The sequence below is a fragment of the Salinivibrio sp. HTSP genome (genome assembly GCF_003390965.1).
GTDB lineage: Bacteria > Pseudomonadota > Gammaproteobacteria > Enterobacterales > Vibrionaceae > Salinivibrio > Salinivibrio kushneri.
Window position 1 is genome coordinate 173014 of sequence record NZ_PXUD01000013.1, and the last position, 56874, is coordinate 229887.

The following is a 56874-nucleotide window of genomic DNA, read 5'->3' on the forward strand; positions in this document are numbered from 1 at the left end:
TAAACAACGACTAGCAGGGTTTTACCGCGCACTGAATGAAGCCAATATAACCGCGAACCCTGACTGGATTGTAGAGGCTGACTTCGAGGCAGACCAGGCCAAAGTCGCTGCACAACAGTTCATTGATATGACCCACCGCCCCACGGGCGTGTTTTGCTTCAACGATATCATGGCGCTTGCGGCAATTAGCACCTTTAACCAAGCTGGGTTGCAGGTACCTGAGGATATGTCCGTGATTGGTTATGACAATATTGATCTCACCGAGTATTACTCACCACCACTCACTACCGTGCACCAACCTAAACGGCGGCTCGGTAAAACCGCCGTTAAACTCTTGCTCGCACGCATTAACGATAATGATACGCAACAGCAAGTATTTGAAATGGATCTCGAGCTCATTAGTCGTGAATCGGTAAAAACGATAAATTAGTGTTTTATAAAAGCTTTTTTAAGCCACCATGCCAATGGGTATGGTGGCCTTTTTAGTCCTTTGAGCCAAACAGAGCCTTTACTTTAACTTGTCAATTACAATCTTTTTGAACCAAAATCACATTTTGTATGGTTAGTGAGGGCGACATCACTGTCTAATTATTATATGCTTATCCCTGTTTGAACAAGGCAAACCATGGCGAAAGCATGGGACGCAAAGCCACCGGCCTACGGACACTGATCAATCGTTTCAGTCAGTCACGGTAGCGGGGTTGCCAGCATCGTTGTTATAAAGCTGAAGATGGCGTCAATGCAATATGAAGTATCATTATTGATATATTGATAAATTATTGACAATCCTGCCTGTTTGCCTTGTTACACTGACACATTATTTTTAGGCATTTGCATTCATCGAGATTGTTATTAATGGATAAACCAGCTTTAAAAGACGCGATGCGTTTATTTGCCGATTTTGGCAATATCAAATCCCGATCCATGTTCGGCGGATTTGGCTTATTTTGCGAAGACACCATGTTCGCCCTTGTCGTCAACAACACCCTTCATCTACGCGCCGGCAAAGAAAACGAAACCTTACTTAAGAAGCAGGGACTTACCCCTTACGTTTACAAAAAGCGTGGTTTCCCGGTGGTGACCAAGTACTTTGCTATTCCTGATGCTTGGTGGGACGATCACCAAAAACTCATCAATGAAGCTAAAAGTGCACTCGATGTCGCTATTCGCGATCGTTCGCTGAAAACCGAAACCAGTCCGTCGCGATTAAAAGACCTCCCTAACCTCCGGTTAGCAACAGAAAGAATGCTGAAAAAGGCAGGGATTGACACCCCCGAAACGCTGCAAAAACATGGCGCAGTCAACGCATACAAAGCCTTGGTATCGGCGCACGATAAAGACCTGAGCTTGGAGCTATTATGGTCACTCGAGGGTGCTATCACAGGCAAGCATTGGTCTGTTGTCCCGCCTCAGCGCCGACAAGAATTATTACAACATCTAGAGAAATAACACCTCACAATAACACTCTCTATTTCTACCCTACTTTTACTGTGAGCAATGTTCGCGTCCAACACCGCCTTAGGGCGGTGTCGCTTCTCTATTCGCACATTTCGCACAAAAGTTCATCACTCTCGCTTTTTTCTTACTTAGTTTGAAAGCATCCTGCGATCGCTCGGGTCTGATTACAAGTACGATTAAGAACACAGATTCTTAATGTAACCAAGAAATCAGCCAGTTAATGCGTAAAAACGCCTAAAGTAATAACTGGACCCTGTTTGCTACCTGACGGACATAGTATGCCAGTAAAAAAAATCCTCCTTGGTTTAGTGATTGTTGCGCTTCTCACGCTTTGGTTTGGTTTAGATCTCAGCCAATGGCTCACCCTCGAAAATGCCAAAGCTCAACAAGCAGCGTTAAAAGATTACATTATCGAAAATGCCACCACCGCAAGCCTGGTGTTTTTTATCGGCTATGTAGTGATGACTGCCCTATCCTTGCCGGGAGCAGCGGTGGCAAGCTTATTGGGCGCGGCACTTTTTGGTTTTTGGTGGGCATTGGTGTTGGTCTCTTTTGCCAGCTCGATTGGCGCCACCCTTGCCTTCTTGGTCAGTCGCTTTATGTTGCGAGACTGGGTCCAAGCCAAATTTAGCAACAAGCTCGACACCATTAACCGTGGCATTGAGAAAGACGGCAGTTTATACCTTCTAACACTGCGCCTTATCCCAATCTTTCCGTTTTTTCTGATTAACTTAGTGATGGGGCTAACTTCGTTCAAAACCCGCACCTTCTATTGGGTCAGCCAGGTAGGGATGTTGCCCGGTACCGCGGTCTACGTTAACGCAGGGACCCAACTCGCCCAAATCGACTCACTCGGCGACGTGGTGTCACCCTCGGTGCTTGGCTCACTCGCCTTACTGGGTGTCTTCCCACTGCTGGCAAAGTGGGTTTTGGCGTGGATCACGCGTCGTAAACGCTATCAAGGTTGGAACAAGCCCCATCAGTTTGACCGCAATATGGTGGTGATTGGTGCCGGTGCAGGCGGCTTGGTATCAAGTTATATCGCGGCGGTAGTGAAAGCGAAGGTTACGCTGGTCGAAAAAGGTTCGATGGGAGGAGACTGCCTAAACACAGGGTGTGTTCCCTCAAAAGCGCTGATCCGTGCGGCGAAAACCATGCGAGAAATTGGCAAGGCTAAGACGTTTGGCATTCATACCCAAGCGCCAGCGGTTGATTTTCCGACGGTCATGGCGCGGGTTAAGCAAGTCATTACCCAAATTGAGCCTCACGATTCGGTCGAGCGTTACACCAAACTCGGCGTGGAGTGTGTGCAAGGCGAAGCGCAAATCGTTTCGCCATGGGAAGTCGAGGTGAATGGCGAACGCCTAACTACCCGCAACATCGTGATTGCGACCGGCGCACGCCCTATGTTGCCCCCAATTCCTGGTTTGGCTGAGGTCACGCATTACACCTCAGATACGATTTGGTCTCTGAATGACCTGCCGCCGCGGTTGTTGGTTTTGGGCGGGGGTCCCATTGGCGCAGAATTAGCACAAAGTTTTGCGTGTTTAGGCAGCCAAGTCACCCTAGCGGAAATGGCCGACCAACTTCTCAGCCGTGAAGATAAAGACGCCGCCCAGTTAGTCGAGCAGGCGTTAGAGCGTGACGGCGTCACGGTTTTAACACAGCACAAAGTCAAAGCATTTGAGCACAGTGATAATGAGCAAATCGCCTTACTCGATGGCCCTGACGGTGAGAAGTCTGTCTCATTTGATGCGGTGCTGGTCGCGTTAGGGCGCAGTGCCAACACCAAAGGCTTTGGTCTCGAAAAGCTCGATATTCCAGTGACCGAGCGTGGCACGATTCAAGTCAACGAGTATTTGCAAACCGCCTATCCAAATATCTATGCGGTAGGTGATGTAGCGGGTCCGTTTCAGCTCACTCACGCCAGTGCTCATCAAGCATGGTATGCCGCGGTGAATGCACTATTCGGGCAATTTAAACGCTTTCGTGCTGATTATTCAGTGATGCCTGCCGCGACCTATACATCGCCAGAAGTCGCGCGCGTGGGTATCAATGAAAAAGAAGTCAAAGCCAATCAGCAAGAGGTGGAAGTAACCTATTACGGCATTGATGATTTGGATCGCGCGATTGCTGATGGCAATGATCACGGTTTTATTAAGGTGCTGACACCAAAAGGAAAAGATACCATTCTGGGGGTGACTATTGTTGGCGAGCATGCGGGCGACTTGCTCGCGGAGTTTACTCTCGCCATGCGGCACGGGTTAGGACTAAATAAAATTTTGGGCACCGTCCATCCATATCCCACCATGAGTGAAGCGGTGAAGTATACCGCCGGGATGTGGAAACAAGCCCATGCACCCGAGATGCTACTGAAATGGGTCGAAAAATATCATCGTTGGATGCGTCACTAATTGAAAAGGGAAACGACAATGAAACATTGGATAGCGGCGATGACACTGTCGATCGCAAGTGTCGTCAGTTTAACCGCCTCCGCCAGCACGGAAAACGACCGTTGGGAAAGTATTGAGCAACAAGCCAAAGGCCAAACCGTTTACTTTAACGCATGGGGTGGCAATCAAGAGATCAATGCTTACCTTCGCTGGGCAAGTCGAGAGTTACAACGCGATTACGGTGTCACACTAAAACATGTCAAAGTGGCGGATATCGCTGAAACCGTGAATCGTCTGCTTGCTGAAAAAACAGCCGGTAAGGATAGCGGCGGCAGTGTCGACATGGTTTGGATTAACGGCGAGAACTTCAAATCAATGAAGGAAAATGATTTGCTGTACGGCCCTTTTGTTAGCACACTTCCCAATTGGCAAATTGTCGATAAAAGCTTACCGGTTGAAGAAGACTTTACGGAACCGACAGATGGCCTCGAAGCACCTTGGGGGGTGGGACAGCTGGTATTTATCCACGATAAGCGCACACTTGCCAACCCGCCTCGCTCGTTTGCTGAATTACTGAGCCTCGCGAAAGCGAACCCAGGTCGAGTGAGTTACCCCAAACCACCCGAGTTTCATGGCACCAGTTTTTTGAAAGCTGCCCTGCTGGAACTTACCGATGTGCGCGAGGCACTTTACCTGCCGGTTGATGAGGTGGATTTTGACGCCGTGACCGCACCACTTTGGCAATACCTAGACAAGCTTCATCCCGTGGCTTGGCGTGAAGGTAGGCAGTTTCCCTCTAGCAGCGCTGAAACCCTACAACTGCTAGATGATGGCGAGCTTCTCGTGGCGATAGCATTTAACCCCAATGCGGCAAAAGCAGCGGTAGCCTCTGGAAAACTCGCTCCGTCAGCACGAGCCTTTGCCTTTGACCAAGGCGCGCTGTCTAACATTCACTTTATGGCGATTCCATACAACGCCAACGCTAAAGCCGGCGCTATGGTCGCTATCAATTTCTTGATGAGTGAAAAGGCACAACTGCGTAAAGCCGACACCCAAGTATGGGGCGACCCACCCGTGGTTAAGTTATCCGACACCGCCGAAGTCAGTCGCTTTAACACCCAGCCTGAGCCACATCCAAGCTGGCAAACCGCGCTTGAGACTGCTTGGCTGAAACGCTACGGCCAATAGAAAAGAGGCTGATATGGCACGTTTGCTGTTTGCCATTACCCTGACGGTATGCTGCCTACCCTTGTTACCAGGGGTGGGCGGCTTGATTACCACCGCCTTTGCGTTCTTGCCCACCCTGGGGCTGACAGAGGCCAATTATAGCGGCTGGCACCAAGTCATGGCATGGCCGGGGCTTTGGCAATCGATTCAGCTGACGCTCATCTCGGGATTGGGCAGTAGCCTGCTCGCGGTGACACTTAGCTTTATGATTTTACAGGCCACTTGGCAAACGCCCATTTGGCAAAAGATCAGTACGCGCTTGCCCGCGCTACTGGCATTGCCACACGTCGCCTTTGCGATTGGCCTGGTTTTACTGCTTTCCCCCTCGGGTTGGCTGTTTCGCCTGTTAAGTCCTCTTCTCGGTGAGAAACCTGTAACTTGGGCATTAGTACAAGATCCTTATGTTATCGGGCTCACCTTGGCGCTAACGCTAAAAGAGACACCATTTTTATTATTGATGAGCCTGTCAGTGCTACGGCAAATTGATGTCTCTCGACTAACCATGGTATCAACCAGCCTCGGGTATAACCGCACCGCAACCTGGATAAAAGTCATTCTTCCGCTTTGGCTAGCCAAAATGCGTTTCCCGATTTTTGCCGTCATCGCCTACAGTCTGTCGGTGGTTGATGTGGCGATGATCCTCGGGCCCAATACGCCGCCCACTTATGCGGTATTGGTATGGCAGTGGTTCAATGACCCTGATTTGGCGTTATTGCCCAGAGCCTCAGCTGGGGCATTGTTGTTATTTGCCCTATGTGGCTTAGCGTTATTGCTATTCCGCTTTTTGGAGTGGCTTGGCTGCCAATGTCTCAATCGCTGGCAATACACGGGCCGCCGCCACGCATGGCTGCCTGGCAAGTTACTCTGGTGGCCAGTGTTTATCACTCCCCTTGCGATGATGCCTGTGTTGCTGGTGTGGTCATTCGCGCTGCGTTGGTCATTTCCCGATTGGCTGCCTAGTCGATATAGCTTACGGTTTTGGGAGCAAGAACTGAGCTATGTGTGGTCATTGGTGGGAAACAGCATTGTTCTGGCGGTGATCAGCGCCAGTGTCGCCTTGTTATTTGCCATCGGGTGTTTGGAGCGTTCAACCAATCAGCGACGCTCGGTGCCGAGAGCAGTCATCGCCATTCCATTATTGGTTCCGCAACTCTCTATCTTGTTCGGTATTCAGGTGGCGGTGTACAGCCTCCCCGGCCAATGGCACGTGCCAGCTACTATCTGGTCGCATATCTTTTTCGCGTTTCCTTATGTGTATCTCGCGCTCGATGGGCCGTGGCAGCAATTTGATATGCGGCTCATGCAAACCGCCAGGAGCCTCGGTGTCAGTGCGACACTCGCATGGTGGCGCGTTAAACTACCGCTGCTTTTGCCTGCGATCATCTTGGCGTGGGCGGTCGGCGCGAGTGTCAGTTTGGCACAATACCTGCCTACACAGTTGTTGGGTGCGGGACGCATTAATACGCTCACTACCGAGGCAGTTAGCTTATCGAGCGGCCTCGATCGCCGTATTAGTGGTCTATATGGACTGATGCAAGCGATGCTTCCCCTTATTGTTTTCGCCTTAGCCACCGTGCTTAGCCGTATTGCGGAGCGCCGCCTTTTACCCACATCAACACCGACTTATTCAGGAGCGAAACACCATGACACTGTGTGTCAATCAACTCACCATAAACGCGCCTGAGCAATGCTTGGTGCGTGATTTATCATTCTCGGTCGCCCCGGGAGAAATACTCACCGTAATGGGTCCCAGTGGCTGCGGAAAATCGAGCCTGCTGAGCGTATTGGCAGGACACATTCAACCGCCCATGCATTACAGCGGCCAACTAACCTTAAATGGTGAACCCTTTGATCACTTGCCGCCGGAGCAGCGCCGTATCGGGATTTTGTTTCAAGATGATTTGCTCTTTCCGCATCTCAACGTCTGGCAAAACTTGGCCTTTGCCCTGCCTTCATCGATGAGCAAAGCGCAAAAACGTGATCAGGCCATCGCAACATTAGGGTCTGTCAATTTAGCGGAGTTTGCCGATTATGCCCCCAGCCAGCTCTCCGGCGGGCAGCGCGCGCGGATCAGTGTGTTGCGTGCATTACTCGCCGCGCCCGATGCTATCTTGCTTGATGAACCCTTTAGTAAGCTGGATAAGCCGCTACGACGGGATTTTCGTGCTTTCGTGTTTGAGCAAATCGCGCAGCGCAACATCCCCGCGCTGATTGTGACGCATGATGCCGAGGATATTGCGCACCAGAGCCGTTGTTTAAATTGGCCTAAACGCCCAGCTAGCTCAGTACTGCATGAGGAGATGCAAAAATGCTTGATCGCTATGCCATCGCCGTGATCCGCTGGCCATTGAAGCAGGCAGCGGTGCAGCTCACAAGATGGGGGATCAAACCTGATACCGTCACACTATCGGGCTTTTTGATTGGCTTGCTGGCGGTGCCCGCTCTGGCGCTACAAGTGTATTGGCTCGCGCTTGTGTTCATTATCATTAACCGACTGTTCGATGGCCTTGATGGCGCGCTCGCCCGCGAGCAAGGACTCACGGACGCAGGGGGCTTTTTAGATATCACCCTCGATTTTATCTTCTACGCTGCCATTCCCTTTGGTTTTGCGCTGGCTGATCCCGCTAGTAACGCCATCGCCGCCAGCTTTCTGCTGTTTTGCTTTATGGGTACAGGCGCAAGCTTTTTAGCGTTTGCGATTATGGCGAGCAAACACCAGATTGATAACCCAGTGTACGCCAACAAGTCGATGTATTACATCGGCGGGATCACCGAAGGGACGGAGACCATCGCCAGCTTTGTGTTGATGTGTCTTTTCCCTACATACATGGCATGGATTGCTTGGGTATTTGGCATCGCGTGCTTGATCACCGCTTCCAGTCGCGTCTGGGCTGGGTACCATACTCTACGCGACATTGAAGGACGCTAGAAACGCTATCTCATGCGCACTCAAGTTATAACCACTGGTACTGCAGTTGCTCTTTATCGCCCAAGTAGTCGAGCAGCCAGCGCACCGGTGGTGACTCTTTATCCGAGCGCCATGCAATACAGCACGGACTGCTTAATAACGGCTCTTCAAGGGCAAGCTCCACCAACTCTCCTCGCGCAATCGCGTCCTCTGCCATGTGTGAAGGCATCACACCAATCCCCAGCCCGGCCTTAAAACATTGCATGGCACTGTGCCAATTGGGGACGGTAAGACGGCGCTGATTATCCAATAGCCATGTCGTACGACGCGGCAAACGGCGCGAAGTATCTTCCAAACATATCGCCGGATACGACGCGAGCTGATCATTAGCCAGTGGCTGGGCACACTGTACGAGTGGATGCGACGGACTCACCACAAACCGCCAACGCAGGGTACCCATTTCTCGATAGCGAAACGCGCCGCTCACTGGCACAGCAGCCGTGGCACCAATGGCAATATCGGCTCTATCATCCGCCAGCGCATCCCACACACCGTTGAATACTTCCATGGTCAGTAACAGCTCGACATCAGGAAACGCATCATAAAAGTCACGTACCAAGGTATTGACGCTATCCTCTCTTACGACGTTATCCAGTGCCAATGCGACACTTTGCGTCCAACCATTAGCAACACGCTGGGTTTGTTGGCGAATGGCTTCCATATTCTTAATCATCTCACGTGACTGGGAGACAAAGTACTCGCCCGCGGCGGTCAACCGAACCTGACGATGAAGCCGCTCAAACAGGGTGACGGCCAGCTTGTCTTCAATCTGTCGTACCGTGTAGCTCACCGCACTCGGTACCTTGTGCAATTCTTCAGCCGCCGCGGAGAAACTTCCTCGCCGTGCAACCACGTCAATCACTTGAAAATCTTGGTAAGAAAACATTCACATCAAATATTTTGAAAGCAGTATTCAAATCATAGCGTTTCACAGTATTAATTGTTAGGCATAAACTGCTCTTTACATTAATCTTTATATCAAGAGATAAAAAATGAACAAAAATGTGCCATTTATCACGCTGTTTTGGCTAGCAGGGCTCAGTATGCTCGGCTTCTTAGCCACCGACATGTATCTGCCCGCCTTTGAAGCCATGCAAATCGATTTTGCAACCTCGTCGGCCAATATCGGTTTAACCTTGAGCATCTTTTTGCTTGGCATGGCCTGTGGTCAGCTCGTTTATGGTCCCCTCTCCGACCGCATTGGCCGTAAGCCTGCGCTGTTAATTGGCTTAAGTCTCTATAGCGTTGCGACCGTGGTATGTCTGTTTGCAGATAATATTTATCTGTTACTCGGTGCGCGCCTTGTTCAAGCGTTGGGCGCGTGCAGCGCAATTGTGATTTGGCAAGCCGTGGTCATTGATCGCTATGAGGGAAAACTAGGGCAGAAAGTGTTCGCCACTATCATGCCTTTAGTTGCCTTGTCTCCAGCTCTCGCACCATTATTAGGTGCCTATTTACTCCAGCATTTTGATTGGCGCAGTATTTTTGTGGTTTTATTCGCACTAGGTGTTATTTTTGTCGCACTGACCCTTCGTGAGGAAGAAAGCTTAACTAGCCCAGCACAAAATACTAAAATTATTGATAAACTTAAGGGTGACTACCAGCAAGTTTTTAAATCAAAAAAGTTCATCGGAAATATGCTTATCTTTGCCGGTTGCTCGGCCGCTTTCTTTGCCTATCTCACTGGATCGCCGTTTATTATGTCAGCCATGGGCTATACCGAAGCAGACATTGGCCTAAGCTACATCCCACAAACGATCGCGTTTGTTATCGGCGGATATACGTGTCGTCATGCCCTCAACAAACTCAAAGATCACAGCATCCTGCCTTGGCTGCTTAAGCTGTTTGTTGCCAGCGTAGTGGTTATCTTTTTGATCAGCTGGCGCACCGATGTAACTAATATCTGGGTGATTCTTGGCCCATTCTGCTTCCTCGCAGCGGCGAACGGCGCCATTTACCCACTGGTCGTCAATCGCGCCTTGGAAGATTTTAAATCCTGTAGCGCGACCGCTGCGGGGCTGCTGAACTTCTTGCAAATGATGATCTGCTTCTTGGCGAGCGCCGTGGTGTCTGCGTTTGCGGTCTCGGGCTTGATCGCCGTCACCACCGTCATGCTGTCCACCTGTGCGGTGGTGATTATTGGCTTTGGCTTGGTCTGGCATGCAAACCGTCAAGCACAAACGCTAGCAGCCGCGTAATAATGCAGGCTGTAGAGACTAAAAAGGCGTCTTTCGGGACGCCTTTTTATCCTTCCAACTTTCCATCACGCAAACAGGCAACAAGCTCACCTTTACCAATGGGAAGTACACCCACATCGAGTTCAGGCTGTTGCTAACGCAATAAATCCACGGCCATTAGTCCAATACAAGGCTGCCGTTATCATCAAATTGCCAACAATCGCCATAAGCCACTTCCCAAAGATAGTTATCCGGATCGGAAAAGTAGCCGCTGTAGCCTCCCCAAAATACGTCTTGTGCAGGTTTAACAATACGACCGCCACACCGCTCTGCCAGCGCAAGCACCTCGTCGACCTCTTCTTTGGATCGCGTGTTATGCGCCAATGTGATACCACCAAACCCTGTCTCGTTAACGGTGAGTCCGGGTTTGATATCATCGGCTAACGAGTCTGCGGGATATAACGCTAATCGTGTACCTGCGGTACTAAAAAACACGATGCCTTCTTCAGGGTGGCTGTGCGTTGGAAAGCCCAATTGGCGATAAAATTCATAAGAGTGAGAAAGATCCGCAACCCCCAATGTGATGATACTAATTCTTGCTTCCATACCGCTGCTCCTTCGCTTAATGAGTGGGGACATTGAGACGCTTTGATATCACACTGTAGCGTGTCAGCCATAAGGTAAGTGTGCGAGTAATCACAGCCTTACAGTGTCGCTAAATCAACATGACGATTGATGTTTTTCAGTGTGATACCAACAGCAGCAAGGCGACTTTGTATATCATTTAGAGCGGCTTGGTAGTCATCACTTCGTTCAAAGCTGGCTAGCGTCTGTCGGTCTTTAAACATCAGCCGCACGATTAAGCTTTGTGGAAAACGCTGATAATTCACCTCATGCGTCAGCCATTCAAATCCCTCCACTTTTTCCATTGTCAATTCACAAACATCTGTCAGCGCTTCTCGAACCGCCTTGTCATATTTCTTATCTGTCTTTCGCATGATGCGTCTCTTCTACTGCTCGATTTTTTTGTTTTTGGGGTCCGTGCGGGTGTGATCGACAAAAATCAGCGCTTCAGTGGCAAAACCTCGCTGCTTCGCTTCTGTAATAAATTTATTTTTTACTGACTCCGACACGCTCGGTGTGCGCGATAACAACCACAGGTAATCGTGGTCAGGCCCCGAGATAAAGGCATATTGGTAATCATCATCCAAATCAAACACCACATACGACCCATAGAAAGGCCCAAAGAATGAAACCTTCAGGTACCCCGTTTTATCATTTTCAACGAAGTACGCCTTACCCTCTGCTTCTTGCCATTTTTCTTCTTCACGGCTATAGCCTCGGTTTATCACTTTAACGCCACCGTCTTCACGCAACGAATAGGTTGCGGTCACATCGGATAAGCCGCGCTCAAACGAGTGATCCAGTCGCGCTACTTCATACCAAGTACCTAAATAGCGGTTAATCTCAAAGTTTTTCACGGGTGTAACCTGTTCTGGCATGCCTAAACATCCAGTTAACATTAAGGATAATAACCCAATCACCCAGCCTCTTTTCATCCTTATTCCCTCTTTAAACCCAACATGATAAGTCATACTCAGCAACAGGTTTGATCGTTTACATGCTTTGTCAATTTTTGGTCAACTCGCTGTTTTTCTGCTTGCCAAGGCGCCAAACTGGTGCTTATATAAGCGCTCTTTAGTCACAGAGGTAATCACAATCCATGGACAGCGACCGATGTCGTTTTATGCCCTCCCCCGCTTCCTCTAAGGAGGAGGTAATCGTATGTTAACACTCTTTTTGGAACCCGAAACCTGGGTGGTATTTTTTACCCTTCTAACCCTTGAAGTGGTATTGGGTGTTGATAACTTAGTCTTTATCTCCGTACTGTGTGAACGTCTCCCCAAAGAGAAACGCCGCTTCGCGCGTACCTTGGGTATTGGTCTCGCCGTGATCAGCCGGATTGGCTTGTTGCTTTCCATCGCTTGGGTCATGTCGTTGACTGCGCCACTGTTTACGATTGGGGCGGAACCGGTTACCGGTAAAGATCTTATCATGCTGTTTGGTGGTGGCTTTTTGCTGCTAAAAAGTGCCAAAGAGCTGTGGGCATGGTTGGGTCATGGCGAGCCCGTGAACCACTCGACACAAGTGCGCACCGGTATGGCAGTAATTTTGCTGCAAATCGTTGCGGTAGATGCGGTGTTCTCGATGGACTCGGTAATCACTGCGGTCGGTCTCACCCAAGATGTACCCGTGATGGTCGCCGCCATTGTTACCGCCGCCATCATTATGATGATCGCGGCCGAACCCGTGAACAATCTGGTCAGCCGTTACCCTGGATTTAAAACCTTAGCTTTACTGTTCTTGGTGCTACTAGGCTTGCTACTGATGGCCGAAGGTGCCGGCATTCATATCAACAAAGGCTACGTGTATGTTGCGATGGCATTTGGTTTGATACTTGAACTCTGCCACATTCGAATGCGTAACAAGCAACGCTTGAACATCAAGTGTATTCGTCCGCACTCTTCGTTGAAAGTGTCACGTCGGATTGCTGACAGCCGTTAATTCCCAGAGACCGTCGCCACACTGTTGATGGCGGCGGCCCTATGTTTAAACTGGATTTTTCCCACACAACACTGCCCTTGCTGCGCATAATGTGCTTGAATACGCGCCACAAGCTGCTCAAGTGGCATGACTTGCCCACTTGGCTGCCAGTGCTGCCCCCCATTTTCGCTCAACCAACAAACGCCTTCGCTATCTACCAACCGATCGTCTTCAGTGATCACGCTGTCACTCAGCGCCTCAAGCGACGCCGAGTCTGACGCAAACGAGAGTTCATCATCGCCGTGCCAAATCAGCAGTGCTGGGTATGCAAGAAAAGCATTCATTGCTTAGGCTTAAATATGGCCAGATTGAGTTCGACAGACGGGCCCATCCAACCCACGTGAGCCGTATGGTCAATGTAGTCATCGCCCGTCACGCCATGCAAAAACACGGTTAAATCACCGCGATGCGCCTCAAGCCATGCCATCACCTCGTCAAACGCAGCCTTATCAAAGGCGATTTGGAAGCTCCATCTTGGGTGTGGGCCAACACATTTGCGATGAAAGCGGCCAAGGTCGATGGGCAGTGATGATGCAGCGGCAGCCTGATAGATAACATCCGCCTTCGCTTCGGTGTCAGCCTCGTAGTAGACATGGGCGTGGTACGCCTGGTGAACATTGGGAAAAGAGTGATTAGACGACATAAGCAACATTTGATTGAATACAATGGAATTAAGAATAGTTTACGTGAAACCAAGGCAAAGAAATAGTGACCAAGGGTGTGGCTATTCAATCATGGCATTAATCAACGCTGCATAACTAAACGATAATAAGAAAAAGCGGCCGAGGCCGCTTTTGTTTGGTAACAAACTTTACGATAGCGCATGGGTTAATTCAACACACCGTTTGAATTATCGACACTATCCAAGCTGGCGTCTCCACCAAAATCAACCGCTTGGCGAATCATTTCAGCGTGCACGGCTTGTTCTGCAAGCTCCGTCGTTTGCGGGAAGATAAAGGTGCTATGGCTCGCGTTATCACCGGCAAAGTCAACAAAGTTCTGGCCATCTTGCGCAGCGGAGGAGCTGGCATTGATGGTTGGTAGGCCAAGTTTCGCGGCTAATGGCTCAGAGCCAGCGAAATTATCAACAATGCCCGGTATCGTATAGGCGACGTCGTTCGGTACCGTGTCATCCCCATCGACTTGTTGCATATAAATCGGCGTGGTGCTTCCATCAATATAGGTTGCATTCGTATAGGGATCGACGGTATCGAGTAGCGTCTGTGCGGCATAATTAAATTGCTGCACCACACCATTCACTTCCGCTTGTGCACTCTCTGAGCCGTTTGCCTCAAAGGTTTTGTAGCAGATAACATTATTCTCTGCGCTATTATCGAGCGTACAATTATTACCGGCAAAAGTCTGATAAGCGGCACTGCCTTTAAAAGCCACACTGTGCTTAATCAAAGGACCAAACGAGTCTGATCCAAGAAGCAAGTTAGCAATTTGCCCCCCAGAATTCGCCACGCTCAATGCAGAGAATTTATAAAGTGCATCGACTTCGTTGCTGTTTGCACGGTTAGACGCGGCAAACGCAGTGGTACCAACGATACCGCCCAGCGAATGGCCTAATAAACGTGGCGCCGAAGTAACGAACGAGGATATCGCTGCTAATGGCGTCCCCGTGAATCCACCCGCCGACTGGGTGCGGGTCAAAGCTGCGCGCAAGCCCATCACATCCAACTCACTTTGGCGCACATTGTCACGCGCCACGGCCAGGTTATTGAGGTTCAGGTACGCGGTCACATCGACATTGGCAGAACGCTTCGCATCCAAACTACGCTCGCCATGAAGCGGTAAGTCAATTGCCATAACGGCTTGATTGGCACTGGTAAAGTTAGGCGCAAAGAAGTACGCATTTTCTTTTGCCGAGGTAATCCCGTGCTGATAAACCGTCAGTTGGGTATCGCTATCAACGGTTGCTGGTGTAAACAGCAAGAAGGGCACCTCTTGCACCGATTTAATCTGCGGCACTGGGCTGTAGCGGGTAATAATCCGCTCAGGATCTAATTGACTGCCGTCGGCTTTAGTCAAGGTCACGCCAGCCAGTTTGAAGAGCTCTTCGGTAATTAACGCCTTATCATCTCCACTTAGTGCCTCTATATCGACACCGGCGTCAGTCAACTGAGCGGTGATGGTCGCCTGCTGCTCAGGGTCTTGCAGGGCATTCAACACCTTCGCCAAGCTAGGGGTGGCAGACTCAAACGGTTGGCTATTCCAGTTGCTATCCGTTTCCAAATAGTAAGGTAGCTTAATGGTGCCTTTGCTCACATTAACATTGACGCCGCTAAACGTTGTCTTGAGCGTCGCCTTAATATTATCGGCATCATTGGGATCAAAGTACTGGGTAAACTGGGCATCCGCATTCAACGCTGTTTCGTAATCCTGAGTGCCGGTAATATCCATGGTGTAGGCATCCGATAAGTCGGAATCATTAGGGTTGGCGCCCGCTTTCCATACTGCCGCTAGGCTTCCAGCATCAAACCCAGCCGCCGTCGCTAGCTTGGTGTAGTTTAAACTATCACCCACCGATTGGGTGGAGAACCAGGTGGAGTAGACGATTTTGGTCGGATCAACACCTTGTGCGCCAGCTACCAGATTTTCAACGCCCTGAATCACCGCTTCTGGTGTTTCAAGTAGTGAATCCTCATAAGTGACGGTCTGGGATTTTAATCCCGCATAGCTCGATGGCATGCCAATCGGATCGCCGTTTACGTCCTGAATATCATCGGTTAGAGCAATAATGTACTCACTGCTGGCGTTGAGATCCTTAACAGGCAACACCGTCAGTGTGTCACTGGCCGCATCGCTTAATACGTTAAAGTCGGTACCTTGCTGGAGCACGGCTTTAACGTTAGGTTTTCCCGTCATTGAGTCGGTCAGTTCAATCAGATAAATCCCATTGGCGACCCCTCCTGAATTAAGGCCCGCGCCACGGAAATTAAACACCAAAGGCATGGTGGTCGACCAACCGTCCATGGTATTCATAGCAGCCTTTGGATTGGTAAGCGCGTTGTCACCTTCCGTGGGTAACTTTAGGGTCCCGTCTTCAGTATCCATCAGCAAAAAGGTAGGGACAGGCACTGCTGCATTGGCCCCTTGCAAGGTAAAATCGACTGAAGTAGATCGGTCAATAGCGGTTTGAATATAACTTTCGAATTGAGGTGTGTTGGTATCACTGGCATTTTCATCGCCACACCCAGCTAAGATGATCGCGGTTGCCAAGACTGACAATTTTAATTGTGTTTTAAGCATGGTGATATATCCCGGTTAGAACTGGTAATTAAGCTGAACAGAGCTGATGTAAGCGGTTCCGTTAGAATCAAACTCGAGGTTTTTTTCCAGCGCATTTTCTTCTGTGAATGAACCGTCACGGCTACGCACGATGGCAAAGCCGGCATCAATGCTGAGATCGTTATCGTATTGATAGGTTAAACCCGTGGAATACCAGTAACGATCAGCATCAGGGATACTCAGCGTCGCCTCACCGGCTTGTTCGTCATAGGCAAAGCCAAGGCGGCCCGTCCAGTGTTGATTAAACTGATACGTCGAACCGATTGACCAACGGTCGTTATCTTGGTACGACTCGTCTTTCACAAAACACACATTGTTGTCGGTACATTCATCGGAAGTGGCGCGCAGCTCGGTAAAGCTGCTCCAATTGGTGTGTTGATAGCTATAGTGGACGGCAAACGCCTCGGTCAGTTGGTGAAAGCCGGATACTTCCCAGTAAGACGGCAAAGATAGCTCGAGACGCCCTTCAACTGACGCCGAGGTCGCGCGACCACTGTCGTAGCTATCAAAGGTGCCATCATCAAAATCGAGATCCACCTTAGAGCGATAGCCAAAACCAAAACGGTGATTCTCATTGATTTCGTACAACGCACCAAGATTCCAACCGTATCCAAAGGTTTCACCCTCTAGACCAATTAATTTATCGGATGGATTATTGCTGGTGACGCTATTCTTATCGTTCAAAAAAGGCGCAAGCGCCCCTTTATGACGGGTTAACTTTGCTTTGGCATAGGTCAGGTTCACGCCCGCGCCGAGGCTTAATTCAGGGGTAACTTGATACGCAATGGCCGGGTTTAAGTTGGTTGAGAGCAAATCGGTGTCGCCGGCCAAGTCGCCTGCTTGAATATCATCAGGGTAATCCGTCGCGATACCATAGGTGGTGAAGAGACCAATCCCCCACGCCCACTTGCCCTCTTGCGGGCTGACATAGAAGCCTGCAGGAACAACCTTCATCGGCGCCACATCTTTAGCAGATTCATTGTTGGTGCGATCTTTTACATCGACATCAGGATCAACCAGGGTCAACGCACCGGATAATTGGGTGCGGTCAAATCGCATAATAGCTGCAGGGTTACGTGCCAAAACGGCGGCATTATCTGCCACCGCGGCATCGCCAGCGAAAGCGCGTCCTAGCCCTGACGCTGATTGTTCAGAAACTTGAAATCCCGCTCCATGGGCTTGAGTCGCGGCGATGATGCCAACTGCAATTGTTGAGAGCTGCTTCTTGTTCACTAGTCGGACCTCCGATGTCTCTTTTTAGTATGAACCTTGGATGTTATTTATATGTAAATGGATTGTCAAATGATTGAATTATCTCGAACAATGACAAGGCTGAGGATTATAGGGCGCAGGTCACAAAGTAAAAGTTGTTATTCGTTGGTAAGACCAGCATGCTTAAATTGGGCATTATCGACGCACATATCGCCTAAAACCCCATCAAGCTTCGGTATTTTTAAGGCGTGAATAGGCGTAGACTCAGAGGCAGAAGCACAACGTTCGATAATACAATAACCAAGGAGTCATCATGATTCAGCAAGGACAACCTCTACCGAGCGCCACCCTCAGTGAACTCACCGCTGAGGGCATGCAAACCCACGACATCCCTGCCCTTTTCGCCAACAAGAAGGTAGTGCTGTTCGCGGTGCCCGGTGCCTTTACTCCGACCTGTTCAGAGTCGCACTTACCGGGCTTTGTGGTGAAAGCGGATGAGATTAAAGCAAAAGGCGTCGATATGATTGCTTGCGTCTCCGTCAACGATGCCTTTGTGATGCAAGCGTGGGGCGAAGCGCAAAACGCCAATCAGATCCATATGCTGGCCGACGGCGATGGCAACTTTACCCACGCGCTAGGGCTAGAAATGGATTCAGGGAAGTTTGGTGGGATTCGCTCACAGCGTTATGCGATGGTGATTGATAATGGCATCGTCACTCACTTGAACGTTGAAGCACCAAAAAGCTTTGACGTCTCTAGTGCCGAGGCGATTCTCGCCCTGCTGTAGCGGTAAGCTAGCGGTGGCACTTTTTGTCCACCGCTTCGTGATTTACACTGACTTTTCAGTGACTTTACGACGAAGTACATACTTTTGCACTTTGCCCGTTGAGGTTTTCGGGAGCGCGGTAAAGATCACTTTTTTCGGCGCCTTGAAGTGCGCCATTTGCTCTCGGCAAAAAGCAATAATGTCTGCTTCGGTCACGGCGGATGTTTCGGTCGTTTTGACAAACGCACAGGGGACCTCACCCCATTTTTCATCGGGCATCGCAATCACCGCCACTTCTTCAATATCAGAGTGACGATACAGGACATCTTCCACTTCGATACTGGAAATATTCTCCCCGCCACTAATAATAATGTCTTTGAGTCTGTCCTTGATTTCGATGTAATTATCGGCATGCCATACCGCTAAGTCGCCAGTGCGAAACCAGCCGTCACTCATGGCGTCTTCCGTCGCGCTCGGATTCTTGAGGTAGCCTTTCATGACGACGTTACCGCGAACAAAAATCTCACCCAGCGTGCCACCATCTTTCGCCACCGGTTTAAACGTCACCGGATCGGCAACCATCAGTCCACCTTGCATTGGGGCCCGTACACCTTGGCGTGCTTTCATGCGTGCTTTTTCTTGTTGCGAGAGTTGATCCCAGTGGTGTTGCCAGTCACACACCACACAAGGACCGTAAGTTTCAGTGAGGCCATAAACGTGGGTCACTTCAATCCCCATCGCTTCCATCCCTTCAATCACAGAAGCCGGTGGTGCCGCCCCAGCGGTCATCGCTTTAACCGTATGGTGAATCTCAGCTTTTAGCGCCGGATCTGCGTTATTCATCATGTTCAGCACAATCGGCGCACCACAAAAATGGGTCACTTTGTGGGTTTTTATTGCATCAAAGATAGGCTCTGCTCGCACATGCCGTAGACTGACACTCACCCCCGCCGTTGCGGCCACCGTCCATGGGAAACACCAACCATTACAGTGGAACATGGGTAGCGTCCAAAGATAGACAGGGTGCGCATCCATATTCCAAGACAACACATTACTCACTGCATTCAGATGGGCACCGCGATGGTGATACACTACCCCTTTGGGGTTGCCCGTGGTGCCTGAGGTGTAGTTGAGTGAAATGGCCTGCCATTCATCGTCTGGCAATGTGTACTGATAATCACTATCGCCTTGGGCTAAAAAGGTTTCGTACGTAATCTCACTGATACATTCGCCATGTGGATAGAGCGGATCATCAATCGCAATCACCAGTGGGCGGTGTTTGATCATTTTTAACGCCCGCTTAGCCACTTCCGTCATTTCCTTGTCGACGATAAAGACTTTGCTTTCCGCGTGTTCGAGAATAAAAGCGACGGTTTCCGCTTCTAGCCGGGTATTAATGGTATTGAGTACGGCACCTGTCATCGGCACGCTAAAATGCAACTCAAAGACTTCGGGCAGATTGGGGGCCATCACCGATACCGTATCACCTAGCCCGATGCCGACTTGACGTAATGCCGAGGCAAATTGACGGCATCGCTGATCCACTTGCTGCCAACTCCAGCATAGATGACCATGAACGCTAGCCGGATAATCTGGATAGACGCTAGCGGCTCGCTCGAGGAAAGAAAGTGGACTCAGTGTTTGATAATTGGCTGGACTTTTGTCCAAACCAAGCTCATAGATGTTGCTGGCTGACATAACGCGCTCCTTGCTGACTTTGTCTAGATAACTAGATCAACCTAGCATGTCATCAAGCTTGCGCTATTCAACTTAAGTCGATATGGCGGCGATAACGCAAAAAGGCCCAGCGGTGCTGAGCTAGTGCGACTGGTAATAGTATTGGTATTACGTTGAGTTAGAAATATCGGCTCATTGATGATCCACCGTTTGATACCTTCGGCCTATGCCTTGCAACCAACGGGCGAGATCTTGAGTGGCAATGACCCACGTTTGATCATGACAAAAAGGCTGGCATTCCACCGCTTGAACCTGCCATATTGCATTCGCGATCACCAAACTGACGCGATGCTCAGGATCGTTCATTACATCAAATACCGATACGGCACCTGATTGTGCCTGTAAATAGGTTTCAAGTTGCTGCGACGACGCAAACGATAGGCGAGACGTGCCCAAGGCTTCACTCAATCCGGCTAAATTGACGGTGGCTTTGCCCGGTAACACCACCAAGAAAAACTGTTTTCCTTTTCTGTCTTTCAACAGCAAATTCTTGGTCGGGTTTGCATCAGTATGCAAACCGAGCGCGTCTGCTTGTTCACACGTATAGACAGGCTGATGGCGGTATATATTTACTGAAATACCGTGCGCATTGAGGCTTTGAAACAGCGCAGCCTGTTGACTAGATAGCGGAGGATTACCCGTCATAACGCTCCTGTTTGAAAATAATGTTGACGAAGTTTTTCGATCTCGCCGCGTTCCGCAGCGGACGCTATATACGTGTTTATTAGCACCACTAAGTCATTCGCTTGCGGCGCATAGCGGCTGACCTGAGCATGAAATGCTTTAGGGTTAGGTAGAGAGATATAGGCAAGATCGCGTGAAAATTGATAAAGCCCCAAGCGAATGCCACCCAATACAGGCTCTATTTCACTGGCAAGAAAGCGACATCGACCCGCTTCCAACATCCGCAAAGCCTGCTGCAAGGTATTGGCTTCAAATCTTGGTGTTGGGTTATCGCCAAAACCGGCATAATTATAGCCATTCACCCCACATACAGGGCCTGATATGGGTAAGGTTGGCTGAGCGGAGGTCGTTGGGTCACCGATGTATAAATAGCCGAGTGAGATGGAATACAAGGGCGTTGTCAGTCGACTGTACTGCGCACGCTCAGGTTTATAACTCACATCCCAAGTAAGGTCACAACGGCCAGACTCTCTTGCCAGTTCATGCTGCACGCGCGCCCAAGGCATAAATACCAGTTGATAAGTAATGTCGTTACGCTCTAGTGCGGAAAGCACTAGATCGGTCGCATAACCCTTCAAGGTGTCCGCTTTTTGCTGCCGCGTCTCACCCTGCCAATAAGTGTAAGGTGGCCAAGGACTCCCATCCCCCACACAAACATTGAGCGGCTCAGAGGTTGCCGACCAAACTTGAAAAGAAAGCATGGTCAGCCAAACGATGGTTAGCCTTCGTACCCAGTTGGTCATTAAGCAGCATTTCACGTTGGTTACTTCGTAATCAGTATAATCGAATGTATTGTAATGTCAGCGCAGTAAAGCGTCCATGTTTGCGATACGTCATACCCTCAAACATCAAACCGAGACACGCTCTTCTATTTATTGACGAGCGCATCTTGATGTGATTTGAAAATGACACTGTCACGCAACTGTTGTATGAGTGCAATGGCAGCCCCCGATAAATCACCGTGACGCTGATGCAACGTAATTTCAGTATTGGGGAGTTTCGGTAACCCTTCCTCTTCACCAAGTGCCCTAAGCCCTTCCCCCATCATCGATGGCGTCAACACCGTAATCGCCAGCCCTGCACGAACGGCTGACGAAAGCCCTGACAAACTTGCACTTGAATACGCAATGCGATGGGTAATACCGGCTGATGTTAAGGCCGCCAGTGCACGCTCTCGAAAAATACACACCCCTTGCTTAGACAGCGCCAAAGGTAGAGGTTGGCGCTGATGCGTATCGTGCCCCACACCCGTGACCCACGTCATCGGCTCGGCGCGCAATACTTCGCCACCCGGGCTGTTAGGCTGACGTGTCGTTATCGCGATATCTAGCGCACCGGCTTTTACTTCTTGTACCAGTTCGACACTCAAACCACAGCTCACCTCAAGCTCTACCCCTGGGTAACGGGCCTCAAACATAGAGAGCGCCTCAGGAAGATAGATTAAGTAGTCATCAGGGATCCCTAAACGAACGACGCCGCCTAGCCGTTGGTCGGTCATCTCTTGCCAAGCGAGTGCATTTTGCCTAAGTAGCTGTCTGGCATGCGCCAATAACCGCTCACCTGCAGGAGTAGGCAGTACAGCAGTCTGCCCTCGTTGCAGCAACGGTTTTTCAAATAGCGCCTCAAGCCGTTTCATATGTGCACTCACGGTAGATTGCGCAAGGTATAAGCTCTCTCCAGCTCGGGTAAAGCTGCCCTTTTCTACCACCGTAACAAAGGTTTTAAGAACCACGAGATCGAGCTCTCGCACAGCGCCTGACTCACGCATCATGATTTGTGATGACCCTATTATAAAAATTCGTTTTCATGATTGTAGCGTTTTCGCCAAAGTACACCAACACATTCACTGAAAACAGAGATAAGGAGAGACGCGATGAATCAGAAAAAATCGCCTCAATATCAGTCATCTCGAGATTCGTTTCCCGCACTGTATATGCCTGCGATGCCACCAATGGCTTGGATTAACGGTCGCTCGAAAAAAAGAACACGTTAACCCGACAATTTCTCACTCACAGGCAAATAAACTCATTATGCGTCACGAACACTCATCAATAAGCGCGGGCATTAACCCGCCGGTATTTTATCCTGCCGCCGCTTTAATCGCGGCTTTTGTTATTTTTACCATTAGCGTGCCAGATACCGCCGGCGCGCTATTTGGTAGCGCGCAAGCTTGGATCATCGACACCTTTGGTTGGTTTTACTTACTCGCGATGGGGCTATACCTTGGCCTGGCCTTGATTTTTGCACTGAGCCGCTATGGCCAATTTAAGCTGGGCCCGGATCACAGTGAGCCCGAGTTCAGCTACCACTCATGGTTTGCGATGCTTTTTTCTGCTGGCATGGGGATCGGGTTAATTTTTTACGGGGTCGCCGAACCAGTATTTCACTATGCGACCCCAGTAGTTGGCGAAGGCAATACCGCAGAAGCGGCTAAAGCAGCAATGCGCATGACCTTTTTCCATTGGGGGTTACACGCATGGGGCGTTTATGCCATTGTCGCCCTTGCCCTCGCCTATTTTAGTTTTCGCCATCGTTTACCACTTCGCATTAGCTCAGCGCTTTATCCTCTAATTGGTAAACGTATTCATGGTCCAATTGGTTATACCGTCGACGTGTTTGCTGTTTTTGGCACCATGTTTGGTATTGCTACCTCTTTGGGCTTGGGCGTGATGCAGATAAACGCAGGCTTGAACTATTTATTTGATATTCCGACAACAACCAGCGTGCAGTTAATACTGATTGCTTGTGTGACGGGACTCGCCACCATCTCAGTCGTACTAGGGCTCGATGGAGGCATCCGTCGATTGTCTGATTTAAATCTCTGGCTAGCGATTGCCTTACTGCTCTTTGTCGTGGCGGTGGGTCCTACCCTCTTTATTTTCAAAACATTAGGGCAAAATATTGGCACCTATTTGTCATCAATGGTTGATATGACATTTAATGCCTACGCCTATACGGGTGATGAAAGTACAGATGGTTTTTTAGGGGGATGGACACTCTTTTACTGGGCGTGGTTTATCGCTTGGTCACCGTTTGTAGGGATGTTTATCGCAAGGATATCTCGCGGCCGGACGATCCGCGAGTTCATTCTTGGCGTCATTTTTGTCCCTGTTGGTGTCACCTTTATTTGGCTAACTGTGTTTGGCGATACCGCGCTACACGGTATTCTTACCAACACCATGCCAAACTTGGTAGACCAAGTATTTGCCAACAGTTCAACATCGTTATTCCACTTTTTGGATAGTTTCCCGTTGGCAGGTGTCTCCTCCGTGATTGCAACTTTATTGGTGATCACCTTTTTTGTCACCTCATCCGATTCGGGCTCATTAGTGATCGATACCTTAACGTCCAAGGATGATGGCGAGTCGCCGGTAAAATTGCGTATTTTCTGGGCGCTTGCCGAAGGTTTAGTCGCCTCAGCATTGGTCGTGGCTGGCGGTAGCAATGTCCTATCTGCACTGCAAGCAGCCTCTCTGACTTCGGCACTGCCTTTTGCGGTCATTTTACTCGCGGTTGGCTTTGGTTTGCTTAAAGCGTTAAAAATGGAGGCTCTCAAACGCGATAGTCTCCAACATCTGGCGACGATACCGGGCAATGTGACGCGCCATAGTCCACATTACGCAGAAAACTGGCAAAATCGCCTACAAACCTTGGTGGCTTCACCTGAGTGGCAGGAAATCGCTGTAATGTTGGATAAAACCATTGAGCCCGCGATGCGTGCGGTCGCCGAAGAGCTTGAGAAGCAGGCGCTGGATGTCAGTATCAACCGCGAACACGATCGCTGCTATCTGCGAGTTCACCACGGCAATGACCCTGATTTTATTTACGGAGTACGAGCCCGTGCCTATGCCAGCCACACGTTTAACCTAAAAACCTTAGCGGATAATGAGACATTGGATACGCCACACCATTATCGTGCAGAGGTATTCTTACGGGAAGGCGGCCAGCAATACAATATTGCGGGCTACAATCAAGCGCAAGTGATTGAAGATATGCTGGATCACTACGAAAAGCATCTACACTTTCTTCACGTGATCAATAGCTAAATCTTATTTTGTCGAGTAACTAGCGCCGCCTTTGCGCGGCGCTTCATCCTTGTCGAGCGTTTACGGCACTCACACCTTGCCAATCTTCCAACTCTTGTTCGGGGTGCTCGGCTCTAAATTGCTGATACAGCGCAATGCCCTGCGGATCTTCCAGCACATCAACCGTCACCCCTTTCTCTTTCAGCATCGTCTCGTTACCGCTCGCACTAGTGACATCCCCCACCACCACGCGAGAGAAACCGCGCATGGTGATCAGTGCCGCGCACACATCGCATGGGCTTAAACTGGTAAACAAGGTTGTTTGGCTAAAATCAATTCGCCCAGCATCGCGTATCGCCGCCGTTTCGCCGTGATTGTAGGGGTGATTTTCTTGTACCAAGGTATTGTGCCCTTTACCGACGATTTGACGTGTCTCATTGTCAACAATCACCGCACCAATGGGGCACCCTCCTTCATCAGCGCTTTTTTGGGCCAACAACACCGCGATGCGCATCATATCCGCATCGGTCAGTTTTTGGCTAAAGCTGTTATCCAGCAGCACCGGCAAACTGCGCGTTGGCATATGCGCCACGGCACGCAGCGCCGCTTCCGTTACCGTGCTATTTGCATTGAGTAGCATCGACGTTCTCCTTATTCGGCTTCGCTGATGACACTGACCTGAGCTAATCCACAAGATCATCAATTTACCACCAATGAATGAACCAAACAGTGATAAGGTTTGTATTGGTCAGTTCGATATTTGTTATTGGTTAAATCAACCTTTTGCGCCTTCGTCTGTACTAAAAAGCCAAGGGTGGTGACAGCAATTCTGTTCAGGGATTTTTATGATAAAACGTTTGATTATTATGTTAGTCGCATGTGGGCTCGTTTTTGGGGGAATTTTTGCTTACAAAGCAGTAGGCAATCATTTTATGAACCAATTCTTTGACAACATGCCTGCCCCTACGGTCACCGTGACGGCCACGACAGTCTCAACCCACCCTTGGCGTGAACAACAAACCACCATTGGTAGTTTTGCGGCCATTAATGACACCCAGCTAACCACCGAGGCAAGCGGCATCGTCAACAATATCTTGTTCGACAATGCGACATCGGTGAAAAAGGGACAATTACTGGTCACCTTGGATGCCAGTGTTGATGAAGCAGAGCTTCGTCGGCTCGAGTCCGTCGCAGAGCTTGCCCAACTTGAGTTGAGGCGCTATCAACGGCTGTTTAAAGACAAAAATATTTCTGAATCCGAACTAAAGCGCAAAGAAAGCGAAGCCAAACAAGCGATTGCCGCTGTCGACAGCCAAAAAGCGCGCATTGAGCAAAAGTCATTAACCGCGCCTTTCGACGGCATCATTGGCATCCGAGAAGTCAGTCTTGGCCAACTCATCGCGCCGGGGACAGCCGTTGCGACACTCACGTCAGTGACCCCCATCCACCTCAACTTTACCTTACCCGAGCAGCAGCTCAGCACGCTGAAAAATGGCCAAACCGTTTCTGCCACGATTAGCGCACAGCCCGACGAGGTCTTTACCGGCAAAGTGACTGCAATTTCGCCGGTTGTCACGCCCTCGAGTCGCAGTGTCGACATTCAAGCCACCTTTGACAACCCAGATGCCATTTTACGGTCAGGCATGTTCGCACGCGTGAGTCTTGATCAAGGTGAAGAAACGCAAAATGTCTTGCTGGCACCACAAAGCGCAATTCAATTTAATCCGTATGGCAACGCAGTCTTCGTGATCCAAGAGCAAGACGATGCATTGACGGTCCAACAGCGCTTTGTGCAAACAGGCGCGCGACGCGGTGACATGATTGTGATTAAAGAAGGTCTTCAACCCGGTGACCGTATCGTTACCTCCGGCCTCCTCAAGCTCCGTAACGGTAGCAACATCAAGATCAGTGACAACGAACGTGTTCAGCCAAGCGAAGATCTTGATCCCAACGTTGTGAATCAATAGGAGCCATTCAATGCGATTTACCGACGTCTTTATCAAGAAACCCGTCTTGGCCTCCGTGGTGAGCCTATTCATTATCTTGCTCGGCTTACGCGCCATCACGGACATGAATGTGCGTCAATTCCCCGAGATCAAAAATGCATTGGTCAGTGTCTCTACCACTTATATCGGTGCAGATGCCGACCTGATTCAAGGGTTTATCACCACGCCGCTAGAGCGTGAAATTGCTGCCTCTGAAGGGATTGATTACTTAGTCTCGACTTCAACCGCCGGTGTGAGCACCATTGAGGCCTACTTGCGTCTCGATTACGATCCGAATGAAGCACTCACACAAATTGCCGCACAGGTGAATAAGGTGCGCTCTGAGCTACCTGATGATGCCCGTGAGCCCGTCGTTACCCTGCAGGTGGGGGAAACCGTCGCGGCAATGTACCTCGCCTTCTACTCTGACGTCCTCACTGACAATCAAATTACCGATTACTTGGTCCGGGTGGTCGAGCCACAACTGTCGACGATTCCCGGTGTGCAGCGTGCTGATGTGTTGGGTGCCAGTAGCTTTGCGATGCGGATCTGGCTCGACTCGGTCAAAATGGCCGCTTACGATCTCACAGGCACGGATGTGATTGCCGCCCTGCGCAGCAATAATGTGCTGGCTACGCTAGGACGCACCAAAGGGCAAGACGTAGCGATTGATTTAAACGCCGCCACCGACATTCATGACGTTCAACAGTTTGAAGATTTGGTGATCAGCAGTGATGGCCAGTCTGTCGTACGTTTGAGTGATGTGGCGACCATTGAACTTGGCGCCGAAAGTTACCAAACATCGGTGAACTTTAACGGGCTTGATGCCACCTTTATCGGCATCGAAGTCTCGCCCGATGCCAACGCGCTGGATGTGATTGAAGCGGTGAATCAGGTATGGGAAGCCGATATCATCACTCAGTTGCCTCAAGGGTTGTCGGCCTATATCGCCTATGACTCAACCGAGTATATTGATAACGCCATTGATGAAGTGGTGATATCGATTATTCTCGCCTTAGCCATCGTGGTGTTTGTGATTTATGGCTTTTTGGGGTCGTTGCGCTCGGTGATTATTCCTGCGATCGCGATCCCCGTATCGCTCATCGGCACCTTCTTTTTAATGTGGCTGTTAGGGTTTTCCATCAACCTCCTGACACTGCTGGCCATGGTGCTTGCCATTGGTGTGGTGGTTGATGATGCGATTATCATGCTGGAAAACGTGCACCGCCATATCGAAGAAGGCAAAAGCCGAACACAAGCCGCGCTTGAGGGCGCGCGCGAACTGGCGTGGCCGATTATCACCATGTCGACCACCTTGGTCGCGGTATTCCTGCCCATCGGCTTTGTTGGTGGCTTAACCGGGGTACTGTTTGTTGAATTTGCCTTTACCCTCGCCGCGTCGGTGATCTTATCCGGCGTGGTGGCGCTTACGCTCTCGCCCATGATGTGTGCCTATGTGCTCAAGCCCTATCAAGCGGACAAAGCGACCCAAGAGCGCTCCCTTGAGCACTGGCTGGATAAGCAGTTTGACCGATTGCATCATCGCTACCAACGCACACTTCATAGCTTGTTGAATACCAATGCGGTGATCCTCACGTTTGGCGCGATTGTTTTAGTGTCTTGCTATTTCTTGTTTATCACCAGTCCTTCTGAGCTTGAGCCCGCTGAAGACCAAGGGTTTGTGTTCTCCATTCTCGAAGCCGACAGCCAAACCACACTGGATGCGTTGTCTGCCAGCACCGACGAATTAAACCGACTGATTGACGATGTACCAGAAATCGACAACGTCTTTATTATCAATGGCTCTGGCGGCACCAATAACGCAATAGCCGGTATTGTACTTGCGCCATGGGATGAGCGAGAGCGCAGTACCCAAGCGATCTTGGAAAACGAAATTCAACCCTTTATGGACAGCCAACCGAGCTTAAGTAGCTTTGCCTTGGTGCCCCCTTCACTGCCGTCTCCGGGCGGCGGCACGCCGGTTGAATTTATTATCGGTTCAACACAACCCTTTGAAGCGATTAATGAAGTAGCGAACAATATCGTGGGCAAAGCGATGCAAACGGGGCGCTTTATCTTTGTCGATACCGATCTGAGCATTGACCGCCCCAAACAAACGGTCAACATCGACCGTGAAAAGGCGGCTTTGATGGGCGTGAGCATGCAACAGCTTGCCGCGGATATGGGCTCATTGTTATCCGGGGCTGATGCGGGACGCTTTTCACTTGAAAACCGCTCATACCGAGTGATCCCCCAAGTGGCGCGTAATGAACGTCTCACGCCAGAACAATTGCGCCAGTTTTATACCCGCAACCAAGACGGTGAATTGGTTCAGCTATCAACGTTAGTGACCTTAGAGGAAAGTGTGCAGCCCCAAGCATTGCGCGGTTTTCAGCAGCTGAATGCGGTGAAAATTTCCGGTGTACCGCGCCCTGGCGTGCCTTTGGGGGAAGCGCTGGGTGTACTCGAAGAGATTGCAGCGACAGAATTGCCAGCAGGCTTTAGTGTCGATTATGCCGGACAGTCACGCCAGTTTATGAGCGAAGGCCAGCAACTGGTCGTGACCTTCTTCTTTGCTTTGATTGTGATTTTCTTGATCTTAGCGGCGCAGTTTGAGTCGTTTAAAAACGCGATCATTATTTTGGTCACCGTGCCAATGAGTGTCTGTGGCGCGCTGATATTTATCAGCCTCGGATTTACCACCTTGAACATATACACCCAAGTCGGCTTGCTTACCCTCGTTGGCCTGATTGCTAAACACGGGATACTGATCGTCGAGTTCGCCAATCAGCTCCAGCAAGAAGGACGGACCAAACGTGAGGCGATTGAAGAAGCGACCGCCATCCGTTTACGCCCTATCTTGATGACCACGGCAGCGACGGTGCTTGCCATGATCCCGCTCTTGATTGCCTCAGGCGCCGGCGCAGGGGCCCGTTTTGCTATGGGGCTGGTGATTGCCAGTGGGATGACATTGGGCACCTTGTTCACCCTGTTCGTGGTGCCTGCTATGTATCTGTTCTTAGCCAAAACCATCACATCGGCATCCACCGAGTTGTCGCCAGCGCACACGCATCATAGTGATTAATCGTAAATCGTACCCATTGGGGCCACTGAAACGTGGCCCCTTTTATATCGGAAATCAGCCCTTTTATGCCTGATTACGCGCTAAGAGGATGTAAAACGCGCGAGGACGAATTCCACCAGCAACCGAACGCGCAAAGGCACTTGTTCGCGATCTCGATAGAGCAAAAATAGCGTGCGCGCTCGACTGCACCATTGCGGCAGTACGCGCTGTAATTCGCCCTGTTCTATCAAAGGTAGCGCGGAATAATCAGGAATATAGCCGATCCCAAATCCAGCCTGCACCGCATGGGTTAGCATTTGAATTTCATCCACTTCTGCACGTATGCCCGTGGTGGCTTGGTAATCAAACGCCTCTCCCGTTTGATGGTGTGTGAGTTCCCAAACCGTCATCGGATGGCAAATCACCACCGGCTGACCACTCAGATCATTGGGTGAGCGCACATTGTGATAGTCACTGTCAGGGCTAGCACACAAAATGAAATGAATATCGGTGAGCGGCCGCGCGATCCAATTTTCTACCACTGGATTCCCGACTCGAAACACCACATCCATGCCTTCCGCTTCAATATCTATCAAGCTATTGGAAAAGTTAAGATCCAGTTGAATCTCCGGATACTCACGCATAAAGTCGAAAAAGACGCGGCGTAAAAACTGCTTACCGGCATTGATCGGTGCGCTAATACGAATTTTGCCTTGGGGGTGATATTTCTCGCCCACTAAATCATCATTGAGTGCCTGCAACTCATCGAACAGTCCTGCGGCACGATCAAAGTAGCGATGACCAATTTGGGTCAGAGAAATACGATGGGCATCGCGATTGAGTAAACGCAGGGCAAGGTCCTGCTCGAGCTGGCGAATTCGACGGCTGAGGGTGGATTGCGGCATAGAAAGATGCTGTGCCGCGGCTTTAAAACTCCCCAATTGCGCCACGGTACAAAAACAGCGCAAATCGTCTAACGAATAGTTAGGTTTCATATTTGGAATCTACCATTCTGATATTGTCGGTTTATTCATATTTTGAAACTTATACACTAGCGCCCATCACTCAACAAGTCAGGTCTTGCTATGACAACTACTACTTCACTGTGGAAAGCCGTTGCCCTTCTCATTTTATGTGCCTTTTTTTGGGGCAGCACTTTCCCAATTGGTAAAGATGCGCTGAATGAAGTGAATGCGCTCACCTTGGTCTTTTGGCGCTTTGCCGTCGCCGCAATGTGTTTAGGCTTTTATCTCAAGCTCACCCGTACCCGCGTTCCCACACTCAGCGCCAAGCAGTGGCTGTGGGCAACCACCGTCAGCGCCGTGGGGATTGGCGGCCTTAACCTCTGTTTGTTCACCGGACTCGAGTATACCCAAGCGACCAATGGGTCATTAATCATGGCGCTCAGCCCGTTAGTCACTTCACTTATCGCCTGTATCGCAATTCGCGCATTGCCGCGGAAAGGCCAAGTTTTCAGCTTGGTGGTGAGCTTATCGGGCGTGCTCATGGTGATTACCAATGGTCAATGGCAGATGCTCAGCCAATTGAACTTTAACCAAGGCGATCAGATGATTTTCACTGGCATGTTTGCATGGAGTGCGTACACCTTCTTCAGCCAAGGCATTGGCCGCTGGATGCCGGTGATCCCCTACACGTTTTTGGGCATGCTTAGTGGCGCGACTGTGATTGGTATCATGTGTGCACTGACACCAAACGTGCATCCATTTGGCGAAGTCTGGGCTGCAAGTCCACTGGCCGTCTCTGAACTCCTGTATATCGGGGTGCTGGGTACTGTCGCCGGTTACTTACTCTGGCTCAACGGCGTGCGCCATCTAGGTTCAGCCAATGCGGCACTCTTTTTTAACTTTGTGCCTGTGTTCGCGGTACTCACCGCGTTTTTGATGGGACAAGCCGTGAGCCAGCTTCAGGTGGTAGGCATTGTCATTGTGATCGCAGGACTGTTGCTGCCACGCCTCCCTCACCCGCGACAGTGGCGCGTTGCACGCTCTGCTTAGCGGTGTCGCTATTATGCCTCTGAGCGCATTAAGCGTCGCACGCGGTGACTCGTTTTCATCGCGTGCGATTCATGCCTCATCATAGGGTTATCCGCCGAATCGGGTGACACAATAGGGTTGCATATCCACATCCGTGGCCTCCCTATCCATCATTTGCCCTAACAATTTGCCTGTGGCTGGGCCTAGCGTGAACCCTTGATGTCCGTGGCCAAAGGATAGCCACAGCCCTTTACGCCCGGGGGCCTCACCAATCACCGGCTTCATGTCGGGCATGCATGGACGTCCCCCTTTCCATGGCGTTCCATCAATACGTTCACCGATCGGATATAAAGCACGCGCCTCTTGTTCTGCTGCTAGAAGCTGACTCTCAACCATGGGCGCATCTAAGGCGGTTAACTCTGCGCCCGTAGTTAAACGGATGCCTGCGCGCATCGGTGCGAGCAAGTACCCGATTTCGGCATCCATGATCCAATGATTAAGTGGCTTTTTATCATCGCATTGGTAATGCATATGATAGCCACGCTTGGTGAACAGAGGCACCTCCAAACCTTGTTGCCTCAGCCAATACGCAGACCAAGGACCCATTGCCATCACCACGTGATCAGCTTGCAGACGCTCTTGATCGGTTTCAATCACCCATTGTTCGCCAGTTTGTTGCAATGATTGCAAGCTCGCGAGCTTTACCTCACCGCCCTTGGCGATGACATCGTCGGCATAGGCCTTGACCAAGGCGCCTGGGTCGGTCACTGTCCATGGTTGCTTCCAGTGGGTCGCACCTGCAACCGAAGCGGTCAAACTTGGCTCCATCGCCGCGATCTGTGCTGCGTTTAGCACCTCATAGTCAACGCCATAGTTGACACTGTCTGACGCGGCACGCGTACATTCTTCGTCTAAAGCTTTTTGGGTGCGGAATAATTTTAGGTAACCCTCTTTGCGGATCAATGACCCTGCTTGAGCAGACGTAATCATCTCCTCGTGAGTCTCTAAAGATTGCATAATTAACGCTGCGTACTCTGGCACCAGTTTTTTATATTTACTCTCACTGGAGTAGTGCCAGTATTGCAACAGTGGATGCGCAGCGCGGATCACACTGGTGGGACGGTAGCGAATATCGACCGAACGATTGGGTAACACGCGCAACAAGGTGGCAAGATCGCGGGGAAAGGCATAAGGTCTCACCGCCTCGCGCTGAATAATCCCAGCATTGCCAAATGAGGTCTCTTGCCCTGGCGCAACCCTATCAATGACGGTGACCTCGTACCCGCGCTTTAAAAGGTGCCACGCTACAGACACGCCCACCATGCCTGCACCTAATACCACCACCCGTTTTGTCATGCTTCACTCCCTGAATAGCTTGAAATAATGTTTTATTGCCCTGTGCTTGTCATTATGCTGTAGTGTGCTTTTTGCTCATAAGTTACAAGCTTTTAACCAATGCGGGTAGAGGTATTTAACAATCAATCTCACACTTTTTCGCCCACTCCCCACTCTTATCAGGCCGGCTTATGCAAGTAAGTCTTTGTCAATGAAACAATTCATCGCTGTTACCGATTCCAGCTAGCTAGCGCACACTTCCAGCAGAGAAACAGGACCAAGTGGTTACTATTTACACCTAGCTGTGTGAGAGTGATGAGGCACATTCGACGTTAAAGGAAGCAATATGGCTGACTATGATCCAAACAAAGGCTTCGTCGCCATCTTGGGATGGAGCCTCAATGCAATTGATGCGATTAGCCGTTTCGATCGTAAATATGTCGTTGTTGCCCCGACATGGGCAGAAGAGTACGCCAAAGAGCATGATATCCCCTACCTTCCTTGGGATTTTGAGCGCCTCAATGATCGCTCATTTGAAATTGCCACCACCTTGCAAGAAATGGGTGTCGATGTGGCCATTCCACTGTTCGAGGAAACCGTAGAATGGGCCGGCGCCATTAACGCCGTGCTGCTTAAAAACCCTAAACTGATGGGACAGTCACTCCTCTTCCGTGATAAATCCTTGATGAAGCGTCGTGCACAAATCGGCGGTATTCGGGTTGGGATCTTTGAAGAAGCGCAAGATAAATCCGACGTGGTGCGTTTTCTGCGCCGAGTTAACCAAGCATTGCTAAAACTTGATGGCGACCCCAACGATCCAATCCACCTCAAAGCCTTTGACAAAGCGGGCTGCGAAGGCCATTGGATGGTGCGTGAGCCTGATGATCTCGATCGTGTCTCCGATGAAGAGTTTCCACTATTGATGGAAAGTCACCTTGATGGTTGGGAATTCGCCGTCGAAGCATTTATTAAAAACCGCAAAATCCAGTTTTTGAACATCTCCGAATACGTCACCCTCGGCTACTCGGTATTTGTTCCTGCCTCTCCCGAGTTAGAAAAATATCGCGAAAAAGTGACTCAGGAAATCGAGAAGCTGATCGAAGCGTTTGATATTGATTTTGGCTTTATCCACCCTGAATACTTTGTGACCAACGATGGGCAAATGTACTTTGGTGAAGTGGCTTACCGCCCACCCGGTTTCCAAGGCTTTGAAATTATTGAACGTGTTTATGACTTTAACTGCTATCAAGGCATGGTCGTCGCCTTCGATCCACACACGACTGATGAAGAGTTAGAAGCCTTCTTCCCAACACCTATCAAAGATGCTAAAGGCGTCGCGGGGACCTTTGGGGTATATCCAAGACGCCGAGTGGTAAGCCAGCTGGCCATACCTGAAGAGACCGAGAATCACGAATACTTTGAGTTTCATGAGTTACAGTCGCCTATGGAAGGGAAAGTGCCTAAACGCAGTGCATTTGGTACACACTGGGGCTTGCTACACTTTTATGGTGAAGACCCACACGTTATGCGTGACTTATTAAAAGCACAGGAAGATCTTGATTTCTATGTCTAGCTTACTCAATAAGCTTGATCATGCGGTTGAACAACTTGGTCAAGTGAGTTCCATCGCCAAAGCGCGCCACCAGTTTCACGTGATTGATATTTGCGGCCGTGTATTGGCGCAGGATGATGACATTAACCAACTGTACTCTCGCATTGTGACCCTCACCGAAGCAGGACTTTTTGAGGGCACAGATTGGGGCCAGCCTGAGTACCTCGTACCGAACCTGGTGCCGGACACGCTCGCGCATGCCGACAAAGCCACCGTGGTGCTAGATTGTCTCAGCCAGCTAAGGATGCTGGCTATCGTCGAGGGGAAGTTCTCTTCCCCGCTTTTTTCCCACCAAGAAGCGCACCAATTTCTTGCCAAGGTATTAAGCCTCAATTTATCGCTGGTGATGGGTCTTACCGATGAATCGAGCCGTATTCGACTCGGTGCAACAGCCCCCGCTATTAGTACTTTATATCGTTTTATTCTCAGCCACTTGGGCTATGAAACCATTCTTAGTGAGCTAGTTGATGAAGTCTGGCGTGTACTCGCGCAGCGCCCCATTCAGGTCAACCCGATTAAGGCGATGATCAATCAAATCTCTATCTTGGTGTCGCAGGAGCAGATTAACCTTGGTGAAGCCAAACTCGGCATCGATCGCCTAGTGAGTGCGTTATACGGGCCAACCCAAGGTTGCTATGACGATCCGGGGTTAGATGCGTACTGTGAACGTCTCAATGCAATGGACAGTAATGCTTTACAACAAGAGGCGCTGGGGTTTGCGCGTGCGATGCATGATGTCGGGTTAGCGTCTGATTACCACGCTATGTTTTTACGGTGGTTGTTGGACAATGACGGCAACGACATACTCCCTACCGCGCTGGGTTTAAGTAATACTGGTTTAGACTGCCTAGTGACCTATCGTCAACTGGTGCATACACTGATCAAAGAAGCCATTTATCCGCAAACCGCCCAAGCCGTATATGGTTTGGCCATGATGCTTGAACGGGGGGTACTGTTCGATGCGCCCGTCGCTCCTAGTTTGTGGCGTCAGATTCATCTCAACCTCCACCCAGACGTCGCCAATACACTCACCCTCGCGTTTGGTGAGCTGCTCCCTGCGCGCGTTCATCTGTTAGCCGGTGTTATGTCAGTGCTGGGCCAACCGCTGGGTGTAGCCCAAGGTAACAACCCGACTTGCCAATCGGCACGTGCGATATCCATGTGGGCGTATAACGACCCTGACTACCTCCTTAACTGTATTGTGCAAGTGGCGTGTAATCAGAGCCTACGCATGCATTTTGAAGGACAGTCGCTAGACTCTCACACGCTGCTTCAAGGCCTTAGTACCGCACTCCCTTTCGACACCGATCCCGTTTCCGTTGTCCTCGTCCCTCATTTAGACAAACTTTATATTGAAATGGGTCGCCTTTGTGTTAACCGTAAGCAAGACCCGCATGAATGGATCAATCCCGAGTTTCATGGTTGGTACGTGGGACGAGAGTTCATGATTGCCGTTGACGTTAAAACCGGACAGCTCAAAGATTTCGACAGCTTTATTGAACGCTTCTACCGCAGTTATCATCCACTATATAATGGAAATATTCCTGTTATACATCCCCAGCCGGTCGGTATTGCGGTCACCAGCAGCCAGGGGCAATTTGTCGGTTGGCATGCCATTACCTTGATACGTATCGCTCTCGATCAAGACAGCGTGATGCGGGTATATTTCTACAATCCCAATAATGATAGCGGCCAGGACTGGGGACACAACGTGGTGGTATCAACGCAAGGAAGAGGAGAACAATACGGGGAAGCTTCTCTACCCTTTGAGCAGTTTTTATCTCGACTATATTTGTACCATGATGACACAATTCAGGTCGGTATAAAGCGCCCACTGCCCAGCGACGCTCTCAATGAAATCAAGCGTATGGCAGTTGAGAGTTGGGCTAAAGATCGAATAGATAAAGCCCAAATGCCGTTATGAATGACTAAGCATCAACCTGTTCCGTGTCCTCAGCGTCCCTGAACAGGTGTTGATTATTTATCCTCTTAGGCCTTTAAGTGTTACAGGTTTATCCCCACCTATTCCCTATCATCGATAAAAATGAGGCTAAAAAACCATGGATGCGCCACATTCACCACTTAAAACACCGCCTCAGATCACCAACGCTGAGGGAAATACGCGCCGCGTAGGCGTTGAGATAGAGCTCAGTGGCCTAGAGCTGGATACCATCACCCAACTAGTGGCTGATTTTTTCTCTCTGAGCGTTAAACGTGGTGGTCGATATGACCGCCGCTTAAACGGGGACAAAGCCGGGGATTGGGTCATCGAGCTCGACTATGCCAAGCTCAAACGGTTAGGGCAAAGCGATCGTAGCGAAAACACAGTCACCAATCGACTGGATCAATCGGCTGAAGACTTATTGGCATGGGCGGCAAAAGCCTTTGTTCCCGTAGAAATCGTCGGCCCGCCTCTCCCTCTTGACCGCCTACAAGAGGTGGACCAACTCATTGCGCATCTACGCCAGCAAGGCGCCGAAGGGACCGAAGACAGCCCGGTTTATGCGTTTGGCATGCAGCTCAATCCAGAGCTGCCTGATTTAACCGCTAAGACGATTTGTGCGCACTTAAAAGCATTTTTATGTTTGTATGACTGGCTTTTAAAACGCGCCGATATTGATCTCTCGCGGCGCTTGACCAACTATGTCGACCCTTTCCCGAAAGCGTATGTCGAGCGCGTACTGGCTGATGATTACTGGCCGGATCTGAATACCCTGATCGATGACTACCTTGCCGACAATCCCACACGAAACCGTGCATTAGACATGTTGCCCTTATTCACTCACCTTGATGCTGAGAAAGTGAATAAAGTCATCAATGATGGGCTCACACAGGCGCGGCCCACATTTCATTATCGGTTGCCGGACAGCAAAGTCAGCCGGACTGATTGGGGCATTCACGAAGCATGGAACGATTGGGTGGAAGTGGAAAAACTCGCCGCCGACCCTGCGCGACTCAAGGCGTGTTGCGAGGCCTATTTGGGGTATATCAATGACCCATTGGCACGTATCGTTAATAACTGGGCGGAAAAGGTGCACAATGTATGGATAAACCCGTCATCGCAATAACCGGCCCGAGCAAAGGCGCACGGCTGCCACGTTTTTTCGTTGCCGCGGCAGTCAAACTCTATGGTGGCAAGCCGTTACAACTACACCCCGGTACCGCGCTGGACCCAGACGCCTATCATGGCGTGGTGATTACTGGCGGGCACGATGTCGAGCCTGTGCTGTACGCCGCCGAGCCCGAAGTGAAACCCAACTACGATTCTGAACGCGATGCCCTAGAGAGCGCAGTTATCAAAAGCGCGCTGGCAAGCCAAAAGCCCTTGCTGGGGATTTGCCGTGGCGCGCAACTTCTCAACATTTGTTTAGGTGGCACCTTGCACCAAAGCTTGCGCGAACAACGCAAAAAAACCTCTCATCGCTGGACAGTGTTCCCGATGAAAACCTTGTGTATATCGCGTGAAGTCAACGGCCATATCCAGCAACGGTTGGGGCAAGGCAGACGCAAAATAAACAGCCTGCACAACCAAGCAATTAACGCGTTAGGCGAGGATTTAACGGTAAGCGCACGTGATTTAGATGGTATTGTACAAGCCATTGAATCACCCAACCGCCCCTATACACTGGGGGTTCAGTGGCATCCAGAGTTCTTGCTTTATCTTGGCTGTCAGCGTGCGTTGTTTAAGGGCTTAGTCGAGCATGCAACGCGCTTCCAGCAGCGACAAGCGGCCTCTCAGTAAACATGTCTGTTAGTTGGTGAGAAACAAAAACGCCGAGGCACATTCGCTCGGCGTTATCGGGCAGAGGTTAACGCTTTGACCGCGCGTTCAGTCGCTTCTCTATCTGACGTTTTTCCCACTTATCACCAAAGAGATCGACAATGCCCATAGCACTGACACCGTGGCTGACCACGGCAATCCCCCATCCCAATGCGACCCACCAAGCCCAATAATAGCCTGGTGTGGTTAGCCAGTTGATAATAAACAAAATCGCCAGCACGACCACATAGTGCGTCAAATGAGAATAAAAACCGCCGAGGGCGCGGACTCGCTTGGCAATCGCTCTTTCCTCTGAACTCATTGAAGTATCTGCCTGCATGTCTGTCTCCTTTTGCAAATCAGTAATGTCGATATCAAACACAGCAGCCAACGATTTCAGCGACTCCAATCCGGGTTTGTGGCCGCGTTCGATACGTTGAATTGTCCGAACACTGAGCCCACTAAATTGTGCTAACTGGTCTTGCGACCACCCTTTTTGAACTCTGAGTGCTTTCACGTTCATCCTTGCTCCTTTGTGCTCTTCCCTATCGACACTATGCAAAATGAGGGCGACATTACCACGACAGCGCCCCGACACCTTCATGACAGTTATTTAAAATCAATAACTTAAAATAAACCCGCCTGGTGACCAATCCACGTATTTCACCCTTAACAAAAGGTATCAATATACAAGGCTTCGACCTTATCGCGCGCCCACTGCGTTCTACGCAAAAATTTCAATGATGATTTGATCGAAGGATCGTTAGAAAAACAGTTCACATTGATATGTTGGTAGAGGCCTGACCAACCATAGTGTTCAACCAAACGGGTCAATATGGTTTGTAGGGTTAACCCGTGCAGCGGGTTATTGGGTTGTGTATCCATAGAGTTCTCAGCAACTCGAGCACGCGCTCGTCAATAAAAGCGCTACTCTACGTGACGATATTGCAAAACGCGAATTTAACCACGGTAGCGCGCCAGCTTATAATCAAGGTTTAGCTGGTATCAAGGAAACTGTGTCACCGTGCAATATGATGTCATCTTGAGTAAAAAAGCGTTCCATGCTAATGGTTCATTCCTTATGGTTAGGTAAGTTGACGTGATATAACGGGTTAACGGGCTGATCAACAAAGTAAGCCCATACATGGTCATAGACGGCATGCTGATTTGGATACGGCGCCAAGGCTTTTGCCTCATCAAGTGAGCACCAGCGATAATCGGTGTGTTCATCATTAAGCGTGATGGCTTGGTTATCACCACATATCACCACAAACACAGGGATAAGCTCGATCACATTCACCGACGCCTCATAAAATTGCTCCAAAAATTGCGCGTTATACAACTCAGCCACCGCAATTTGGGTTTCTTCGCTAAACTCCCGGACGATGGCGTCAACTCCGGTCTCAGCCGCTTCAATCGAGCCCGCAACATGGCACCAGAAGCCACCTTTCACTCGTTTCATCAGTAGCATTTTTGTCTCCCCGTCAATACGAGAGAGTGCTACGCCCGAGACCACGGAAGTATTCACAGGGATCATTATTTCTCCTCTGTTTCAAATGCCGCCACTTTTGCATAAACCACAGTGCTAGAAATCGCACCGCTCGGCAGGATACGGTCATTGATAAGTATCGCTTCTTGATGATACCCACAGCGCTCGGCTACCGCGCGGCTGCGGGTGTTTTCGTAGGCGGTTTTGATTTGAACTCGCTTGGCATTAAGGCCATCAAACGCGTACTGCTCTAGCGTCCTCACCGCTTCGCTCATATAGCCAAGGCCTTCTTTAGAGCTCCGCAGCCAATAGCCTATTTCAAAATAAGGAATCGCGATATTACGGATGATTAAGCTGATCACACCCACCAGTTGCCCCGTCGATTTTTCAAAAATCGAGTAGCGTAACTCGTTAATGAACATATCAAAGTTATCAATCGCTTGTTGGGTGTTTTCAATCGAGCTCGATTCGGTCAGCGCGTGCGGAAGCCAATCCATAAAAGGCGCAAGGGTGTGCTGGCTTTCCAATACGGCTTCTAAAATGAAAGGCTGATGGGCCATATTGGGTGCCACCAGCAACAGACGGTCACTGTCCAGTTGGTCCACGCGCGGGGAATCATCCATTAATGTCCACCCAGTACCGCGCCAATGATTCATTGAACACTTCGCCATTGATGATGTTTTCCAACGTGCCGCCATTAGCTTCAATCACTTTGCGCGATGCCATATTGTCTTCATTCGCGGTAATTAGAGCGCGAGTGATCCCTAGCTCTCTCGCCTTGGGCAGCGCTAAGGCTAACATTTGCTTGCCACATCCGCGTCCACGATATGACGGCGCAATATCGTAACCAATGTGTCCGGCTTCTTGAGATAGAAATGGCGTATTAATGTGATGGCGGATCCGAATCGCGCCAATGATTTGTTGCTCAGCATCAAGCAGCCAAAAATGACTACACGGCACATAACCTTTACGAAGGTTTTTACCCAATGACTCATCCGTTAACCGAGTCACGTAAGTGGGGAAATCGTCTTTCCCCGGCCAATAATAATCGGCATTCTCGGGGTCAAACTGAGCAAAATCATCATAAAAGCGCGTAAAGGCTGCTTGGTGATCGAGTGCGGGGACGACTAATTCCATGTGCTTATTCCAATTCCTGTCATAGAATAAGGCTATCTCATTGATATTGAAAAATAAACACTTATTGACCGCCTGTCATCCCACCGCCTTAGCGCTCGCCACCTAGATGTGCTTGAGTTATTGATTGCCGCGCATCACTGCCAACGCATCACCGCATCAAAGGTTTGACAATGTTGAACCGCTTGCTCCGCCTCTTGCAGATAAACTTGTTGAGCACTTGAGGTTGGATAGGTTAAATACTCGGAACATTTCGCACTTTGACCGTTACCCACCACAATCTTGGCGCCCGGTTGCAAGGTGCACTGTACCAATTTATCGAGCGGCGACCATTGATAACAAATCTCATAGTCTTGGCGATAATCCGCCACCAAACCAGACGGTTGTGATAACGACCACCAGTGACCAAACTGACTATGCGGGTTGGTGCTATTCCACGCGCGATATACTGTCACCCCTTCAGTCGCCTGATATACCTTGCCTTGGCAAAGCTTCCCTTCCAATGGCTGACCCAACGACGCCGCCAGTAACGCCGGATCGTCCACAGCGACAAACTTGTCTGCCCATGCGCTTGGCAACGCCGAACTACCGACACATTCTGCAGCGTCGGTCGTTTCATTATCAACGGGCGCACTGGTACACGCTTGCAGTGTCACCATCAGTGCCCCAAGCAGTGCTTTTCTCATCATCCTTGCTCCCATTCGTGTCGTAATATGGCGTAAACCACCGTATCCCACCACCTTTCTTTAAAGAAACGATGCTGATGAAAATGGGCCTCTTGTCGCATGCCAAGTGAACGACAAAGCTTGGTTGCAGCAAGATTATCGTAAATGGTCTCAGCGTATAACCGATGCACACCCAGAGACTCAAAACCAAAGTCGGCCAGCGCGACAGCAGCCTCTCTCATTAGCCCCGCGCCTTGCGCCTCTACAGCTAGGCCGCATCCGATGGAAGCTTGATGGTTGTCCTCAAGCCTTAAACCGACGGTGCCTATACATTTTTCTGATTGCTTGCAGATAACCGCTAACTGATAAGCCACGCGTGGATTTGTGTTGGCTTGTTCGATAAAGCGCGCGTGTAAGTCTCGGTATGTCTCTGGCTGGCAGTCCGTTTCGCTATAAAAACGCTGGTACTTCTGGTGTTGCGTTAAGTGAACAAACGCCTCTTCATCGCTTGGCTGCATGTCACGCAGCACTAGTCGACGTGTTTCAATCATAAACATCCTTGTCTCTCTTGTTGTTTTAGCTCAGCGCCTTGACCATGGTGGTGGCGCCTGAAAAGCCGACTAACCATTTTAGGTGCGGAAAGCGCTCTTCTTTAGTGGCGACAAAGCCTTTGGCTTGATAAAGCTTGCGGGCTCTGGGGTTACTATCAATCACATCCAACCGAACGCTTTCAAAGCCATGCGCTTGGGCATAATCCATAATGGCATCCAATAATTGGGAGCCAATCCCCTGCCCGCGTACTGCGCTATCAACAGCAATGCCATCCATCACCAATTCATTGGGTGCCGCTTTACGCTCAAACAGCGCCAATACTGCACAGGCCCAAATGCCTTTAATGGGCCCCAAACTATCGATTAACTGTTTCGCACCCATACCCTGTGTCAGTGCGCCGGCTTGAGTTTGAAACCCAGCCAACCCTACCACCTTGCCGTTTTGCATAGCGGCAAAAGAAAAGTTTGGGACAAAACACTGAGACAACACCGCTACGCGCGCTGCCTGATTAGGGATTGCCCGTGCGAACTTCATCCCAAACGCCTGCTCATATAACTCAGCGACGTTTTGTGCTTGCTCAAGCGGCCATCCCTGCCGGATCGCTATCTCCATTGGCTCCCCTCAGTCTTCTTCAATAAAAAACACCCACACATTTATCTTGACGTAAAGATTTTTAATAACTATCTTTACATCAAGATAAATAATTAATCATAACTTAATCAGTTAAGCATGGTTTAACCACAAGCGTATGACAGCCACCCTTTTTACTGGCTATTGCGCGGCATAAGGACACACAAGAGTCATAACATGGAGACTAAAGTAATGAATATAATCGTATTTGGTGCCACGGGCGATATTGGCAGTCGAATTGTGTCGGAAGCGTTGCAACGCGGCCATAAGGTCACGGCAGTGACACGTAACGAGGCAGCATTCAGCAAGCTACCCGACGCCGTAACGCCTGTCGCCGTCAATTTGAACGATGCGGACAAGGTGGCGTCGGTAATGGCTGGTCATGATCTTGCCATTACGGCGTTGCGCCCACCGGCGGGCGAAGAAGCGCAATTAACGGTGTTAACCCAAGCGGTCGTCAAAGGCGCAGCACATCATCAAATGCGCGTTCTGATTGTCGGCGGTGCGGCTCGACTGATGATTCCAGGCACTGACGGTGAAACCGTGTTAAACGCAGAGGGCTTTCTTCCCGACTCAGCCATTGAGATTGCACGCGCTTGCCAAGTGCAATATGAGCAGTGCCTCGCCAGCCAAGATGTAATTTGGAGTTACCTCTCGCCTGCCGCCATGATCGCACCTGGTACTCGCACCGGTCAGTACACATTGGGGACAGACACCTTAGTGACAGATAGCAACGGACAATCTCGCATTTCGATGGAAGACTTCGCAGTTGCCATGCTTGATGAAGCCGAAACCCCTAAGCATCTGCAACAAGCGTTTACCGTGGGTTATCAATAATCGAAGCAAAAGCCAGCGGCCGAGTGTAGGCGCTGGCTTTCACTTTCCGATATGTAGCGCTAATCAGCATCATTGCTGAGCCACTGCTGTTTTTGCGTCACCTTGTCACAAATGTATTCACCAATCGGCATTGCAGAGGTCGCTGCCGGCGATGGCGCATTACACACGTGTAAACTCCGCGCACTCTCAGCAAACAGAAAGTCATGGACCAAGGTGCCGTCATTTAACACAGCTTGAGCACGGATCCCCGCTGGATACGGAGTCAAATCCTTCGCTTTTATCGTTGGGCAATACTTGTTCACCTGCTTGACATAACCTGGCTTCCACCAAGAATTTTTCAGCTCAACCAAGCCGGCTTTTAGATTATTGATGGTGACTTTCCAAAAGCCCGCAAACGTTAGCATTTGCCAGGTATCTTTTAGACTGAGATTGACCTTGCCATAGCCTTCTCGCTTCCAACCTTGCACAGCGTTAGGTCCCACCGTAATGGAGCCGTCTATCATCCGCGTGAGATGAACGCCTAAAAAAGGTAAATCGGGATCGGGAATCGGATAGATAAGGTGATTAACAAAGCCTTGGTACGGGCTCGCAAGTTGATAGTATTCCCCGCGGTAAGGGATAATTTGAAACGCGGTTGGGATCCCCATCATGTTGGTCATTCTATCTGCCATCAACCCACTGCATGTCACCACAAACTGACAATGAATCGTTAGCGGCTCCCCGCTTGCTTGGCAATGGAGAGTGACTTGTTCAGCCGCTTCGCTTGCTCCAACGACTTCTGTATTAAGCTGGGTGATACCACCGAGCGCTTCAAACTCACACACCATTTGCTCAGTCACCCGCCGATAGTCAACAATGCTGGTCGCGCGCACCGCAATGGCACCTAAGCCTTTAACATTGGGCTCTTCAGCATGAAGCTCCGCCGCATCCAACCAGCGCACGTCGATATCATTGGTTAAGCAACGCTCATAGAGCGCCTGCATCCGAGCCATCTCTTGCTCGTTGGTGGCGACCAATAGCTTGCCACAGTTTTCGACTGCAATATCGTGCTTGGCACAAAATTCAACGGTCAGCGCCGCTCCTCGTTTACAGAAGTCGGCTTTTAAACTGCCTGGTGGATAATAGACCCCCGCGTGGATCACGCCACTGTTATGCCCGGTTTGGTGCTGGGCAACGCGCGCCTCTTTTTCCACCAGCAGCACAGAACAATCGGGACGACGCTGCTTTAACTGCCAAGCCGTAGACGCGCCAACAATACCTCCACCGACAATTACATAATCATAAACAGATTTCATACACGCCTCATGAGACTGGCAGCTGAGATTGTTGCAACTGATACTTGCGCCCACTGTATACAAACAGGCCAACAAACCCAACGACGCTCAACAAACGAAGCCATAGCGGAATATCGTGCCACACTAACAAGGCACCAATCATTAATAAGCAAAGGCGGCTTAGCCAGTTAATCGGGCCTTCAAGATACCCTTCAATCGCGCCAATTAAGGCATACGTGCCAATAATGGCAAAAAAGCCAACCTCTAACACCGAGGCGATATCCCAGCTAACCAGGCTGGTATAAGCAATGAGCAAAGGAACAAGATACAAGCCTTTGGCAATTTTCCATGCCATCAACCCCGTGCGCATCGGCGGCGTTTTGGCAATGGTGGCCGCCGCAAATGCCGTCAAACAAAACGGCGGGGTCACATTACTGTCTTGCGATAACCAAAAAATAATCAAGTGGGCGGCGAGCAGAGCCAAACTGACCGTCTCCAGCCCTAAGCTTTGCTCTAACAAGGTTTCCATAAAGTCAGCTGGCACTAAGGCGACCATTTGCTTGGCGGTTTCCATGGTCATCGGCGCATTTAAAAGATCGAGTTTGTCTGGTGCCGCCAACATAAATATCGCCTTGGCTTGCTCGGGAAGCTGGCCTGATACCAGCAGCTCCAACAATTGGTTTTCAGCGATAAGCTTATACAGAGCCGGTGCCGACAAGGTGCCCAGTACGATATAGGCAGCGGTCACTGGTAATCCCATCCCTAACACTAACGAGGCGATAGCAATTAGCACCAGCATCATAAACAGATCACCGTTCGCCCAACCATCAATCATCAACGAGAAAGTATTACCGATACCCGTGGTACTGATCACATTCACCACCAAACCAATGCCCACGAGTAAGATGGCAGTGGTGGCCATATTTTTTGCCCCTTGCGCCAAGGCCTCGATGATCGCTTTCGGCCCCATCCGGTGCTCTTTGGAAAACCAGGAAGCGAAAATCACAGAAATAATCGAAATGCCGGCAGCATAGGTGGGTGTGAAACCTTTAATCAGCAAGGTGACAAGCACCGCAAGCGGGATAAGGTTATGCCAACCGCGGAGAAGCACCATCAATAAAGAGTCCTCGGTGGTGACAATCTTTTGCACGCCACTGCGCTTTGCTTCAATGCGCACAAAAAAGCTCACAGAGAGAAAGTAGATCAGCGCAGGAACCAGTGATACAGCAATAATGTCAACGTAAGGAATTTGGGTGTATGAGGCCATGATAAACGCCCCCGCCCCCATTACGGGCGGCATTAATTGCCCCCCAGTTGAAGCCGATGCTTCGACCCCAGCAGCAAAGCGCGACGGAAAACCGGCTTTTTGCATTAAAGGAATACTGATCACCCCAGTCGATACGGTATTCGCTACGCTCGAGCCTGACACTGACCCCATTAACCCAGAGCCAATCACCGCAATAAAACCCGGCCCGCCAATAATCTTACCCGCGGCCGCACGGGCCACGTTGATGATATAATCTCCAACCCCAGAGCGGACAAGAAAGGCGCCAAATAAAATGAACATAAACACGAACGTCCAGCTAATCCGGGTAATCGCGCCAAACATGCCTTCCGAGGAGTAGTAACTGCGATATAAAAGGGTTTCAAGGCTCAATCCGGGAAAGTGAAAAATCCCCGACGCCCACTCGCCCCACAGCACGACATAGCTCAAACACACCATAATCAGAATGGGAATAAACCATCCCATGGTACGACGAATCAGCTCCACCACGATGATGATCGCTAAGCTGGCGAACACCCAATCGGCAGTGACAAATTTTACCCCACGCGCGTACAACGCGTCCTCGGCATAAGGGATATACAACAGACAAGCCACTGCACCTAACGCGATAAAAATATCGACCGCCAGCGCTATTTTATTCCGCTTCAAAGAGATATGTGCCGGGTACCAAAGTGCACAAATCACCGCAAACCCCGCAAAGTGGGTCGCCGAAATCCATAACTCGGGAAGCGTTGATAAGGTGTTAAACCAAATGTGCAATACAGACAATACCACGCCCAGCACAGTGATGGTGGTGGTCACCCACGGAAAGTCATCGCGTGTGGGCAATTCAAATTTCTCCAACGCTGTTTCACCTGGCTCTTGCTCAACTGACTGATGCTTAACTGGCTCGCTCATCCCTTTACTCCAAGCAATGTCTGTGTTTCCATGCAACCTTTGATCTCGATAAGCGCTCCGAGCCATCCCGGAGCGCTATTGCGTTATTCCATTACCAGTTCAGACGGGATGTCGATACCCACTTCTTGATAGTAACGTGCTGCACCTGGATGGAGCGGCACAGGCAAACCGGCGATGGCTTTCTCAATGGCCATGGCTTTAGTGGCCTTATGAATGCCCTGAAGGAAAGACAGATTCTCATAAATAGCCTTGGTGAGCTGATACACATCCTCATCGGAGAGATCTTTGCGCACGGCCAAGAAGTTAGGTTGGGCAATGGTGGTGACCGGCTTATCTAGCTCAGGGTACGTGTTGGCAGGAATTTCGTACTTAGTCCAAAGGTTGTATTTACCGTTAGCCGCTTTGATTTGCTCGTCAGTAAAAGACAGGATAGAGATATCATTCCCCAGTGCGGCGAACGCTTGGGTAACTGCGCCAACCGGCACCCCCGCTGGGGTATTCATGCCATCAATGGTGCCATTTTGTAGTGCACTGGCACTGCCGCCATAACCCATATACGCCAAATTAAAGGATTCCGGATCCACGCCTAGTCCTTTCATAATCTGACGACCTGAGTTCTCGGTACCTGAATTCTTCTTACCAATCGAAAATTTTTCACCTTCAAGGTTACTCAAATCACTCACGGTGCCGGTTTCTGCCAGCTCACTGCGCACAATAAAGTGTTCAACATTCTGCCAAAGCATAGACACAGAGCGCAGTTGATCTTGGCGGCCACTGTCTGCATACGGCCCCTCGCCAGACCAGGCCCACGCACCATATAAGCCCTGCAAGATCGCAAATTGCGCTTCGTCTTCATTGAGCAGTTTCACGTTCTCACCTGAACCAGCAGAGCTGATTGCCGATAGCGAAAAATGATGCTTAGGCGCCAGCTTGACCTTACTCAGCGTCGCCAGCGCGACACCAACAGGATAGTAAGTGCCACCAGTAGAGGCCGTTGCGAGGATGTAGCTTCTGTCTTCTGCGACCGCGGTGGAGGCGACGCTAAATGAGGCCACAGCAAACGTCAGTGCTTTAAATAGCTTATTGATTTTCATTGTTACTCTCCATGTAGGGCTGCGTTATTGGTTTACACAAATTAAACGGTTTGTTAACAGCAACACATGGATAGCAAAGAGAGTGCCAATAGTTAAATTATTGTTAATAATAGAATTGTTAGGAGAGTTCATCGATAATGAGCAAAATTTTTCTTATTTCCCGCTCAGCTAGTAAGCAAAATCTTGCTCACAGTGCCGCTTCAATAAGCAGTTGACCGTCACAAAACGTAAACAAAGTGTGATCGCGGAGCGCTTGCTGGCGAAATAGTACTGAGCAATTTTTTGCCGACGCACTAAGTGTAATCTGCGCGGTTGAGCCCAAACTTCTTCATCTTTTGGTTCAAGGTACGGCGAGGTAAATCGAGCGCCAACATCACTTCATGAATACGCCCTTGGTGTGCCACCAAGCATTCGTGTAGTACCTTGCGTTCAAAGTTATGTAGCTGGATTAAAAGCGGAACATCCGATTGAACGGCTTCCATGGTCGATGAAGGGCGATTGGACAGTATTTCCATCACTGAAATACCATCATCCAAGGCAAACCGTACTGCGACGTTGCGCAGCTCACGAATATTACCTGGCCAGGAATAAGACAAAATGGCGTGCCGATCCGCCTCACTGGCCAGGCGTGTCTCCGGGTTGGTCTGACGGGTAAAGTGCTCAAACAAGATCAACGCATCATCTTCACGTTCTCTTAAGGATGGAAGGTGGATTTGTGCCACATTCAAACGGTAGTACAAATCTTGTCGGAAGGTTTCATGGTCATTGAGGTCGGCTTTAGCGGCCGCAATCACCCGCGTATCGATCGCTATCGACTGGTTCCCTCCCACTCTTTCAATGGTGTGCTCTTGAAGCGCGCGCAACACTTTCACCTGCATACTTGCCGGCATGCTCTCGACTTCATCAAAAAACAAGGTGCCTTTGTGTGCGTATTCGAACTTACCAATCCGACGCTGATTGGCGCCGGTAAACGCCCCTGACTCATGACCAAACAACTCACTTTCAAATAAGTTTTCCGGGATCGCGCCGCAGTTTATCGGCACAAAACGCTGGGCTTGTCGCGCACTTTCATTGTGTAAACTGGTTGCCACCAGCTCTTTGCCACACCCCGTTTCCCCATAAATGATCACATTAGTGTCGATACGCGCCAGCTTTGCCACCTGCTCACGAAGTTGTTGCATCACTCGGCTTTGGCCAATCAGCACCTTCTCCAATCCGCTAATACGCGATAAATAGGCTTGTCGCTCTTGCGTCGAGGCATGCTGGCGATAGCTGTCGACGGCCTCGGTCACGCGCTGAGACAAACGCTCGGGCTCAAAAGGCTTTTCAATAAAATCAAACGCCCCGTTTTGCAACGCCCCTACGGCCATATCAACATCACCGTGTCCTGTAATAAACAGCACAGGTGTCGCGACCTGATGCTGGTCTAGCTCGGTAAGAATAGATAAGCCGTCAACATCCGGTAACTTGACGTCACTGACCACGGCATCAAACGGATACTGTAATACAGCTTGTAGCCCTGTTTGGCCCGTGCTGAATGACTCAACCTCAAAGCCTGCCAACTCTAACCACTGGCAGGTGGTGTGACGAACAATATCGTCATCTTCAATCAAGGCAATGCGCGGGAGTGTCTGTACCGTCATGAGGAAACCATCCGTGATAAGTGACTCATTACGGTAGCAAAAGCCACGCAGCAGAAAAGGAGCTAGCTCTCACTTTCTCATCACACTGCTTTAACATTTTTGCTATTCACCGCAGTCTAAAGCGGAAGTCAGAGCAGAGCACACTATGCAGAATCATCACCGTACCCACCAAGACAGCAAGAGAACCTGGGCAATGCTGTTGCTCGCTGGGGTGTTGGTGCTTTTCTTTTATGGGATCAGCCGCGAAGCAGCCTATCAGGGATTAAGTGTGCAAACACACGCCGAGGTACAGAACAAGCTTTTAAACTATATCGGTGACGTTCGCCGTGCCTTAAGGCGCTTTTATCATCTGCCTTATTTGCTGACCAACCATCCTGATACCCTGGCAATTGTGAAAGGAGAGCGCCACGAGACCGCCGCCTTTCAAGTGAAACTGACACAGCTCGATAAAGCGGCCAATACCGAAGGCTGGACACTGCTCTCAACATCAGGTGACGTGCTCGCTTCTAGCCTAATTGATGAGCGCTTTAGCCGTCCCGACCGGTTGGCAATCGTCGAGCAAGTGCTACGTCAAGGTGAAGGCGTGTCATTGGTGAATAAAACCAAAGGCTATGGGCCGCTTTATTACCTCTCTGCCCCTGTTTTTGATGACCTCAACATCGCCGGCATTGTGGTAGTACAAATTGACCTTAGCTTCCTTACCGAGCAACCCATCGCCAGTGATGACCTCATTCTGCTGCAAAATCGACAACAGCGGTTTTTCCTCTCAAGCAGCAGCCAGTACAGTGCAGACTGGCTGAATGCAGCCCAGCTGAACGCAGCCCGACTGAACGCAGCCCGACTGAACGGGTCACAAGCATCAACGCAAGACAATAAACAAACAGTGGAGAGACAAACACGCTACCTCTACGACAGCACCGCCATCAGCCAGTGGCGCTTCAATGCTACCCCGTTTTTGGGCCACACGGTAAAATTGGACGATCTTAAATGGTCAGTGAGTTACCTGACCCCCTATAAACCGATAAAAGACACCGCAAACCTGTTCGCATGGGGAGTGGCAGCCGCCCTACTTGTCGTCATTCTATTGTTGATCATCGGCCAACAACGGCAGCAGAAACACCGTCACCAGCAGCGAATTCAAAGCCTATTGCAAGAGTCGCAACGCCGACTGAAACAAATGATTGATAAAACCCAAGTCGGTTTATTGCTCATTGACGAACAAGGCTCGCTGTATGATCTTAATCCGATGGCCAAGCGTTTATTTGGTTTGCCAGAAAACAATCATCACCGCATTTTTGCTTGGGAGTTGTTTGATACCGGCAATCCACACTCCACCACCCTTACCTTGCTGAAAAATCTCGACAAGCACAATGAATTGGCTGAGCTCAATGCGGTTGAAACCATGGCACGTCGCAGCGACGGTAGCGTCTTTCCTGCGCTTTTCTCACTCACCCGTTTCCCTTGGCATGATGAGCAATACTACCTAGCGACGTTGATTGACATTAGCAAACGCAAAAAAGCCGAACAGTCACTCCAGCAGATGAACCAAGCACTCACCGAGCGCGTGGAAGAGCGCACCCAAGCGCTGCAACAAGCACAAGCGCAACTGATTGAGACCAGCAAAATGGCCGCCTTAGGGAGAATGTCCAGTGCTATTACTCATGAGCTTAATCAGCCACTCACCGGCCTTCGCACCTTACTTACCACCAATACCTTGCTCGCTGAACGCGGCGAGACGGAAAAAGTTAAAGCCAATAACCAGCTGGTGCAAAAGCTGATTGATCGTATGACTAATATGACCAGCCAACTCAAAACCTTCGCCTACAACAAACCGCACCACCTGCATGCCGTTTCTTTACCCGATGCCCTCAACGAAACCTTGCGTGTGTATCAAGCTCAGTTAGCAGACATTGATGTGCGGGTGCGTATGCCTCACGACACCCCCATGATACTCGGTGAAGGACAAAGGCTATTACAAATCCTAGGAAACTTGATATCTAACGCATGCGATGCGATGGCAAATACCGCTTCGCCGACTTTGGTGTTTGTGGTCACGCCCACCAAAAAGGCAGTCGAACTGACGGTGAGTGACAACGGCTGCGGGGCGTCAGAAGAGGATTTGGAGACCATGTTCGAGCCGTTTGTCACCTCGAAGAAAATCGGTGAGGGACTTGGGTTAGGGTTAGCAATCACCGCCAATAACGTGCGGGATATAAATGGTAAAATACGAGCTGCAGCCAACGCCCAAGGCGGCCTGACCTTCACGCTTACTTTTCAGCCAGCCACATCATGATCATTAAACTACCAGACATAGCCCACTCGTGCCCACAATCAGGCTTGAATCTTTAAAACCGGTACCGGAGGCTGGCTAGGCCATAGTGAAGCCAAGAAAAGTTATAGACTTCATCGTTGTCCGCCCCGCCTTCTAGAGTGCGATAACCCAGAGCGCTATACCAGCCATCACCAAGGTGATACTCCAACATCAGCGCCGCATCAACCGCACGTCCCATGGGTGACCACGCGCCTTCCACATCCAAGATCAACGCCGCGCGATCGGACAGGCGATATTGACCATAGCCATGCAGCAAGGGCACTACACCAACGTTGGATTTTGTTGCTTTTGTTTCACCTTGCGCGAGGGTGATTTCAGCATCTCTCACCAAGGCGGCGGCACCAACGCCCCACTGCCAAGGCCCTTGATCGTAAAACGTCCAGCGGTATGTCGCACGATAGGTATTGAATTGATAATCCGCGTCAATCGCTTGCCCATCGGCAAAGCGCTGATCCTGAAACTGGATGCTTTTTGACAGCGTGCCACGACCATCGACAGATAGAGGCGCAAAGGTTAGGCGCACCGCGTGCTGGGGATTGAACTGATACGTGCCATACAAACGCAAGTAAGGCGTTGCGGATCGGCCGGTTAAATCGGTCATATCAAAGCGAGTGCCAGTATCTCCGGGGATGCTGACATCATTTTTGCTAAACGTCACCCCGCCGGTTTCAACACGAAAATCCAACCCTTGCGCATAAGCCCCCGTTGATAGCCCCCCGACAAACAACACACTCATGATTCGAGCTGTCTGTTGGCAAATCGTGTGCAAGTCTAAGCCTGCCCTAAGCCATTGTCGCGTATGACCAAACGTTGTGGTTCTGCCCTTTCTCATTGCGCTTTGCCCTTATTATCGGCGTCAATCGCAGCACACATAATATGCTGAGGCCCTGCCGAGCCGCCCCAGTACAGCTCGCCTGCATCCGTAAAGCCGCCTTTTTGGTAACAGGCTTTAGCGGCCGGGTTTTGACAGTTCACCGTTAGATACACCCAATTGAAATCACGATAAGCAACGGGCAAATACTCAAGCAAGGCTTTAACCGCACCAGTGCCTAGGCCCTGCCCTTGATAACGCGCATCCACTACAAACATGCGCAGACCCAACGTCTTTGGCGGACAAAAGTCATACTGAGACGCATAGTCAGTATCGAGTTTAAAAAAGCCTACCGTCTTGCCCGCTCGCTTGATCACATGGCGGTGAATAGTCTCGCAGGTCTCAGCAAGAAATTCGTCAGCGGTCCCCGCAAACTTTACTTGTTGATCAGGCAACGATACCTGGCGAACACCGTCGATATCCTGATCAGTCAGTGGAACGACGCTTATCTTGGTGAGCTGACTAGTGGTGGTTTCTGACATACCAGTTCTCATCATCCTTGTTATTGGTATAGGGCTTGTGCGCTAGTTTTAGTGGTCAATAGTCTGAGCGGTCAATGCTCAGCACTTCTATTCAGGGAGCACCCAACAACGCGCTGCTCCCTTAAAGAGCGGACATAAAAAAGGGAGCCCTGATTGACAGCGCTCCCTATCATAGCGTGCTAGCGATGTTAAATCACTGACAGCTCGACCTTAATATTGCCACGTGTCGCATTGGAATACGGGCATACTTGGTGCGCTTGCTCGACCAATGACTGCGCGGTGTCTTTATCCAGATCGCCAACAGACACTGCCAACTTCACGGCAATACCAAAACCACCATCAATAGGACCAATCGAAACTTCTGAGTTAATGTGAGTGTCTTCCGGCAAGGTCACGCCTGCTTTACCGGCCACCAAACGCAGCGCACCAATAAAACACGCCGCATAGCCGGCAGCAAAAAGCTGCTCAGGATTAGTGCCTTCGCCATCGTTTCCGCCCAAACCTTTAGGCGTGGAAAGCGCCACATCTAAACGTCCGTCATCAGATTTTGCAGACCCTTCGCGGCCTCCAGTAGCGGTGGCTTTTGCTGTATAGGCAACACTTTGTAGCTCTTTCATTTCACTCTCCTGTGTTCCAGTCCACTTGCGGCTTGCTCTATCGCACTGAGCAAACACGGTGAAGACGGCTTGTGTCATTTATTTTGCATGCAAAATACTAGATCGCATGACCCAGCATTGCAAATACTTTGCGCGCAAAATAAAATACTCACCAGACACACTGATAATGACAAGCCATGACCTATCCCCAATTAAAGCTCAGTAGCCAAATTTGTCACCGCTTATACAAGGCCTCCAACGGTATTTCGCGCGCCTACCGAACCTGGCTGACCGAGCTTGATCTCACCTATCCGCAATATGTGGTGATGATGGCGCTATGGGAAGAAAATCAACTATCGATCGCCACGTTAGTTGAGAAGACGGGGATCGACGGTGGTGCGATGACGCAGATTTTGAAAAAGATGAGCGATAAAGGCTTGCTCACCATCGTGAAAGACGAAGACGATAAACGAAAGCGGTGGGTAACATTGACGGGCAAAGGCATTGAGCTGCAGCACCAAGCCGCTGCTATTCCGGAGAAAATCCGCTGCAAGTTTCCCAGCATTGATGATCAGCAAGCCCAGCAACTTATTGCACTGCTGGATAAGATCAATCATGACTTAGGGGAAAGCGACGCATAAACGTCGGCTTGAATGGTTGCTTATCGATAAGAAAGCCAAACTATTACTTGGTCGTGGCATCCTTTACTGACACAATCGGTGCTGTTACCTCGATATTAACGGACAACAATGAAACTATTAGCCCGCAACCTTGCTCGCACCACTACCGAACACCAACTTCGTCAGCTGTTTTCTGAATATGGTGATGTCACCGAATGTAATCTGGTGCTAGACCAAGAGACTGGCGAATCCAAAGGCTTTGCTTTCATCACCATGCCTGACGAAGCAGAAGCCAAAGCCGCGATGGCCGCACTAAACCTCTCCAGTGTTGCGAAAAGCAAAATCCGCGTGAAAGTCGCGAACTAAGCAAAAAGCCCTTTGCACTTACATTGGCTGTGAGGCGGGAACGATAGCCAACACGATCACCCGTGTTGGCTTTTGTTTATGGTCGAGACTTCTGTCCATGGGCGAATACTATTCAGCTGATCTTCGAGTTCATGTTCAGTAATTTCAGTATCATAGACGACTTGAGCTCGCAGCCAATAGCCCTTCGATAATCCAAAAAAACGGCATAAACGCAGGTCTGTATCAGCCGTTATAGCCCGTTTACCAGCAATAATTTGACCAATACGCTGTGCGGGCACTCCGATTTCTTTAGCCAAACGATATTGCGAAATCCCCATCGGAGTCAGGAACTCTTCTTTTAGCAACTCGCCAGGTGTGACAGCTTCTACAGTACGCATGAGCGACCTCCTAGTGATAGTCAACGATTCCGACATCTTTGCACTTAAACGTTCGAATCATAAACCCAATAGCAACGCTTTACGTTAATAACGTAAAGCGTCATTAAACGATAGCTGATTGACAGCCTGCGCCCGGCTCGTCACTATCAAGCTTTCGGCATGTAGTGACGCTCGGGCAATCAAAATGGCAAAACCGAATAAAAAAGGCCCCACCAAAACCATCGATATTTTCTGCAAACGTTGTAATGCGCCACTGTTTAAATATCGCAAAGGCGGCAAAGGTGCATTGGTGAAGTGCTTTAAGGAAAGGATTGTTGAGGATGCCACCACCACGCCGTGTTACTGCCCTCAGTGCGAACAGCCCTTTGCGCGTGACACCTTGGTGCGAGGCACACCAGCCTATAAATTTATTGGCGGTAAGGTATGGTTCAAATGAAGATAACCCCTTTAGGCGATACATTAGGGGCGCAAATCGATAATATCGATTTATCCCAGCTTTCAGAGGCTGAGTTTGCGGCGCTGTACCAAGCATTTTTACGCTACAAAGTGCTTTTCTTTCGCGAGCAGCCCCTCTCAACCAACGACCATGTCGCACTGGCAAAACGCTTTGGTGAACTTGAGCCTCCTCATCCGTTTTTTCCGCACCTACCCGACAACGACCAAGTGGTCGTAATTGAAACCAGCCGCGGTAATCCACCCAGCCAAAGCTATTGGCACACCGACATGACATGGCAAGCGGTGCCGCCCAAATGCTCGATTTTGCACGCGCAATATGTGCCACAACATGGCGGGGATACGATTTGGTGTGACATGGCAGCAGTATGGGCCGATTTAACCGACAAAGAAAAAACCGAGCTACGCCAGCTCGACACCATTCACGCACTGCACGCCTTTGAAGGTAGTCGTTACGATCATCAAGACGCCGACGGCCAGAGTGTCGTCTCGAAACGCGCTCAAGACTATCCACCCATTCGCCGTGCCATGGTGCAAGCCCACCCTGAAACCGGCCAAGACGTGCTATTTATTAACGAGCAATTTACTCGCACGATTGCTGACTGGCCAGAAGCTGCTAGCCAACAACGGCTTGCGACGCTGTTTAGTCAAGCACGCCAATCGAAATATCATGTTCGTTTTCGCTGGCAAAAACACTCGGTGGCGATCTGGGACAATCGCGCCACCCAACACTACGCGGTAACCGATTATGGTGAAACGCCCAGACGGTTGCACCGCGTCACGGTTCAGGGGGATCGTGCTCAGTAACACCTAACGGCGTTCAGGCGCGGGTGTATTCATACAGATTGTTGCTGTGCCCATAAAGTATGATTTGGCGTTGTAGCCGAAACCCGAGCTTTTCAAGCAAGCGGTTGGAGGGTTGGTTGTCCGGTAAGGTCACCGCCTGAACCGTAGTCAGTCCGCTCGCTAACAGAGTGGCTTC

General features: G+C 50.1%; 56 protein-coding genes and 1 riboswitch (2 of these 57 cut by a window edge). Of the genes, 24 read left to right on the forward strand and 32 right to left on the reverse strand.

Annotation, left to right across the window (positions count from 1 at the left end; all coding sequences use genetic code 11):
- The 7 genes from C7A19_RS03450 to C7A19_RS03480 form a co-directional block, all read left to right on the forward strand.
- A protein-coding gene (locus C7A19_RS03450) for a substrate-binding domain-containing protein (RefSeq protein WP_069361290.1) crosses the window boundary here: on the forward strand, positions 1 to 430 show its final stretch. The gene continues 575 nt to the left of window position 1, outside the view; 430 of the gene's 1005 nt are visible here — the last part of the coding sequence; the start codon falls outside the window, past its left edge; its stop codon occupies positions 428 to 430.
- A gap of 177 nt (positions 431 to 607) precedes the next feature.
- A riboswitch (cyclic di-GMP riboswitch) is annotated at positions 608 to 709 on the forward strand.
- A gap of 146 nt (positions 710 to 855) precedes the next feature.
- Positions 856 to 1449, forward strand: coding sequence for a TfoX/Sxy family DNA transformation protein (locus tag C7A19_RS03455; RefSeq protein WP_069361291.1), 594 nt, complete (start codon positions 856 to 858; stop codon positions 1447 to 1449).
- Positions 1450 to 1736: 287 nt separating this feature from the next.
- The gene (gene lpdA / locus C7A19_RS03460; RefSeq protein WP_116644159.1) at positions 1737 to 3872 is read left to right on the forward strand and encodes a dihydrolipoyl dehydrogenase; all 2136 of its coding nucleotides are present in this window, start codon (positions 1737 to 1739) and stop codon (positions 3870 to 3872) included.
- 18 nt (positions 3873 to 3890) lie between these two features.
- A complete protein-coding gene (locus C7A19_RS03465) occupies positions 3891 to 5039 on the forward strand; it encodes an ABC transporter substrate-binding protein (protein WP_235614253.1) in 1149 nt (382 codons plus the stop codon).
- Between the two features lie 13 nt (positions 5040 to 5052).
- Positions 5053 to 6762 carry a thiamine ABC transporter permease gene (locus C7A19_RS03470; protein WP_235614254.1) on the forward strand — a complete coding sequence of 570 codons (1710 nt, stop codon included), beginning with the start codon at positions 5053 to 5055 and terminating at the stop codon, positions 6760 to 6762.
- Positions 6722 to 7414 carry an ATP-binding cassette domain-containing protein gene (locus tag C7A19_RS03475; RefSeq protein ID WP_116644160.1) on the forward strand — a complete coding sequence of 231 codons (693 nt, stop codon included), beginning with the start codon at positions 6722 to 6724 and terminating at the stop codon, positions 7412 to 7414. Before C7A19_RS03470 ends, C7A19_RS03475 begins: the two co-directional genes overlap by 41 nt.
- Positions 7387 to 8007: a CDP-alcohol phosphatidyltransferase family protein gene (locus C7A19_RS03480; protein ID WP_116644161.1), complete on the forward strand. Its 621-nt coding sequence runs from the start codon at positions 7387 to 7389 to the stop codon at positions 8005 to 8007. Before C7A19_RS03475 ends, C7A19_RS03480 begins: the two co-directional genes overlap by 28 nt.
- A gap of 25 nt (positions 8008 to 8032) precedes the next feature.
- Here the strand turns inward: C7A19_RS03480 and punR are convergent, their stop codons facing one another.
- On the reverse strand, positions 8033 to 8932 hold the full coding sequence (punR, locus tag C7A19_RS03485) for a DNA-binding transcriptional activator PunR (protein WP_077599877.1): 900 nt from the start codon (positions 8930 to 8932) through the stop codon (positions 8033 to 8035).
- A 106-nt stretch (positions 8933 to 9038) separates the two neighbouring features.
- Here punR and punC point away from each other — a divergent pair, with 106 nt between their 5' ends.
- Positions 9039 to 10244 carry a purine nucleoside transporter PunC gene (gene punC / locus C7A19_RS03490; protein ID WP_116644162.1) on the forward strand — a complete coding sequence of 402 codons (1206 nt, stop codon included), beginning with the start codon at positions 9039 to 9041 and terminating at the stop codon, positions 10242 to 10244.
- A gap of 156 nt (positions 10245 to 10400) precedes the next feature.
- Here the strand turns inward: punC and C7A19_RS03495 are convergent, their stop codons facing one another.
- The 3 genes from C7A19_RS03495 to C7A19_RS03505 all read right to left on the reverse strand — a co-directional run bounded on the left by C7A19_RS03495 (position 10401) and on the right by C7A19_RS03505 (position 11782).
- Entirely contained in the window at positions 10401 to 10829 is a 429-nt protein-coding gene (locus tag C7A19_RS03495; RefSeq protein WP_116644163.1) for a VOC family protein, read from the reverse strand.
- 98 nt (positions 10830 to 10927) lie between these two features.
- A complete protein-coding gene (locus tag C7A19_RS03500) occupies positions 10928 to 11221 on the reverse strand; it encodes a Fis family transcriptional regulator (protein ID WP_116644164.1) in 294 nt (97 codons plus the stop codon).
- 12 nt (positions 11222 to 11233) lie between these two features.
- Complete coding sequence (locus tag C7A19_RS03505) at positions 11234 to 11782, reverse strand: lipocalin family protein (protein ID WP_116644165.1); 549 nt, start codon at positions 11780 to 11782, stop codon at positions 11234 to 11236.
- Positions 11783 to 12008: 226 nt separating this feature from the next.
- Here C7A19_RS03505 and C7A19_RS03510 point away from each other — a divergent pair, with 226 nt between their 5' ends.
- Complete coding sequence (locus tag C7A19_RS03510; RefSeq protein ID WP_116644166.1) at positions 12009 to 12788, forward strand: TerC family protein; 780 nt, start codon at positions 12009 to 12011, stop codon at positions 12786 to 12788.
- Here the strand turns inward: C7A19_RS03510 and C7A19_RS03515 are convergent.
- The 4 genes from C7A19_RS03515 to C7A19_RS03530 form a co-directional block, all read right to left on the reverse strand.
- A complete protein-coding gene (locus C7A19_RS03515) occupies positions 12785 to 13111 on the reverse strand; it encodes a DUF4144 family protein (RefSeq protein WP_077599885.1) in 327 nt (108 codons plus the stop codon). The two genes, C7A19_RS03510 and C7A19_RS03515, sit on opposite strands and share 4 nt — an antisense overlap.
- Positions 13108 to 13470, reverse strand: coding sequence for a DOPA 4,5-dioxygenase family protein (locus tag C7A19_RS03520; protein WP_116644167.1), 363 nt, complete (start codon positions 13468 to 13470; stop codon positions 13108 to 13110). Before C7A19_RS03520 ends, C7A19_RS03515 begins: the two co-directional genes overlap by 4 nt.
- 185 nt (positions 13471 to 13655) lie before the next feature.
- Positions 13656 to 16082 (reverse strand): VolA/Pla-1 family phospholipase, encoded by a 2427-nt coding sequence (locus C7A19_RS03525; RefSeq protein WP_116644168.1) that lies wholly within the window; start codon positions 16080 to 16082, stop codon positions 13656 to 13658.
- A gap of 15 nt (positions 16083 to 16097) precedes the next feature.
- On the reverse strand, positions 16098 to 17354 hold the full coding sequence (locus tag C7A19_RS03530) for an outer membrane protein transport protein (RefSeq protein WP_116644169.1): 1257 nt from the start codon (positions 17352 to 17354) through the stop codon (positions 16098 to 16100).
- Positions 17355 to 17646: 292 nt separating this feature from the next.
- Between C7A19_RS03530 and C7A19_RS03535 the strand changes: the two genes are divergently transcribed.
- Positions 17647 to 18120 (forward strand): peroxiredoxin, encoded by a 474-nt coding sequence (locus C7A19_RS03535; protein WP_116644170.1) that lies wholly within the window; start codon positions 17647 to 17649, stop codon positions 18118 to 18120.
- Between the two features lie 42 nt (positions 18121 to 18162).
- On the opposite strand, the gene C7A19_RS03540 is transcribed toward C7A19_RS03535, so the two are convergent.
- From C7A19_RS03540 to C7A19_RS03555, 4 genes are all read right to left on the reverse strand, one after another.
- Positions 18163 to 19797, reverse strand: a complete 1635-nt coding sequence (locus tag C7A19_RS03540; RefSeq protein ID WP_116644171.1) for an acyl-CoA synthetase — start codon at positions 19795 to 19797, stop codon at positions 18163 to 18165.
- Between the two features lie 171 nt (positions 19798 to 19968).
- Positions 19969 to 20481, reverse strand: coding sequence for a prolyl-tRNA synthetase associated domain-containing protein (locus tag C7A19_RS03545; RefSeq protein ID WP_116644172.1), 513 nt, complete (start codon positions 20479 to 20481; stop codon positions 19969 to 19971).
- On the reverse strand, positions 20478 to 21263 hold the full coding sequence (locus C7A19_RS03550; protein WP_116644173.1) for a transporter substrate-binding domain-containing protein: 786 nt from the start codon (positions 21261 to 21263) through the stop codon (positions 20478 to 20480). Before C7A19_RS03550 ends, C7A19_RS03545 begins: the two co-directional genes overlap by 4 nt.
- Before the next feature lie 125 nt (positions 21264 to 21388).
- Positions 21389 to 22291 (reverse strand): LysR substrate-binding domain-containing protein, encoded by a 903-nt coding sequence (locus C7A19_RS03555; RefSeq protein ID WP_201264059.1) that lies wholly within the window; start codon positions 22289 to 22291, stop codon positions 21389 to 21391.
- Between the two features lie 259 nt (positions 22292 to 22550).
- Between C7A19_RS03555 and betT the strand changes: the two genes are divergently transcribed.
- Entirely contained in the window at positions 22551 to 24566 is a 2016-nt protein-coding gene (betT, locus tag C7A19_RS03560; protein WP_116644174.1) for a choline BCCT transporter BetT, read from the forward strand.
- Positions 24567 to 24609: 43 nt separating this feature from the next.
- Here betT and C7A19_RS03565 read toward each other — a convergent pair whose 3' ends face one another.
- The gene (locus C7A19_RS03565) at positions 24610 to 25185 is read right to left on the reverse strand and encodes a nucleoside deaminase (RefSeq protein ID WP_201264060.1); all 576 of its coding nucleotides are present in this window, start codon (positions 25183 to 25185) and stop codon (positions 24610 to 24612) included.
- 292 nt (positions 25186 to 25477) lie between these two features.
- Between C7A19_RS03565 and C7A19_RS03570 the strand changes: the two genes are divergently transcribed.
- The gene (locus C7A19_RS03570) at positions 25478 to 26512 is read left to right on the forward strand and encodes an efflux RND transporter periplasmic adaptor subunit (protein ID WP_235614255.1); all 1035 of its coding nucleotides are present in this window, start codon (positions 25478 to 25480) and stop codon (positions 26510 to 26512) included.
- A 10-nt stretch (positions 26513 to 26522) separates the two neighbouring features.
- Complete coding sequence (locus C7A19_RS03575; RefSeq protein WP_116644177.1) at positions 26523 to 29615, forward strand: efflux RND transporter permease subunit; 3093 nt, start codon at positions 26523 to 26525, stop codon at positions 29613 to 29615.
- Between the two features lie 80 nt (positions 29616 to 29695).
- On the opposite strand, the gene C7A19_RS03580 is transcribed toward C7A19_RS03575, so the two are convergent.
- Positions 29696 to 30589: a LysR family transcriptional regulator gene (locus C7A19_RS03580; RefSeq protein WP_116644178.1), complete on the reverse strand. Its 894-nt coding sequence runs from the start codon at positions 30587 to 30589 to the stop codon at positions 29696 to 29698.
- 90 nt (positions 30590 to 30679) lie between these two features.
- Here C7A19_RS03580 and C7A19_RS03585 point away from each other — a divergent pair, with 90 nt between their 5' ends.
- Positions 30680 to 31609, forward strand: a complete 930-nt coding sequence (locus C7A19_RS03585; protein ID WP_069361315.1) for a DMT family transporter — start codon at positions 30680 to 30682, stop codon at positions 31607 to 31609.
- 87 nt (positions 31610 to 31696) lie between these two features.
- Here the strand turns inward: C7A19_RS03585 and C7A19_RS03590 are convergent, their stop codons facing one another.
- Positions 31697 to 32944, reverse strand: coding sequence for an FAD-dependent oxidoreductase (locus tag C7A19_RS03590; protein ID WP_116644179.1), 1248 nt, complete (start codon positions 32942 to 32944; stop codon positions 31697 to 31699).
- A 325-nt stretch (positions 32945 to 33269) separates the two neighbouring features.
- Between C7A19_RS03590 and C7A19_RS03595 the strand changes: the two genes are divergently transcribed.
- The 4 genes from C7A19_RS03595 (at position 33270) to C7A19_RS03610 (ending at position 38277) form a co-directional block, all read left to right on the forward strand.
- The gene (locus C7A19_RS03595; protein WP_077651347.1) at positions 33270 to 34496 is read left to right on the forward strand and encodes a carboxylate--amine ligase; all 1227 of its coding nucleotides are present in this window, start codon (positions 33270 to 33272) and stop codon (positions 34494 to 34496) included.
- Complete coding sequence (locus C7A19_RS03600) at positions 34489 to 36459, forward strand: hypothetical protein (protein ID WP_116644180.1); 1971 nt, start codon at positions 34489 to 34491, stop codon at positions 36457 to 36459. The genes C7A19_RS03595 and C7A19_RS03600 overlap by 8 nt, the downstream gene beginning before the upstream one ends.
- Before the next feature lie 136 nt (positions 36460 to 36595).
- On the forward strand, positions 36596 to 37603 hold the full coding sequence (locus C7A19_RS03605; RefSeq protein WP_116644181.1) for an amidoligase family protein: 1008 nt from the start codon (positions 36596 to 36598) through the stop codon (positions 37601 to 37603).
- On the forward strand, positions 37579 to 38277 hold the full coding sequence (locus C7A19_RS03610) for a gamma-glutamyl-gamma-aminobutyrate hydrolase family protein (RefSeq protein ID WP_069361345.1): 699 nt from the start codon (positions 37579 to 37581) through the stop codon (positions 38275 to 38277). The genes C7A19_RS03605 and C7A19_RS03610 overlap by 25 nt, the downstream gene beginning before the upstream one ends.
- Before the next feature lie 67 nt (positions 38278 to 38344).
- On the opposite strand, the gene C7A19_RS03615 is transcribed toward C7A19_RS03610, so the two are convergent.
- From C7A19_RS03615 to C7A19_RS03650, 8 genes are all read right to left on the reverse strand, one after another.
- Positions 38345 to 38818 (reverse strand): 2TM domain-containing protein, encoded by a 474-nt coding sequence (locus C7A19_RS03615; RefSeq protein ID WP_077651345.1) that lies wholly within the window; start codon positions 38816 to 38818, stop codon positions 38345 to 38347.
- A gap of 146 nt (positions 38819 to 38964) precedes the next feature.
- On the reverse strand, positions 38965 to 39180 hold the full coding sequence (locus C7A19_RS03620; protein ID WP_116644182.1) for a VF530 family protein: 216 nt from the start codon (positions 39178 to 39180) through the stop codon (positions 38965 to 38967).
- Between the two features lie 187 nt (positions 39181 to 39367).
- Positions 39368 to 39832, reverse strand: a complete 465-nt coding sequence (locus C7A19_RS03625; RefSeq protein ID WP_116644183.1) for an NUDIX domain-containing protein — start codon at positions 39830 to 39832, stop codon at positions 39368 to 39370.
- Positions 39832 to 40407, reverse strand: coding sequence for a GNAT family protein (locus C7A19_RS03630; protein WP_235614256.1), 576 nt, complete (start codon positions 40405 to 40407; stop codon positions 39832 to 39834). The genes C7A19_RS03625 and C7A19_RS03630 overlap by 1 nt, the downstream gene beginning before the upstream one ends.
- Positions 40400 to 40921, reverse strand: coding sequence for a GNAT family N-acetyltransferase (locus tag C7A19_RS03635; protein ID WP_116644184.1), 522 nt, complete (start codon positions 40919 to 40921; stop codon positions 40400 to 40402). The genes C7A19_RS03630 and C7A19_RS03635 overlap by 8 nt, the downstream gene beginning before the upstream one ends.
- Before the next feature lie 134 nt (positions 40922 to 41055).
- Positions 41056 to 41604, reverse strand: coding sequence for a hypothetical protein (locus C7A19_RS15735; RefSeq protein ID WP_116644206.1), 549 nt, complete (start codon positions 41602 to 41604; stop codon positions 41056 to 41058).
- On the reverse strand, positions 41604 to 42140 hold the full coding sequence (locus C7A19_RS03645; RefSeq protein ID WP_069361324.1) for a GNAT family protein: 537 nt from the start codon (positions 42138 to 42140) through the stop codon (positions 41604 to 41606). Before C7A19_RS03645 ends, C7A19_RS15735 begins: the two co-directional genes overlap by 1 nt.
- Positions 42141 to 42159: 19 nt before the next feature.
- The gene (locus tag C7A19_RS03650) at positions 42160 to 42747 is read right to left on the reverse strand and encodes a GNAT family N-acetyltransferase (protein ID WP_116644185.1); all 588 of its coding nucleotides are present in this window, start codon (positions 42745 to 42747) and stop codon (positions 42160 to 42162) included.
- A 210-nt stretch (positions 42748 to 42957) separates the two neighbouring features.
- Here C7A19_RS03650 and C7A19_RS03655 point away from each other — a divergent pair, with 210 nt between their 5' ends.
- Positions 42958 to 43602, forward strand: a complete 645-nt coding sequence (locus C7A19_RS03655; RefSeq protein WP_116644186.1) for an NAD(P)H-binding protein — start codon at positions 42958 to 42960, stop codon at positions 43600 to 43602.
- 59 nt (positions 43603 to 43661) lie between these two features.
- On the opposite strand, the gene lhgO is transcribed toward C7A19_RS03655, so the two are convergent.
- The 4 genes from lhgO to C7A19_RS03675 all read right to left on the reverse strand — a co-directional run bounded on the left by lhgO (position 43662) and on the right by C7A19_RS03675 (position 49795).
- Positions 43662 to 44897: an L-2-hydroxyglutarate oxidase gene (gene lhgO, locus C7A19_RS03660; protein WP_116644187.1), complete on the reverse strand. Its 1236-nt coding sequence runs from the start codon at positions 44895 to 44897 to the stop codon at positions 43662 to 43664.
- 7 nt (positions 44898 to 44904) lie between these two features.
- Positions 44905 to 47058, reverse strand: a complete 2154-nt coding sequence (locus C7A19_RS03665) for a TRAP transporter permease (RefSeq protein WP_116644188.1) — start codon at positions 47056 to 47058, stop codon at positions 44905 to 44907.
- 83 nt (positions 47059 to 47141) lie between these two features.
- Entirely contained in the window at positions 47142 to 48152 is a 1011-nt protein-coding gene (locus tag C7A19_RS03670) for a TAXI family TRAP transporter solute-binding subunit (RefSeq protein ID WP_116644189.1), read from the reverse strand.
- 293 nt (positions 48153 to 48445) lie between these two features.
- Positions 48446 to 49795 carry a sigma-54 dependent transcriptional regulator gene (locus C7A19_RS03675; RefSeq protein WP_077600496.1) on the reverse strand — a complete coding sequence of 450 codons (1350 nt, stop codon included), beginning with the start codon at positions 49793 to 49795 and terminating at the stop codon, positions 48446 to 48448.
- A gap of 145 nt (positions 49796 to 49940) precedes the next feature.
- On the opposite strand from C7A19_RS03675, the gene C7A19_RS03680 reads away from it, so the two are divergent.
- Positions 49941 to 52088 (forward strand): ATP-binding protein, encoded by a 2148-nt coding sequence (locus C7A19_RS03680; RefSeq protein WP_116644190.1) that lies wholly within the window; start codon positions 49941 to 49943, stop codon positions 52086 to 52088.
- A 52-nt stretch (positions 52089 to 52140) separates the two neighbouring features.
- On the opposite strand, the gene C7A19_RS03685 is transcribed toward C7A19_RS03680, so the two are convergent.
- From C7A19_RS03685 to C7A19_RS03695, 3 genes are all read right to left on the reverse strand, one after another.
- A complete protein-coding gene (locus C7A19_RS03685) occupies positions 52141 to 52863 on the reverse strand; it encodes a hypothetical protein (RefSeq protein ID WP_116644191.1) in 723 nt (240 codons plus the stop codon).
- A gap of 92 nt (positions 52864 to 52955) precedes the next feature.
- Positions 52956 to 53480, reverse strand: coding sequence for a GNAT family N-acetyltransferase (locus tag C7A19_RS03690; protein ID WP_116644192.1), 525 nt, complete (start codon positions 53478 to 53480; stop codon positions 52956 to 52958).
- Between the two features lie 188 nt (positions 53481 to 53668).
- Positions 53669 to 54097, reverse strand: coding sequence for an organic hydroperoxide resistance protein (locus C7A19_RS03695; protein ID WP_077486335.1), 429 nt, complete (start codon positions 54095 to 54097; stop codon positions 53669 to 53671).
- Positions 54098 to 54273: 176 nt separating this feature from the next.
- On the opposite strand from C7A19_RS03695, the gene C7A19_RS03700 reads away from it, so the two are divergent.
- Both C7A19_RS03700 and C7A19_RS03705 read left to right on the forward strand, forming a co-directional pair.
- Positions 54274 to 54717 carry a MarR family transcriptional regulator gene (locus C7A19_RS03700; RefSeq protein ID WP_116644193.1) on the forward strand — a complete coding sequence of 148 codons (444 nt, stop codon included), beginning with the start codon at positions 54274 to 54276 and terminating at the stop codon, positions 54715 to 54717.
- Between the two features lie 108 nt (positions 54718 to 54825).
- Entirely contained in the window at positions 54826 to 55062 is a 237-nt protein-coding gene (locus C7A19_RS03705) for an RNA-binding protein (RefSeq protein ID WP_116644194.1), read from the forward strand.
- A gap of 56 nt (positions 55063 to 55118) precedes the next feature.
- Here C7A19_RS03705 and C7A19_RS03710 read toward each other — a convergent pair whose 3' ends face one another.
- Positions 55119 to 55439 (reverse strand): HigA family addiction module antitoxin, encoded by a 321-nt coding sequence (locus C7A19_RS03710; RefSeq protein WP_077459600.1) that lies wholly within the window; start codon positions 55437 to 55439, stop codon positions 55119 to 55121.
- Between the two features lie 184 nt (positions 55440 to 55623).
- Here C7A19_RS03710 and C7A19_RS03715 point away from each other — a divergent pair, with 184 nt between their 5' ends.
- Both C7A19_RS03715 and C7A19_RS03720 read left to right on the forward strand, forming a co-directional pair.
- Positions 55624 to 55875, forward strand: a complete 252-nt coding sequence (locus C7A19_RS03715) for a hypothetical protein (RefSeq protein WP_077600489.1) — start codon at positions 55624 to 55626, stop codon at positions 55873 to 55875.
- Positions 55872 to 56699: a TauD/TfdA family dioxygenase gene (locus C7A19_RS03720; RefSeq protein ID WP_116644195.1), complete on the forward strand. Its 828-nt coding sequence runs from the start codon at positions 55872 to 55874 to the stop codon at positions 56697 to 56699. The genes C7A19_RS03715 and C7A19_RS03720 overlap by 4 nt, the downstream gene beginning before the upstream one ends.
- 13 nt (positions 56700 to 56712) lie before the next feature.
- Here C7A19_RS03720 and C7A19_RS03725 read toward each other — a convergent pair whose 3' ends face one another.
- Positions 56713 to 56874, reverse strand: partial view of a GNAT family N-acetyltransferase gene (locus C7A19_RS03725; protein WP_346330220.1) — the final stretch only. The gene runs 315 nt beyond the window's last position; 162 of the gene's 477 nt are visible here — the last part of the coding sequence; its start codon lies beyond the right edge, outside the window; the stop codon is at positions 56713 to 56715.

What these genes read in the sequence shown, in the direction of transcription:
- C7A19_RS03685 (WP_116644191.1), bottom strand. Translation starts at nt 52,863, where the DNA reads ATGAGTGTGTTGTTTGTCGGGGGGCTATCAACGGGGGCTTATGCGCAA.
- C7A19_RS03570 (WP_235614255.1), top strand. Translation starts at nt 25,478, where the DNA reads ATGAACCAATTCTTTGACAACATGCCTGCCCCTACGGTCACCGTGACG.
- C7A19_RS03620 (WP_116644182.1), bottom strand. Translation starts at nt 39,180, where the DNA reads ATGGATACACAACCCAATAACCCGCTGCACGGGTTAACCCTACAAACC.
- C7A19_RS03615 (WP_077651345.1), bottom strand. Translation starts at nt 38,818, where the DNA reads ATGAACGTGAAAGCACTCAGAGTTCAAAAAGGGTGGTCGCAAGACCAG.
- C7A19_RS03670 (WP_116644189.1), bottom strand. Translation starts at nt 48,152, where the DNA reads ATGAAAATCAATAAGCTATTTAAAGCACTGACGTTTGCTGTGGCCTCA.
- C7A19_RS03595 (WP_077651347.1), top strand. Translation starts at nt 33,270, where the DNA reads ATGGCTGACTATGATCCAAACAAAGGCTTCGTCGCCATCTTGGGATGG.
- C7A19_RS03555 (WP_201264059.1), bottom strand. Translation starts at nt 22,291, where the DNA reads ATGATGCGTGAGTCAGGCGCTGTGCGAGAGCTCGATCTCGTGGTTCTT.
- C7A19_RS03710 (WP_077459600.1), bottom strand. Translation starts at nt 55,439, where the DNA reads ATGCGTACTGTAGAAGCTGTCACACCTGGCGAGTTGCTAAAAGAAGAG.
- C7A19_RS03645 (WP_069361324.1), bottom strand. Translation starts at nt 42,140, where the DNA reads ATGTTTATGATTGAAACACGTCGACTAGTGCTGCGTGACATGCAGCCA.
- punR (WP_077599877.1), bottom strand. Translation starts at nt 8,932, where the DNA reads ATGTTTTCTTACCAAGATTTTCAAGTGATTGACGTGGTTGCACGGCGA.
- C7A19_RS03505 (WP_116644165.1), bottom strand. Translation starts at nt 11,782, where the DNA reads ATGAAAAGAGGCTGGGTGATTGGGTTATTATCCTTAATGTTAACTGGA.
- C7A19_RS03650 (WP_116644185.1), bottom strand. Translation starts at nt 42,747, where the DNA reads ATGGAGATAGCGATCCGGCAGGGATGGCCGCTTGAGCAAGCACAAAAC.
- C7A19_RS03705 (WP_116644194.1), top strand. Translation starts at nt 54,826, where the DNA reads ATGAAACTATTAGCCCGCAACCTTGCTCGCACCACTACCGAACACCAA.
- C7A19_RS03585 (WP_069361315.1), top strand. Translation starts at nt 30,680, where the DNA reads ATGACAACTACTACTTCACTGTGGAAAGCCGTTGCCCTTCTCATTTTA.
- C7A19_RS03720 (WP_116644195.1), top strand. Translation starts at nt 55,872, where the DNA reads ATGAAGATAACCCCTTTAGGCGATACATTAGGGGCGCAAATCGATAAT.
- C7A19_RS03575 (WP_116644177.1), top strand. Translation starts at nt 26,523, where the DNA reads ATGCGATTTACCGACGTCTTTATCAAGAAACCCGTCTTGGCCTCCGTG.
- C7A19_RS03695 (WP_077486335.1), bottom strand. Translation starts at nt 54,097, where the DNA reads ATGAAAGAGCTACAAAGTGTTGCCTATACAGCAAAAGCCACCGCTACT.
- C7A19_RS03580 (WP_116644178.1), bottom strand. Translation starts at nt 30,589, where the DNA reads ATGAAACCTAACTATTCGTTAGACGATTTGCGCTGTTTTTGTACCGTG.
- lpdA (WP_116644159.1), top strand. Translation starts at nt 1,737, where the DNA reads ATGCCAGTAAAAAAAATCCTCCTTGGTTTAGTGATTGTTGCGCTTCTC.
- C7A19_RS03550 (WP_116644173.1), bottom strand. Translation starts at nt 21,263, where the DNA reads ATGACCAACTGGGTACGAAGGCTAACCATCGTTTGGCTGACCATGCTT.
- C7A19_RS03495 (WP_116644163.1), bottom strand. Translation starts at nt 10,829, where the DNA reads ATGGAAGCAAGAATTAGTATCATCACATTGGGGGTTGCGGATCTTTCT.
- C7A19_RS03480 (WP_116644161.1), top strand. Translation starts at nt 7,387, where the DNA reads ATGCTTGATCGCTATGCCATCGCCGTGATCCGCTGGCCATTGAAGCAG.
- C7A19_RS03545 (WP_116644172.1), bottom strand. Translation starts at nt 20,481, where the DNA reads ATGACGGGTAATCCTCCGCTATCTAGTCAACAGGCTGCGCTGTTTCAA.
- lhgO (WP_116644187.1), bottom strand. Translation starts at nt 44,897, where the DNA reads ATGAAATCTGTTTATGATTATGTAATTGTCGGTGGAGGTATTGTTGGC.
- C7A19_RS03700 (WP_116644193.1), top strand. Translation starts at nt 54,274, where the DNA reads ATGACCTATCCCCAATTAAAGCTCAGTAGCCAAATTTGTCACCGCTTA.
- C7A19_RS03675 (WP_077600496.1), bottom strand. Translation starts at nt 49,795, where the DNA reads ATGACGGTACAGACACTCCCGCGCATTGCCTTGATTGAAGATGACGAT.
- C7A19_RS03680 (WP_116644190.1), top strand. Translation starts at nt 49,941, where the DNA reads ATGCAGAATCATCACCGTACCCACCAAGACAGCAAGAGAACCTGGGCA.
- C7A19_RS03590 (WP_116644179.1), bottom strand. Translation starts at nt 32,944, where the DNA reads ATGACAAAACGGGTGGTGGTATTAGGTGCAGGCATGGTGGGCGTGTCT.
- C7A19_RS03500 (WP_116644164.1), bottom strand. Translation starts at nt 11,221, where the DNA reads ATGCGAAAGACAGATAAGAAATATGACAAGGCGGTTCGAGAAGCGCTG.
- C7A19_RS03715 (WP_077600489.1), top strand. Translation starts at nt 55,624, where the DNA reads ATGGCAAAACCGAATAAAAAAGGCCCCACCAAAACCATCGATATTTTC.
- C7A19_RS03635 (WP_116644184.1), bottom strand. Translation starts at nt 40,921, where the DNA reads ATGGAATTAGTCGTCCCCGCACTCGATCACCAAGCAGCCTTTACGCGC.
- C7A19_RS03470 (WP_235614254.1), top strand. Translation starts at nt 5,053, where the DNA reads ATGGCACGTTTGCTGTTTGCCATTACCCTGACGGTATGCTGCCTACCC.
- C7A19_RS03525 (WP_116644168.1), bottom strand. Translation starts at nt 16,082, where the DNA reads ATGCTTAAAACACAATTAAAATTGTCAGTCTTGGCAACCGCGATCATC.
- C7A19_RS03515 (WP_077599885.1), bottom strand. Translation starts at nt 13,111, where the DNA reads ATGAATGCTTTTCTTGCATACCCAGCACTGCTGATTTGGCACGGCGAT.
- C7A19_RS03535 (WP_116644170.1), top strand. Translation starts at nt 17,647, where the DNA reads ATGATTCAGCAAGGACAACCTCTACCGAGCGCCACCCTCAGTGAACTC.
- C7A19_RS03605 (WP_116644181.1), top strand. Translation starts at nt 36,596, where the DNA reads ATGGATGCGCCACATTCACCACTTAAAACACCGCCTCAGATCACCAAC.
- C7A19_RS03690 (WP_116644192.1), bottom strand. Translation starts at nt 53,480, where the DNA reads ATGTCAGAAACCACCACTAGTCAGCTCACCAAGATAAGCGTCGTTCCA.
- C7A19_RS03465 (WP_235614253.1), top strand. Translation starts at nt 3,891, where the DNA reads ATGAAACATTGGATAGCGGCGATGACACTGTCGATCGCAAGTGTCGTC.
- punC (WP_116644162.1), top strand. Translation starts at nt 9,039, where the DNA reads ATGAACAAAAATGTGCCATTTATCACGCTGTTTTGGCTAGCAGGGCTC.
- C7A19_RS03655 (WP_116644186.1), top strand. Translation starts at nt 42,958, where the DNA reads ATGAATATAATCGTATTTGGTGCCACGGGCGATATTGGCAGTCGAATT.
- C7A19_RS03600 (WP_116644180.1), top strand. Translation starts at nt 34,489, where the DNA reads ATGTCTAGCTTACTCAATAAGCTTGATCATGCGGTTGAACAACTTGGT.
- C7A19_RS03475 (WP_116644160.1), top strand. Translation starts at nt 6,722, where the DNA reads ATGACACTGTGTGTCAATCAACTCACCATAAACGCGCCTGAGCAATGC.
- betT (WP_116644174.1), top strand. Translation starts at nt 22,551, where the DNA reads ATGCGTCACGAACACTCATCAATAAGCGCGGGCATTAACCCGCCGGTA.
- C7A19_RS03510 (WP_116644166.1), top strand. Translation starts at nt 12,009, where the DNA reads ATGTTAACACTCTTTTTGGAACCCGAAACCTGGGTGGTATTTTTTACC.
- C7A19_RS03630 (WP_235614256.1), bottom strand. Translation starts at nt 40,407, where the DNA reads ATGGATGATTCCCCGCGCGTGGACCAACTGGACAGTGACCGTCTGTTG.
- C7A19_RS15735 (WP_116644206.1), bottom strand. Translation starts at nt 41,604, where the DNA reads ATGAGAAAAGCACTGCTTGGGGCACTGATGGTGACACTGCAAGCGTGT.
- C7A19_RS03665 (WP_116644188.1), bottom strand. Translation starts at nt 47,058, where the DNA reads ATGAGCGAGCCAGTTAAGCATCAGTCAGTTGAGCAAGAGCCAGGTGAA.
- C7A19_RS03455 (WP_069361291.1), top strand. Translation starts at nt 856, where the DNA reads ATGGATAAACCAGCTTTAAAAGACGCGATGCGTTTATTTGCCGATTTT.
- C7A19_RS03625 (WP_116644183.1), bottom strand. Translation starts at nt 39,832, where the DNA reads ATGATCCCTGTGAATACTTCCGTGGTCTCGGGCGTAGCACTCTCTCGT.
- C7A19_RS03540 (WP_116644171.1), bottom strand. Translation starts at nt 19,797, where the DNA reads ATGTCAGCCAGCAACATCTATGAGCTTGGTTTGGACAAAAGTCCAGCC.
- C7A19_RS03520 (WP_116644167.1), bottom strand. Translation starts at nt 13,470, where the DNA reads ATGTCGTCTAATCACTCTTTTCCCAATGTTCACCAGGCGTACCACGCC.
- C7A19_RS03565 (WP_201264060.1), bottom strand. Translation starts at nt 25,185, where the DNA reads ATGCTACTCAATGCAAATAGCACGGTAACGGAAGCGGCGCTGCGTGCC.
- C7A19_RS03610 (WP_069361345.1), top strand. Translation starts at nt 37,579, where the DNA reads ATGGATAAACCCGTCATCGCAATAACCGGCCCGAGCAAAGGCGCACGG.